55 protein-coding genes (2 of these 55 running past the window's edge) are annotated in these 57,095 nt (G+C 52.3%); 23 read left to right on the forward strand and 32 right to left on the reverse strand.

The genetic code is table 11. The annotated features are described in order from the left end of the window. Positions 1–1,030, forward strand: the 3' portion of a protein-coding gene (ligB, locus tag VH187_RS11040; protein WP_329701498.1) for an NAD-dependent DNA ligase LigB. It extends 650 nt beyond the left edge of the window; the window shows 1,030 of its 1,680 coding nt (coding positions 651–1,680); the start codon falls outside the window, past its left edge; it ends in the stop codon at positions 1,028–1,030. Here the strand turns inward: ligB and VH187_RS11045 are convergent. After that, positions 1,027–1,644 (reverse strand): trimeric intracellular cation channel family protein, encoded by a 618-nt coding sequence (locus VH187_RS11045; RefSeq protein WP_329701499.1) that lies wholly within the window; start codon positions 1,642–1,644, stop codon positions 1,027–1,029. The genes ligB and VH187_RS11045 overlap by 4 nt on opposite strands. Positions 1,645–1,839: 195 nt before the next feature. Here VH187_RS11045 and VH187_RS11050 point away from each other — a divergent pair, with 195 nt between their 5' ends. Next, the gene (locus tag VH187_RS11050) at positions 1,840–2,232 is read left to right on the forward strand and encodes a hypothetical protein (RefSeq protein WP_329701500.1); all 393 of its coding nucleotides are present in this window, start codon (positions 1,840–1,842) and stop codon (positions 2,230–2,232) included. Positions 2,233–2,263: 31 nt separating this feature from the next. Here VH187_RS11050 and VH187_RS11055 read toward each other — a convergent pair whose 3' ends face one another. Beyond that, positions 2,264–3,127, reverse strand: coding sequence for a YicC/YloC family endoribonuclease (locus VH187_RS11055; protein ID WP_329701501.1), 864 nt, complete (start codon positions 3,125–3,127; stop codon positions 2,264–2,266). A gap of 125 nt (positions 3,128–3,252) precedes the next feature. On the opposite strand from VH187_RS11055, the gene rph reads away from it, so the two are divergent. Continuing rightward, positions 3,253–3,969 (forward strand): ribonuclease PH, encoded by a 717-nt coding sequence (gene rph / locus VH187_RS11060; protein ID WP_329701502.1) that lies wholly within the window; start codon positions 3,253–3,255, stop codon positions 3,967–3,969. 74 nt (positions 3,970–4,043) lie between these two features. Next, entirely contained in the window at positions 4,044–4,685 is a 642-nt protein-coding gene (gene pyrE, locus VH187_RS11065; protein ID WP_329701503.1) for an orotate phosphoribosyltransferase, read from the forward strand. 30 nt (positions 4,686–4,715) lie between these two features. Here the strand turns inward: pyrE and slmA are convergent, their stop codons facing one another. The 3 genes from slmA to coaBC form a co-directional block, all read right to left on the reverse strand. Beyond that, positions 4,716–5,312 (reverse strand): nucleoid occlusion factor SlmA, encoded by a 597-nt coding sequence (gene slmA / locus VH187_RS11070; RefSeq protein WP_329701504.1) that lies wholly within the window; start codon positions 5,310–5,312, stop codon positions 4,716–4,718. Between the two features lie 120 nt (positions 5,313–5,432). Next, the gene (dut, locus tag VH187_RS11075; protein ID WP_329701505.1) at positions 5,433–5,891 is read right to left on the reverse strand and encodes a dUTP diphosphatase; all 459 of its coding nucleotides are present in this window, start codon (positions 5,889–5,891) and stop codon (positions 5,433–5,435) included. Then, complete coding sequence (gene coaBC / locus VH187_RS11080; protein ID WP_329701593.1) at positions 5,869–7,080, reverse strand: bifunctional phosphopantothenoylcysteine decarboxylase/phosphopantothenate--cysteine ligase CoaBC; 1,212 nt, start codon at positions 7,078–7,080, stop codon at positions 5,869–5,871. Before coaBC ends, dut begins: the two co-directional genes overlap by 23 nt. Positions 7,081–7,252: 172 nt before the next feature. Here coaBC and radC point away from each other — a divergent pair, with 172 nt between their 5' ends. From radC to mutM, 4 genes are all read left to right on the forward strand, one after another. Next, a complete protein-coding gene (gene radC, locus VH187_RS11085) occupies positions 7,253–7,921 on the forward strand; it encodes a RadC family protein (RefSeq protein ID WP_329701506.1) in 669 nt (222 codons plus the stop codon). Positions 7,922–8,125: 204 nt separating this feature from the next. After that, positions 8,126–8,362, forward strand: coding sequence for a 50S ribosomal protein L28 (gene rpmB, locus VH187_RS11090; RefSeq protein ID WP_002436699.1), 237 nt, complete (start codon positions 8,126–8,128; stop codon positions 8,360–8,362). Positions 8,363–8,382: 20 nt separating this feature from the next. After that, on the forward strand, positions 8,383–8,550 hold the full coding sequence (gene rpmG / locus VH187_RS11095; protein WP_003024094.1) for a 50S ribosomal protein L33: 168 nt from the start codon (positions 8,383–8,385) through the stop codon (positions 8,548–8,550). 98 nt (positions 8,551–8,648) lie between these two features. Further along, positions 8,649–9,458: a bifunctional DNA-formamidopyrimidine glycosylase/DNA-(apurinic or apyrimidinic site) lyase gene (mutM, locus tag VH187_RS11100; RefSeq protein WP_329701507.1), complete on the forward strand. Its 810-nt coding sequence runs from the start codon at positions 8,649–8,651 to the stop codon at positions 9,456–9,458. On the opposite strand, the gene coaD is transcribed toward mutM, so the two are convergent. The 7 genes from coaD to rfaQ form a co-directional block, all read right to left on the reverse strand. Then, entirely contained in the window at positions 9,459–9,938 is a 480-nt protein-coding gene (gene coaD / locus VH187_RS11105) for a pantetheine-phosphate adenylyltransferase (protein ID WP_329701508.1), read from the reverse strand. Between the two features lie 3 nt (positions 9,939–9,941). Beyond that, the gene (locus VH187_RS11110) at positions 9,942–10,712 is read right to left on the reverse strand and encodes a glycosyltransferase family 2 protein (protein ID WP_329701509.1); all 771 of its coding nucleotides are present in this window, start codon (positions 10,710–10,712) and stop codon (positions 9,942–9,944) included. Further along, positions 10,712–11,986: a lipid IV(A) 3-deoxy-D-manno-octulosonic acid transferase gene (gene waaA / locus VH187_RS11115; RefSeq protein WP_329701510.1), complete on the reverse strand. Its 1,275-nt coding sequence runs from the start codon at positions 11,984–11,986 to the stop codon at positions 10,712–10,714. The genes VH187_RS11110 and waaA overlap by 1 nt, the downstream gene beginning before the upstream one ends. Before the next feature lie 83 nt (positions 11,987–12,069). Beyond that, on the reverse strand, positions 12,070–13,065 hold the full coding sequence (locus tag VH187_RS11120; RefSeq protein ID WP_329701511.1) for a glycosyltransferase: 996 nt from the start codon (positions 13,063–13,065) through the stop codon (positions 12,070–12,072). An 11-nt stretch (positions 13,066–13,076) separates the two neighbouring features. Next, a complete protein-coding gene (locus VH187_RS11125) occupies positions 13,077–14,177 on the reverse strand; it encodes a glycosyltransferase (protein ID WP_329701594.1) in 1,101 nt (366 codons plus the stop codon). 2 nt (positions 14,178–14,179) lie between these two features. Beyond that, a complete protein-coding gene (locus VH187_RS11130) occupies positions 14,180–15,310 on the reverse strand; it encodes a glycosyltransferase family 4 protein (protein WP_329701512.1) in 1,131 nt (376 codons plus the stop codon). Continuing rightward, the gene (gene rfaQ, locus VH187_RS11135; protein WP_329701513.1) at positions 15,307–16,374 is read right to left on the reverse strand and encodes a putative lipopolysaccharide heptosyltransferase III; all 1,068 of its coding nucleotides are present in this window, start codon (positions 16,372–16,374) and stop codon (positions 15,307–15,309) included. Before rfaQ ends, VH187_RS11130 begins: the two co-directional genes overlap by 4 nt. A 148-nt stretch (positions 16,375–16,522) precedes the next feature. On the opposite strand from rfaQ, the gene VH187_RS11140 reads away from it, so the two are divergent. Then, entirely contained in the window at positions 16,523–17,488 is a 966-nt protein-coding gene (locus VH187_RS11140; RefSeq protein WP_329701514.1) for a polysaccharide deacetylase family protein, read from the forward strand. A 15-nt stretch (positions 17,489–17,503) separates the two neighbouring features. On the opposite strand, the gene VH187_RS11145 is transcribed toward VH187_RS11140, so the two are convergent. The 6 genes from VH187_RS11145 to rfaD all read right to left on the reverse strand — a co-directional run bounded on the left by VH187_RS11145 (position 17,504) and on the right by rfaD (position 23,825). After that, the gene (locus VH187_RS11145; RefSeq protein WP_329701515.1) at positions 17,504–18,721 is read right to left on the reverse strand and encodes an O-antigen ligase family protein; all 1,218 of its coding nucleotides are present in this window, start codon (positions 18,719–18,721) and stop codon (positions 17,504–17,506) included. Continuing rightward, positions 18,709–19,617 carry a glycosyltransferase family 2 protein gene (locus tag VH187_RS11150; protein ID WP_329701516.1) on the reverse strand — a complete coding sequence of 303 codons (909 nt, stop codon included), beginning with the start codon at positions 19,615–19,617 and terminating at the stop codon, positions 18,709–18,711. The genes VH187_RS11145 and VH187_RS11150 overlap by 13 nt, the downstream gene beginning before the upstream one ends. Before the next feature lie 4 nt (positions 19,618–19,621). Further along, positions 19,622–20,728: a glycosyltransferase family 9 protein gene (locus VH187_RS11155; RefSeq protein ID WP_329701517.1), complete on the reverse strand. Its 1,107-nt coding sequence runs from the start codon at positions 20,726–20,728 to the stop codon at positions 19,622–19,624. Between the two features lie 3 nt (positions 20,729–20,731). Then, positions 20,732–21,715, reverse strand: a complete 984-nt coding sequence (rfaC, locus tag VH187_RS11160; protein WP_329701518.1) for a lipopolysaccharide heptosyltransferase RfaC — start codon at positions 21,713–21,715, stop codon at positions 20,732–20,734. A 3-nt stretch (positions 21,716–21,718) separates the two neighbouring features. Then, positions 21,719–22,765 (reverse strand): ADP-heptose--LPS heptosyltransferase RfaF, encoded by a 1,047-nt coding sequence (rfaF, locus tag VH187_RS11165; RefSeq protein WP_329701519.1) that lies wholly within the window; start codon positions 22,763–22,765, stop codon positions 21,719–21,721. Positions 22,766–22,844: 79 nt separating this feature from the next. Next, entirely contained in the window at positions 22,845–23,825 is a 981-nt protein-coding gene (rfaD, locus tag VH187_RS11170) for an ADP-glyceromanno-heptose 6-epimerase (RefSeq protein WP_329701520.1), read from the reverse strand. 215 nt (positions 23,826–24,040) lie between these two features. On the opposite strand from rfaD, the gene kbl reads away from it, so the two are divergent. Further along, the gene (gene kbl, locus VH187_RS11175) at positions 24,041–25,237 is read left to right on the forward strand and encodes a glycine C-acetyltransferase (RefSeq protein ID WP_329701521.1); all 1,197 of its coding nucleotides are present in this window, start codon (positions 24,041–24,043) and stop codon (positions 25,235–25,237) included. A 9-nt stretch (positions 25,238–25,246) separates the two neighbouring features. Then, positions 25,247–26,275: an L-threonine 3-dehydrogenase gene (gene tdh / locus VH187_RS11180; RefSeq protein ID WP_329701522.1), complete on the forward strand. Its 1,029-nt coding sequence runs from the start codon at positions 25,247–25,249 to the stop codon at positions 26,273–26,275. Between the two features lie 30 nt (positions 26,276–26,305). Here tdh and VH187_RS11185 read toward each other — a convergent pair whose 3' ends face one another. Together VH187_RS11185 and VH187_RS11190 are read right to left on the reverse strand one after the other, a co-directional pair. Beyond that, a complete protein-coding gene (locus VH187_RS11185) occupies positions 26,306–27,223 on the reverse strand; it encodes a glycosyltransferase family 2 protein (protein WP_329701523.1) in 918 nt (305 codons plus the stop codon). Continuing rightward, on the reverse strand, positions 27,216–28,448 hold the full coding sequence (locus VH187_RS11190; protein ID WP_329701524.1) for a glycosyltransferase: 1,233 nt from the start codon (positions 28,446–28,448) through the stop codon (positions 27,216–27,218). Before VH187_RS11190 ends, VH187_RS11185 begins: the two co-directional genes overlap by 8 nt. Before the next feature lie 206 nt (positions 28,449–28,654). On the opposite strand from VH187_RS11190, the gene VH187_RS11195 reads away from it, so the two are divergent. Beyond that, positions 28,655–29,452, forward strand: a complete 798-nt coding sequence (locus tag VH187_RS11195) for a glycosyltransferase family 2 protein (RefSeq protein WP_329701525.1) — start codon at positions 28,655–28,657, stop codon at positions 29,450–29,452. Positions 29,453–29,469: 17 nt separating this feature from the next. Here VH187_RS11195 and VH187_RS11200 read toward each other — a convergent pair whose 3' ends face one another. The 3 genes from VH187_RS11200 to gpmM are packed head-to-tail and all read right to left on the reverse strand — an operon-like array spanning position 29,470 to position 33,231. Further along, a complete protein-coding gene (locus VH187_RS11200; RefSeq protein ID WP_329701526.1) occupies positions 29,470–30,402 on the reverse strand; it encodes a divergent polysaccharide deacetylase family protein in 933 nt (310 codons plus the stop codon). A 3-nt stretch (positions 30,403–30,405) separates the two neighbouring features. Then, positions 30,406–31,677, reverse strand: a complete 1,272-nt coding sequence (envC, locus tag VH187_RS11205; RefSeq protein ID WP_329701527.1) for a murein hydrolase activator EnvC — start codon at positions 31,675–31,677, stop codon at positions 30,406–30,408. Between the two features lie 9 nt (positions 31,678–31,686). Beyond that, the gene (gene gpmM / locus VH187_RS11210; protein ID WP_329701528.1) at positions 31,687–33,231 is read right to left on the reverse strand and encodes a 2,3-bisphosphoglycerate-independent phosphoglycerate mutase; all 1,545 of its coding nucleotides are present in this window, start codon (positions 33,229–33,231) and stop codon (positions 31,687–31,689) included. A gap of 247 nt (positions 33,232–33,478) precedes the next feature. Between gpmM and VH187_RS11215 the strand changes: the two genes are divergently transcribed. The 5 genes from VH187_RS11215 (at position 33,479) to cysE (ending at position 36,578) form a co-directional block, all read left to right on the forward strand. Next, entirely contained in the window at positions 33,479–33,910 is a 432-nt protein-coding gene (locus VH187_RS11215; protein WP_329701529.1) for a rhodanese-like domain-containing protein, read from the forward strand. A gap of 17 nt (positions 33,911–33,927) precedes the next feature. Beyond that, positions 33,928–34,179: a glutaredoxin 3 gene (gene grxC / locus VH187_RS11220; protein ID WP_329701530.1), complete on the forward strand. Its 252-nt coding sequence runs from the start codon at positions 33,928–33,930 to the stop codon at positions 34,177–34,179. Between the two features lie 21 nt (positions 34,180–34,200). Further along, the gene (gene secB, locus VH187_RS11225) at positions 34,201–34,668 is read left to right on the forward strand and encodes a protein-export chaperone SecB (protein ID WP_329701531.1); all 468 of its coding nucleotides are present in this window, start codon (positions 34,201–34,203) and stop codon (positions 34,666–34,668) included. Beyond that, a complete protein-coding gene (gpsA, locus tag VH187_RS11230) occupies positions 34,668–35,687 on the forward strand; it encodes an NAD(P)H-dependent glycerol-3-phosphate dehydrogenase (RefSeq protein ID WP_329701532.1) in 1,020 nt (339 codons plus the stop codon). The genes secB and gpsA overlap by 1 nt, the downstream gene beginning before the upstream one ends. Before the next feature lie 69 nt (positions 35,688–35,756). Continuing rightward, positions 35,757–36,578, forward strand: a complete 822-nt coding sequence (gene cysE, locus VH187_RS11235) for a serine O-acetyltransferase (RefSeq protein WP_329701595.1) — start codon at positions 35,757–35,759, stop codon at positions 36,576–36,578. A 64-nt stretch (positions 36,579–36,642) separates the two neighbouring features. Here the strand turns inward: cysE and trmL are convergent, their stop codons facing one another. From trmL to VH187_RS11265, 6 genes are all read right to left on the reverse strand, one after another. Beyond that, the gene (gene trmL, locus VH187_RS11240; RefSeq protein ID WP_329701533.1) at positions 36,643–37,116 is read right to left on the reverse strand and encodes a tRNA (uridine(34)/cytosine(34)/5-carboxymethylaminomethyluridine(34)-2'-O)-methyltransferase TrmL; all 474 of its coding nucleotides are present in this window, start codon (positions 37,114–37,116) and stop codon (positions 36,643–36,645) included. A 44-nt stretch (positions 37,117–37,160) separates the two neighbouring features. Next, on the reverse strand, positions 37,161–38,348 hold the full coding sequence (lldD, locus tag VH187_RS11245) for an FMN-dependent L-lactate dehydrogenase LldD (protein WP_329701534.1): 1,188 nt from the start codon (positions 38,346–38,348) through the stop codon (positions 37,161–37,163). Beyond that, positions 38,348–39,121: a transcriptional regulator LldR gene (gene lldR / locus VH187_RS11250; protein WP_329701535.1), complete on the reverse strand. Its 774-nt coding sequence runs from the start codon at positions 39,119–39,121 to the stop codon at positions 38,348–38,350. The genes lldD and lldR overlap by 1 nt, the downstream gene beginning before the upstream one ends. Next, complete coding sequence (gene lldP / locus VH187_RS11255; protein ID WP_329701536.1) at positions 39,118–40,773, reverse strand: L-lactate permease; 1,656 nt, start codon at positions 40,771–40,773, stop codon at positions 39,118–39,120. The genes lldR and lldP overlap by 4 nt, the downstream gene beginning before the upstream one ends. Before the next feature lie 257 nt (positions 40,774–41,030). Further along, positions 41,031–46,592, reverse strand: a complete 5,562-nt coding sequence (locus tag VH187_RS11260; protein ID WP_329701537.1) for a DUF3320 domain-containing protein — start codon at positions 46,590–46,592, stop codon at positions 41,031–41,033. Positions 46,593–46,865: 273 nt separating this feature from the next. Next, a complete protein-coding gene (locus VH187_RS11265) occupies positions 46,866–47,228 on the reverse strand; it encodes a YibL family ribosome-associated protein (protein ID WP_329701538.1) in 363 nt (120 codons plus the stop codon). Between the two features lie 273 nt (positions 47,229–47,501). On the opposite strand from VH187_RS11265, the gene VH187_RS11270 reads away from it, so the two are divergent. Beyond that, positions 47,502–47,723: a hypothetical protein gene (locus tag VH187_RS11270; RefSeq protein ID WP_329701539.1), complete on the forward strand. Its 222-nt coding sequence runs from the start codon at positions 47,502–47,504 to the stop codon at positions 47,721–47,723. Between the two features lie 5 nt (positions 47,724–47,728). On the opposite strand, the gene mtlR is transcribed toward VH187_RS11270, so the two are convergent. The 3 genes from mtlR to VH187_RS11285 all read right to left on the reverse strand — a co-directional run bounded on the left by mtlR (position 47,729) and on the right by VH187_RS11285 (position 51,494). After that, the gene (mtlR, locus tag VH187_RS11275; RefSeq protein WP_329701596.1) at positions 47,729–48,319 is read right to left on the reverse strand and encodes a mannitol operon repressor MtlR; all 591 of its coding nucleotides are present in this window, start codon (positions 48,317–48,319) and stop codon (positions 47,729–47,731) included. Continuing rightward, positions 48,319–49,467, reverse strand: a complete 1,149-nt coding sequence (gene mtlD, locus VH187_RS11280; RefSeq protein ID WP_473964788.1) for a mannitol-1-phosphate 5-dehydrogenase — start codon at positions 49,465–49,467, stop codon at positions 48,319–48,321. Before mtlD ends, mtlR begins: the two co-directional genes overlap by 1 nt. A 104-nt stretch (positions 49,468–49,571) precedes the next feature. Next, the gene (locus tag VH187_RS11285; protein WP_329701541.1) at positions 49,572–51,494 is read right to left on the reverse strand and encodes a PTS mannitol transporter subunit IICBA; all 1,923 of its coding nucleotides are present in this window, start codon (positions 51,492–51,494) and stop codon (positions 49,572–49,574) included. 527 nt (positions 51,495–52,021) lie between these two features. Between VH187_RS11285 and VH187_RS11290 the strand changes: the two genes are divergently transcribed. The 5 genes from VH187_RS11290 to selB form a co-directional block, all read left to right on the forward strand. Then, complete coding sequence (locus VH187_RS11290) at positions 52,022–52,345, forward strand: DUF3302 domain-containing protein (protein WP_329701542.1); 324 nt, start codon at positions 52,022–52,024, stop codon at positions 52,343–52,345. Between the two features lie 5 nt (positions 52,346–52,350). After that, positions 52,351–53,487: an HlyD family secretion protein gene (locus tag VH187_RS11295; protein WP_329701543.1), complete on the forward strand. Its 1,137-nt coding sequence runs from the start codon at positions 52,351–52,353 to the stop codon at positions 53,485–53,487. A 60-nt stretch (positions 53,488–53,547) separates the two neighbouring features. After that, a complete protein-coding gene (locus VH187_RS11300) occupies positions 53,548–54,156 on the forward strand; it encodes a glutathione S-transferase (RefSeq protein WP_329701544.1) in 609 nt (202 codons plus the stop codon). 94 nt (positions 54,157–54,250) lie between these two features. Continuing rightward, positions 54,251–55,639 (forward strand): L-seryl-tRNA(Sec) selenium transferase, encoded by a 1,389-nt coding sequence (gene selA, locus VH187_RS11305; RefSeq protein ID WP_329701545.1) that lies wholly within the window; start codon positions 54,251–54,253, stop codon positions 55,637–55,639. Further along, positions 55,636–57,095, forward strand: partial view of a selenocysteine-specific translation elongation factor gene (gene selB / locus VH187_RS11310; protein ID WP_329701546.1) — the 5' portion only. It continues 400 nt past the right edge of the window; only the first 1,460 of its 1,860 coding nucleotides appear in the window; it begins with the start codon at positions 55,636–55,638; the stop codon falls past the right edge of the window. The genes selA and selB overlap by 4 nt, the downstream gene beginning before the upstream one ends.

The following is a 57,095-nucleotide window of genomic DNA, read 5'->3' on the forward strand; positions in this document are numbered from 1 at the left end:
TGAGTTAGCTGTGTTTATCTGGGCCTGGCCGGATGGCCCTGCCCAAATGTCTCAGCGGTTGACCTTACTGCATGACGCAGGGTTTCCTCTGGTAGCGGAGTATTCACATCCTGTGAAGGATATCTCCGACGTCACCGCTCAGCGTCAACGCTGGTTTAGCTCGCCATTACCTTTTGCGACTGATGGTGTGGTGGTGCGCACAGCAAAAGAGCCAGAAGCGCGTCACTGGTTGCCGGGCGAAGGGACGTGGGTTGCGGCATGGAAATATCCACCTGTGACACAAATCGCTGAGGTTAAATCTATTGAATTCAGTGTCGGTCGCACCGGGAAAGTGGCAGTTGTGGCATTGCTGGAGCCTGTTTTGCTGGATGATAAACAGGTTCGGCGGGTGAACATCGGTTCGCTCAACCGCCTGAAAGAATGGGACATTGTCGCTGGCGATCGGCTTAGTATCAGTCTTGCCGGGCAAGGGATCCCGCGCGTTGACAATGTGGCTTGGCGAACGATGGACCGAGCCAAACCCAAACCGCCGCAAGGAACTTTCAATTTCATGACCTGCTATTGGGCCTCAGAAGAGTGCCAGCCACAGTTTTTGGCCCGGTTAGCTTGGGTGGGTCAGCAATTGCATGTGGACGGTGTGGGTGAGGCGCTTTGGCGACTACTGCATGAAACGCACCGTTTCGAACATCTCTTTTCCTGGCTGACGTTGAGCGAAGCACAACTTCGGCAAACACCGGGTATCTCGCCCGACAGGGCTCGTCTGCTCTGGCATAAGTTTGATTTGGCGAAACAGCAGCCATTCAGGCAATGGTTGCTGGCGTTGGGCATTCCGCTCAATCAAAAAGCAATAGCAGCGCTGTCGGGATATACGTGGGAGAAACTTTTGATGATGGACCCAGAGGAATGGCAAAAACTGCCGATGACCGGTAAAACCAAAACCAGCCAACTGCTGCGTTGGCTGGCAGATCCGCATGTGGTCAAGCTGGCTCAGTGGCTTGCCATGCAGGGTATCGCCGGGTTTAAGGCTTAATGAGCGTTGTGTTTGTAATGAAACACCGGCAGACCCAACTTCAGGCGAAGCGCCAACATGCGCATCGTAAAGCCAAACAGCAGCGTCGCAATCACCACCACATCGTGGCTGCTAACGTAGTGCTGCAACGCGATGTAGAGCACAGCGGAGGCGAAAGAGACTCCTGCATACAATTCTTTCTGAAATACCAGCGGGATGCGTTTACAGAACATATCGCGCAATACGCCGCCGAACACGCCAGTCACTACTGCAGCAATGGAGGCAATCACCGGGCCTTCTCCCATATCCAGCGCAATCTGTGCGCCGATGATAGAGAAAACCACCAGTCCGAGGGCGTCGAGTACCAGAAACAAACGGCGCAGATGAGGCATTACCGGGGCCAGAATGGTGGTGAGAACCGCAGCAACAGCCACAATGATCACATACTCGGGATGCTTAACCCAACCGAGCGGATAGTGACCAAGAAGAATATCGCGCACAGAACCGCCGCCAAGTGCGGTGGCGGTCGCAATGATGATCACACCAAAGGTATCCATCCGGCGACGCCCAGCGGCAAGCGCGCCTGTCATCGCTTCGGCGGTGATCCCAACCAGGTAGAGAATATGTAGCAGCATAATTGCCCTCGCAAATGAGGACGGCAGGTTAACGATTTGCATAGAAGATAACGATTGAGATTTTCTAAGGTGAATTGAAATGAATTAGTTTTTCTAATCCTATATTTATTTTATGGCTGGGTTTTTCGTTTTTCATAATGATAAATGGATTAGAAAAAGTATGTCATTTACTAAATGTTGATGGAGCAAAAAACGATGAGTTTTTCCGCAATGCTAAAGGTACTGGCAAATGGTGTGCATCCGGATACAGGGGAAGTATTGGCTCCAGGGTCTGTGGCTCATCGGCCTGACGTCATAAGAATGCTGTTTGCCGTCGCTGATGAACTGACTCTGGAGCCCGAAAAACAGAAGAAGAGCAAACTGACCGTTGAAGAGCGTCAGTTAAAAAATAGAGCCGAGGGCCGACCCGCGAATGCTTATTTCCCGTGGACGGAAGCAGAAAAGCTATTGCTCGAACAAGGCTACCAGGGAGATGAAACTGTCGAGGCGTTAAGCGAGAAGTTCGAACGTTCAACGCGCGCAGTGGCAATTCAACTGGAGAAAATGGGGCTGATTACAGCTGAGCAGTTTTTGGCGATGACGCAATAGCAAAAAGCCCGGAGCACCGGGCTTCAAAGGCTTACTCGATATTCTGGATCTGCTCGCGCATCTGCTCAATCAACACCTTCAGCTCAATCGCTGAAGTGGTGACTTCACTGTTGATAGATTTAGAGGCCAGGGTGTTTGATTCGCGGTTGAACTCCTGCATCATGAAGTCGAGACGACGGCCAACGGCTTCTTTCTTCTTCAGGATATTCCACGTCTCTTTCACATGGGCTTCCAGGCGATCCAGTTCTTCTGCGACGTCGATACGCTGAGCCATCATCACCAGTTCCTGCTCAAGACGGTTATTCTCAAGCTGGACCTGGGCATCTTCAAGTTTGGCAACCAGACGCTCACGCTGCCACAGCAGAATTTCAGGCATGTGGGTGCGAACCTTAACGACTTCGGCGCTGACGCCATCAAGACGCTGTTCGATAAGCGTTTTCAGTGCCTGACCTTCGGTTTCGCGGGCAACGATGAAATCATCCAGTGCGCCATCAAGGGCTGAGAGAATTTCAGTGGTAATGGCATCGAGATCTTGTTCTTGTGCTGCCATTACGCCTGGCCAGCGCAAAATGTCGACCGGGTTAATTTCACCTTCGTCGCTCTGCATTTTTACCCAGTTGGCCGCGTTGACCAGCTGTTTTGCCAGGTTTTCGTTGAGGATAAGCTCGCCTTGCGCGCTCGGGTCTTGTTCAAAACGCAGCGTACACTCGACCTTGCCACGGGTCAGACGGTTACGAATACGCTCACGGACGACGGGCTCCAGGCTACGGAACTGTTCCGGCATGCGGAAGTAGGTTTCGAGATAACGCTGGTTTACCGAGCGCAGTTCCCACGCGGCACTGCCCCATTCACCTTTTATTTCACGACGGGCGTAGGCGGTCATACTGCGGATCATAGACGTTCCTGTTTTTAAAGGAGAGATGGGGGGATTATAGCTAGCGGGGCTTTCTCATGATAGGAATAAGCGCGTTTAATCCGTATAATGCGCAGCCACATTCGTTTTAAGCCGGAGATATCATCATGCGTCCAGCAGGCCGTAGCGCTCATCAGGTGCGTCCCGTAACCCTGACCCGTAACTACACCAAACACGCTGAAGGCTCCGTGCTGGTCGAATTCGGTGATACCAAAGTGCTGTGCACTGCCTCCATTGACGAAGGCGTTCCGCGCTTTCTGAAAGGTCAGGGCCAGGGCTGGATCACCGCAGAATACGGCATGCTGCCGCGTTCGACCCACACCCGTAACGCCCGTGAAGCCGCTAAAGGCAAGCAGGGCGGTCGTACCATGGAAATTCAGCGTCTGATTGCTCGTGCACTGCGTGCGGCTGTTGATCTGAAGACATTGGGCGAATTCACCATCACTCTGGACTGCGACGTTATTCAGGCCGATGGCGGTACACGTACTGCTTCCATCACTGGTGCTTGTGTCGCGCTGGCCGATGCGCTGAACAAGCTGGTAGCGGCTGGTAAGCTGAAAACCAACCCAATGAAAGGAATGGTTGCCGCAGTTTCCGTGGGCATTGTTGGCGGTGAAGCGCTGTGCGATCTGGAGTATGTTGAAGATTCCGCAGCAGAAACCGACATGAACGTGGTGATGACCGAAGATGGCCGCATGATTGAGGTGCAGGGTACGGCAGAAGGTGAGCCGTTCACCCATGAAGAGCTACTGACCCTACTGGCATTGGCCCGAGGGGGGATCGAATCCATTGTAGCGGCGCAGAAAGCGGCATTAGAAAATTGATATTAAGGGCGACGATGTCGCCCTTTTTTTTGTCCGTAGAAAAGCAAATACAAAGTAAGATGAGGAGCGAATCCATGAAACCCTATCAGCGCCAGTTTATTGAGTTTGCGCTTAGCAAGCAGGTATTGAAGTTCGGCGAGTTCACGCTGAAATCCGGGCGCAAGAGCCCTTACTTCTTCAATGCCGGGCTGTTTAATACCGGGCGTGATTTGGCATTGTTAGGCCGCTTCTACGCTGAGGCGTTGGTGGATTCTGGCATTGATTTCGATCTGCTGTTTGGTCCGGCCTATAAAGGCATTCCCATTGCAACCACTGCCGCCGTTGCGCTGGCTGACCATCACGATCGTGATGTGCCGTACTGCTTTAACCGTAAAGAAGCCAAAACCCATGGCGAAGGCGGCAATCTGGTGGGAAGCCCGCTTGAAGGACGCGTGATGCTTGTGGATGATGTCATCACTGCGGGCACGGCTATCCGTGAATCGATGGAAATTATTCAGGCTAATGGCGCGACACTTGCGGGTGTGCTGATTTCGCTGGACCGCCAGGAGCGGGGTCGTGGCGAAATCTCTGCAATTCAGGAAGTTGAACGCGACTATGGCTGCAAGGTGATTTCTATTATCACTCTGAAAGACCTGATTGTTTACCTGGAAGAGAAGCCTGAAATGGCTGACCATCTGGCAGCGGTTCGCGCTTATCGCGAAGAATTCGGCGTATAAAAACGAAACCGGGCATCGCGCCCGGTTTTCTTATTGCAGTTGTGCTGCGACCAGCGGCCAGCGAGCATCAAAATCTTCCGTTGGGCAGTATTTGAATTCACTGCGTACAAAGCGGGAGAGCATTCCTTCACAAAACGCCAGCAACTGACCTGCCAATAACGTTTCATCCATCGTGTAGCCTTCACCTTCACGCATTTTCTTTTCGCGTAATACCTGGCGAAGTTGAGCTTCGATACGCTCGAACAACTGATTAATTCGCCCCTGTAGTCGGTCTTGCTCAAACATCAGGGCATGACCGGTCAGAATACGCGTCAGACCAGGGTTACGTTCACCGAAACCGAGGATCAACAGCACAATCAGGCGCAGGCGGGCGCTGGTGTCTTTTTCATCTTTTAAAATCAGATTAATGCGGGTGATCAGGCTGTCTTCGATGAACTCAATCAGACTGTCAAACATCCGGGTTTTGCTTGGGAAGTGGCGATAAAGTGCCGCTTCTGACACACCGACCGAAGCCGCCAGTTTTGCCGTAGTAATGCGCTGACTACCATCACTGGATTCAAGCATAAGCGCCAGAGATTGAAGTATTTCTTCGCGACGATTCCTTTTCGCGGTTTGTTTTTCTGCCATGTTGTCAAATACCCCTGAAAATAAACACTCGCCAGGCACGCATCCAGACAGCGACCGCAAACTGTCGCTTGCGGTGATGTTATTGCATTAATGCGCTGCAGGATGCTGCTTCAGAACCGCTTATTTGCGTCCTGAATGGCCGAAGCCGCCTTCGCCACGATCGGTGGCGTCAAACTCTTCCACCAGATTGAATTCTGCCTGAACGACAGGAACAAACACCATCTGAGCAATGCGTTCGCCCGGCTCAATGGTAAAACTCTGCTGACCACGGTTCCAGACGGAAACCATCAGCTGGCCCTGATAATCTGAATCGATAAGGCCGACCAGATTGCCGAGCACCACGCCATGCTTATGGCCCAGACCAGAGCGAGGCAGTATAACTGCCGCCAGAGAAGCGTCCGCGATGTGAATGGCCAGCCCGGTGGGCAGCAGCGTGGTTGCGCCAGGGGCCAATTCTACGGCGTCATCAAGACAGGCTCGCAGGTCAAGTCCGGCAGAGCCGGAGGTGGCGTAAGTTGGCAGCGGAAATTGCTCGCCAACGCGCGGGTCCAGAATCTTAATGTCGATTTTTTTCATCATAACGGGTAACGATCTCGTCCAGTAGTAGTTGGCCCAGGAGTTCCTTTCGCGCAAGCGGTAAGACTTTATCTCCATCCTGCCAGAATAGATGTAATGCGTTGTTGTCGCTGTTAAAGCCTTGATTAGCTTGCGATACGTCATTCGCGCAAATCAGATCAAGGTTCTTGCGGGCGCGTTTTTGCTGCGCGTATTCTTCCACATTATGGGTTTCTGCGGCAAACCCTACGACATAAGGACGAGAGGTCATCAATGCGGCAACACCGGCAACGATATCCGGGTTTTTCACCATTTTTATCGTTAATTCATCGCCTTGCTTTTTGATTTTCTCATCCGAAATTACGGTTGCGCGATAATCTGCAACGGCCGCGCAACCGATGAAAATGTGGTGTTGTTGTACATCTTTCTGGACGGCGGTTTCCATTTCCAGCGCGGTTGTAACATCGACACGCTGCACAAGAGGTGGTGTTACAAGCGTAACAGGGCCGCTGACCAACGTGACGTTAGCGCCACGTTTAGCCGCTGCTGCTGCAATCGCGAATCCCATTTTACCGGAGCTGTGATTGGTGATGTAGCGCACCGGATCCAACGGTTCCCGGGTAGGGCCTGCAGTAATCATGATATTGAGATGTTGCAGATCTTTGACAGGCGAAAAATGCGTTGCGGCCATTTCAACAATAACTAACGGGTCCAACATACGACCTGGACCGACATCGCCACAGGCTTGACTCCCGCTGTCCGGGCCCCAGAGCAATAATCCACGCTGAGCAAGCGTTTCCAGATTGTGCTGGGTTGCAGTTGCCCGATACATCTGCTGATTCATTGCCGGAACGACGGCGACAGGCGACGGCGTTGCCAGGCAAATTGTGGAGACGAGATCGTTCGCCATACCTGCGGCAACACGAGCGATGAGATCGGCAGTGGCCGGTGCCAAAATAACCAAATCCGCCCATTTGCCAAGCTCGATATGCCCCATCGCCGCTTCGGCTGCCGGGTCGAGCAAACTGTCGGAAACCGGATAGCCGGAAACCGCTTGCAGGCTTAATGGCGTAATGAAGGCTTTTGCTGCTTCGGTCATGGCGACGCGTACGTCTGCGCCTCGTTCACGTAAACGACGCACCAGCTCTGGCGTTTTGTATGCCGCGATACCGCCGCTGACGCCAAGAACGATTTTCTTACCGGCCAGGCTCATCATGGTTCTTTCCTGTGAAGTACATCGGAATGCTGCCATTTTATCACAATCCCTCGGTTGTCGTGTTGCTAAGGAAAATCCACTTTGCGAGGCATTACGCAAGAGTGGAAATGTGTTGTCGTCGGGATTGAGAGGGCGTGGCAAACTGGCGTTTGTCAAAAGGAGAGGGCTCATGGAAGATGATGGACAGGTTTTGCCCCGTGAAAAAATGCAAATAACAGGGATTGAATCGCTGAGTGACGTTGAACTGCTGGCCCTGTTTTTACGCACGGGTACACAGCGGCGGGATGTGCTCTCCTTTGCGCATTATTTGCTCGAACACTTTGGTTCGCTGCACGGTTTATTGTTGGCATCCGAAGAAGATCTCATTCAGATGGATGGCATTGGTATTGCCAAATATGCCCAGTTGAAAGGGATTGCTGAACTTGCCCGACGTTTTTTTAATCTTCAATTGATGATGCTTGAAGACCCGCTGAGCAGCCCAGATGCCACCCGTGAGTTTTTACAAAGTCAGCTGGCAAATGAAGAACGTGAGATATTTATGGTTATCTTTTTAGACAACCAAAACAGGGTGTTGAAGCACAGTCGGTTGTTCAGTGGGACGCTCAGTCATGTAGAAGTGCATCCCCGTGAGATAGTGCGTGAGGCGATTAAGGTGAATGCCGCTGCGCTGATCCTCGCGCACAATCATCCTTCAGGAAGTGCTCAACCCAGTAAAGCGGATAGAATCATCACGGAAAGAGTGATAAAGTGTTGCAACTTCATGGAGATAAGCGTCCTCGATCACTTGATTGTCGGCAAAGGTGAGGTGATTTCCTTTGCTGAACACGGATGGATTTAGCGATCCACTGGGATCTTTGTCTGTTCGGGACTTGAGCACACCGCGGAGTCAGCGTATACTACGCCACCTTTGAGAATCTCGGGTTTGGCATTTGGGCCTGGCTATACGAGTTCACTTAGAACCGTCAGACCGGGCTGTAGCAGCCTGACGAGGCGCCAATACCCTATACGAAGCTCGAGCTAATTTGATTTTTGGAGAATAGACATGTCCCGAGTCTGCCAAGTAACTGGCAAGCGTCCGGTGACCGGTAACAACCGTTCCCACGCACTGAACGCGACTAAGCGCCGTTTCCTGCCGAACCTGCACTCTCACCGTTTTTGGGTTGAGAGCGAGAAGCGCTTTGTCACCCTGCGTGTATCTGCTAAAGGTATGCGTGTAATTGACAAGAAAGGCATCGATACAGTTCTGTCCGAACTGCGTGCCCGTGGCGAAAAGTACTAAGTACTAAGAGGAATTAAATCATGGCTAAAGGTATTCGTGAGAAAATCAAGCTGGTTTCTTCTGCTGGTACTGGTCACTTCTATACCACCACGAAGAACAAGCGTACTAAGCCGGAAAAACTGGAACTGAAAAAGTTCGATCCAGTTGTCCGTCAGCACGTACTTTACAAAGAAGCTAAAATTAAATAATTTTAGTCTCCTTGTACAAAAACCCCGCTTCGGCGGGGTTTTTTGTTTTCTGCTCGTCCCCATAATAGAAAGCATCCTGCATTGTCTTTGGAGACGTCATGCCTGAATTACCTGAGGTTGAAACCAGCCGCCGCGGTATTGAGCCGCATCTGGTCGGTGAGACCATTCTGCACGCAATTGTTCGCAATGGCCGTCTGCGTTGGCCCGTTTCCACGGAAATTCATAGTCTCAGCGACAAACCCGTACTCAGCGTTCAACGGCGCGCTAAATACTTGCTTTTGGAACTGCCCGACGGCTGGATAATCATTCATCTCGGCATGTCTGGCAGTTTGCGTATCCTCGCGCAGGAACGCCCTCCGGAGAAGCACGACCATGTCGATTTGGTGATGAGTAACGGCAAAGTGCTACGTTATACCGATCCTCGCCGATTTGGTGCATGGTTGTGGACCAAAGAGCTGGAAGGTCACAGCGTACTGGCGCATCTCGGGCCAGAGCCTCTGAGCGACGCTTTTAACGCGGACTATTTCCGCGAGAAGTGTGCGAAAAAGAAAACGCCGATCAAGCCGTGGCTGATGGACAACAAGCTGGTGGTCGGCGTGGGTAACATTTATGCCAGTGAATCGTTGTTCGCGGCGGGCATTCACCCTGACAGGCTGGCGTCATCGCTCTCTGCGCAAGAGTGCGAGTTGCTGGTGCGGGTCATCAAGGCTGTGTTACTGCGTTCTATCGAACAAGGCGGGACGACGCTGAAGGATTTCCTGCAAAGCGACGGAAAACCGGGTTATTTCGCCCAGGAGTTGCAGGTGTATGGCCGGAAAGATGAGCCTTGCCGGGTGTGCGGTTCGCCAATTATTGCGACTAAGCATGCACAGCGGGCGACATTTTACTGCCGCCGCTGTCAGAAGTGACTACTTGAGTTTGTCCATCAGCGCTTGATGGACGGCCGGAGGCAGGAAGTGGGCGACGTCGCCGTCGTGGCGTGCCACTTCTTTCACCAGCGATGAAGAGATAAATGACCACTCTTTTGACGGCATCAGGAATACGCTTTCCAGCTCAGGCATCAGATGGCGATTCATGTGCGCCAACTGCATCTCATATTCAAAATCTGCCACCGCCCGTAAACCACGAATCAAAATGTTGGCCTGCTGCGCGCGGGCGAAATTCGCCATCAGATCGCTGAATCCCACCACTTCCACGTTTGCCAGGTGCGATGTTGCTTGTTCCGCCAGTGCTACGCGCTCCGCGAGATCGAACATCGGCTTTTTGCTCGGGCTGGCGGCAATCGCGAGCAGTACCTTATCGAACATGTAACTGGCCCGGGTAACGATGTCGATATGACCGTTAGTAATAGGGTCAAATGTGCCTGGATAGATGGCTTTTGTGCTCATGACTCACGCCTTCTTGCTAAAGCCGCGGTTCAGCGCCCACAGCTCGGTGTACTTGTTAAACGTATATTGTGCATTCACGACGGCCAACAGCCAGCCCTGAGCGCCATCCAAAAAGCCTGCGCGGAGAATCAGCGTTTTCATGAGCGCGCCTACCGTGTGGCTAAAAATGCCCGTCAGGGACGTTTTCTTGCCGTTCTGATGGCGTTCTTGCGCCCAGGCCGTGGCATAGGCCAACTGTTTACGTTGGAAGTCAGCAAAATCACGGCAGGTCAGGTGTTTTAGATCGCCCTTGAGCTCAATGACTTTTGCATCGCGACACTCCAGCGATTCATGAACACGATTATCGTTGTACTGCCATCGACTGCGCTCGTAAAGACGCATCACGCGATCCGGATACCAGCCACTATGCCGCATAAAGCGACCGAGGAAATAGTTACGACGCGCAATACTGTAGACAGTACCGGGTTCAGGGGCTGAAAGGGTTTCACGAAGGGATTTTTCAAGCTCAGGTGTAACGCGTTCGTCTGTGTCGATCATCAATACGTAATCGCCAGTGGCGAGTGCCTGTGCACGTTGGCGTTGAACGCCATAACCCTGCCAGTCGGTGTTGATATGGACTTGTACGCCAAGGCTGCGTGCCAGTTCAACCGTGTTGTCGTCGCTGCCGGAATCCAGCAGGACAATCTCATCAGCCCATTTAACCGACGCCAGGCAATCCGGTAGCAGATCGGCAGCGTTTTTGGCGATCATCACCACCGACAGGCGAATTGGCATTAATGGCTCCGCTGAGGCAGATAGGGTTGCAGTAACTGTAGCAGACGGGCAAGCGCGCCCTGGTTCTGATGCAGCACCTCGACGGCATGGCGGCCGTACCACAGGCGGTAATCTTCATCAGTCAGTAGCGTGGAAACTTCTTTCACCAGCGTGTCGGCATCGGTAACGGTGATCAGTCCGTCATCCTGTTGCAGCTTGGCGCAGATGTCTTTGAAATTAAAGGTGTGCGGCCCCATTAACACCGGAATCGCATGGGCGGCTGGCTCCAGCGGATTATGCCCGCCGCGTTCAACGAGGCTGCCGCCCACGAACGCCAGATCGGCAATTCCGTACAGCAGCATCAGTTCGCCCATCGTATCGCCAATCACCACCTGAGTGCTGCCAGACGGGATTTCGCCCGTGCTGCGCAGGGTGAATGTCATGCCGGCTTTTTGCACCAGTTCACGGGCATCGGCAAAACGTTCAGGGTGGCGCGGGACCAGAATAAGCAGCAGATCCGGGAAGCGTTCCAGCAGCTTTTTATGGGCGTCGAGAATGATTTTTTCTTCGCCGTCGTGGGTGCTGGTGGCAATCCATACCTGACGGCGAGGCGCCCACTGGCGACGAAGGGTTATGGCACGCGCCGCCAGTTCTGGCGTCACGGAGATATCGAATTTCAGGCTACCGGTGATGGCGAGCTGGTTGCGCTTAAGGCCTAAAGAGAGGAAACGATTTCCGTCTTCTTCATTCTGCGCGGCAATCAGGGTGATGCCACTCAGCAGGCGGCGCATGAATTTACCGAGCTTGCCGTAACCCTTCGCTGAACGCTCGGACAGGCGCGCGTTGGCAATCACCAGTGGAATTTTGCGTTTGTGCAATGCCGCGACCATGTTCGGCCACAGCTCCGTTTCCATCACGATAACCAGTTTTGGCCGTGTAGTGTTGAAAAAGCGGTTCATGGCGCCGGGCAAATCATAAGGCAGATAGACATGCTGCACGTCTTTACCAAAGGCAGACATCGCCCGCTCTGAACCGGTTGGCGTCATGGTGGTGACGGTAATCGGCAGTGACGGATAACGATGACGCAGCGCGCGCACCAGCGGGATTGCCGCCAGTGTTTCACCTACAGAAACGGAATGCAGCAGTATGCCATCAGGCACTACCTTATTTTTACAAAAGCCATAGCGTTCAGCCCAGCGTTTACGGTACGCGGGCGCCTTGCGGCTGCGCAGTAACAATCGCAGCCAGACCAGCGGCTGAATGAGGTAGAGCAAAGCGGTATACAGAAATTCCAAGCGAGTTATCCGTTTTTATACTTCGGCGGGCAAATTCTAAGCATTTACCGTGCTTAAAGCTATCCCTTTGGGGTTCTGGACGTTCAATCGGTCAGATAACGTTTCAAACGGAAGTAGCGACGGCCTAAACGCCAGCGCAAACGCGGGCTTTTCGCACTCTTCCAGATGAGTTTCCAGATGCCGCGATCAAAAAATTCACGGACGATCGCCGCCTTTTTACGCGGATCTTTCATATTGTCGAAGGTATGAATGATCCCCAGACCTTCTTTGGCGATCTGCCAGTGACAGGCAGCAATACCTTTTACTTGTTCCGGGTAGCGTTGGTTAATCGCGTCCAGCATTTCCAGAATTTTCATGTAATGGCGGGCAGAACGGATCAACGTCTCATCGTTGTCGGGCATATGTGAGACAGACGCCGAATGGATGTAGTAATCGTAGAACTGCTCGCTGGTGTACTGCACGCGTCCAGCGGCCAGCAGCACTTCAGTAGTCCACGGAATGTCCTGATGGCGCAGACCGGGCTCAAAATGGAAATTGTGCTGACGAATAAAATCGTGGCGATACAGATTCAACCAGGTCACATGCAGGAATTTACGGGAATCCAGCGCCTGTTTCAGCCAGGCGGGGCCGCTCAGGACGCCCGTCGACTGCAACTTATCCGCCGGGAAAATAGGACGGGTCGGTTTCTTATCATTTTCCCAGACGTACTGACCATTACAGGTCACCACATCGAGATTGTTCGCCAGCGCCATATCCAGTAAACGTTGATACATGCCTGGCTTGAAGTAGTCATCAATGTCCGGAAACGAGAGATACTGGCCAGTGGCGACCGTAAGGCCAGCATTGCGGGCTGCAGAGACCCCACCGTTTTGCTGAGCGATGACCTGCATATGCGGGAATGTTTCGCGCCACTTATCCACGATCGCCATGGAGTTATCTGTCGAACCATCATCAACGATGATGACTTCCATGCTGTCAATGTTCTGCGCGAGCAGGCATGAGAAGAACTGCTCTAAAAATTTTTCGCCGTTGTAGACAGCGACAACCACGCTAAGCAGTGGTGAGGTTGGGTGTTGCATAAAATACCTGATTACCGTGTTGAGTCTGCGAGAGCAATATATTGCTTGCAGATGGCCTCAATGCCATAGGCAGAAATAGTGGAGCTGTCGATGAACGGCGGGTTTTGCCAGATATCCAGCATCGTCGTCGCCAGTCCGTCATCACTCATTTCGCTCAGTCCGCGGGCCAGTTCACCGGTCAGGATCTCTGACGGCCCACCAGGACAGCGCGTGCTGACCGCCGGGGTCTGGCAAATGATCGCTTCAACCAGCACATTGCCAAACCCTTCACAATCGGAGCTCAGCACCAACTGGCCTGCGTTTTTAATCCATGGATAAGGGTTCGGCACGAAATGACGGAACTGAACACGTTCAGCAATACCGAGCTCAGCAGCCAGCGCTTGCAGCTGTTCCATTTGCTTTTGATTGCCATTGCCCATCATCACCAGTTGGGTCTGAATGCCGCTTTTCGCGAAGGCACGCAGCAGTCGGTCATGGCGCTTATGTTCATGGAAGCGGCCGACATGAATAATGTACTCTTGCCCCTGTAACTCGAAAGGTTCGGTGGCAAGTTGCTGAATACTCGCGATATCAAACGGATTATGAATGACCGCATGGCGTTTCAGATGAATGCCCAGATTGTGTCTGAGATCGTGCAGCACCGCGTTGGAAACAGCGACAACCTGCGAATTTTCATAGATGTGGCGGATTTTTGCGTGTTTTAACCACCGGGACAAGCCGCGACGGTTGCGTAAATACGAGAAGGAGAACATCCCGTGGACGCAATACCAGATTTTATCGCGATCGACCGCGCGCGTATGAGCGACGATTCGGTCTGTTTTATGCAGATGCGAGAAGACAATGTCAAACTTGCCCGTTTCTTGTGCTTTATTGATGGCATCGTCCAGCAGTCGCGCCCTGCGACAAAGCTCAGTGAGCTTACGCCATGGCTTCTTGCACGTATCCTGAATGATCTGGTAATCCACGCCATCCGGAATGGTGTAATCACACACCTTGCGCAACGAAAACAGTGATACCTGATGCCCCATTTCCACGAGCCCACGAGAAAGCGTGAGTACCGTTTTTTCGGCCCCCCCGCCGGGCAAACCATCAATAATCATAAGGATGCGCATCATTAATCCAATAAAGTTTTATAAAGCGAAATGAGCTGGCTCGAGAGCCGTTCCGGTGTTGCATCCTTGACTTTATGGCGGGCAGCCATGCCCAGTTCGTTATCTTTATCTTGTGCCGGAATAGCCATCACTGCTTCTTTCAGGCGTGAGATGTCGAGGGCATCGCAGACAAAACCATTCCTACCTTGCTCAATAAACTCCGCCCCACCACAGGTGTTTGAGGTTATGACGGGCAGCCCGCAGGCCATCGCTTCCAGAATAACATTGGGAAACGGATCGTACAGCGTTGGTAACAATAAGCCATCAGACGCCTGGTAAAACGATAATGTTTCTTTTTGCACACCGCAAAAACGGACACGGTCACGGCAACCTTCTGACTGAGCCAGATCACGATAACGCTTTTCGTCTTTATCCTGACCGACGACCAGCAGGTAGCGATCAGTATGCGCAATGGCTTTAATGGCCGCCGCCAGCCCTTTGCGCTCAAAACCGGAACCGACAAAACAGAGTACAACGGCATCATGCGGAACGCCCAGTTGCTGGCGAAGCGCCGATCTTTTCACGTTTTGTGCCGGAACGAAGCGGCTGGAATCAATTGAATTATAAATCACATGGATTTTTTTTGCGTCGACGCCGAAATCTTCAATGATTTCATTTTTGATCATCGTCGCATTACAGATAACAGCTTTCAACTCCGGAGCCTGATACATCGCTTTTTCAGCTTCCATCACATAACGATGGTAGCGGTCATGCATTAGCAGTTTTCCACGCCAGCCGGGTAAAATTCGCTGCCGTTGTAACAACCAGCGGCGATGAACGCCGTCACCTGCGCGATAAATGTCGCAGCCAGGAATACGTTCGTGGCTCTGCACAATATCAAATTGTTCTGCCTGCCAGAGTTGGCGTGCCGCATTCGCAAAACCGCGCTCGCGACTGATCCTGCCCCATTTCTGTGGGTTGCAGATATGAATGTGCCAGTCGTCCTGTTTCTCACCCTGCCACTGGCGGGTAATGACATTCAATTCGAGATCCTGATTGCTCAGCGCGCTAAGGGCGCGTGAAACAAAGCGCTCGGCACCGCCATCGGGGCGGTATTTCTGTCTGACAATCGCAAGTCGATGCTTTTTGGTCACAGATATTTCCTCGCGGCCGCCACGACGCGGTCAACCGGTATGGCATTCAGGTAACGTTCTTTCGTGCGAGTGTCGACGGCATCGGGATCGGGCAACGGTCCGTACTCACCGGCCCAAATGACTTCACCTTTTACCTGCCACGGGCTCCAGAATGTCAGTTTCGACGGGCCAAACAGCGCCACGCAAGGCGTTTGCAAAGCTGCAGCCATGTGCATGGGCACAGAATCGACGCCGATAAACAAGGCAGCTTTGTCGATGAGTGCGCCTAATTGACGCAGCGTCAGCTGGCCTGCGAGAGAATAAATGCGTTCCTGAGGGCAGGCTGCGAGGATTGTCTCGACCATCGCCAGCTCTTTTTTATCCGGCCCGGAGGTCAGCACAATGGAATGTCCATCCTGCTGTAAGGCGGTAATAGTTTGCGCCATTTTGCCTTCATCCCAGCACTTGAAGAACCAGCGCGACGTGGGTTGTACCACGATAAAACGGCCATCTACGCCTTTCTCCGTCAGCTTCGTCGAGACGGTTTGCTCATCTTCAGGGGTGTAGCACATTGAGACAGCGGCAACCGGCGCAATGTCGAGAGGCGCCAGAATAGAGAGGTTTTGTTCAACGGTGTGCATCTGCTGATGACCGCTGACTGACGCCAGCGCGGTATGGCAATGACGCCAAATTAGACCGCGACGTTTATTAAAATCAAAGCCGATACGAACCGGCGCGCCGGTAAAGCGGCTGATAAGAGCACTTCGCCATTGATCGGCGAGGTTCAGAACAAGATGATAATGTTGCGCTCGCAACGTCGTCAGCAGTTGCCACTCTTTTTGCAAGTGCCCACGCGTGCCCAACTGCTTCCATTTACGATCGATGCCGTAGACTTTATGTATTTCAGGATGGGCAACGAGCATATCGCGCGTTTCTTCGTACAACAGGACATCGATCTGCGCATGGGGCCAGCGCTGACGCAAAGAATTGATAACGGGAGTAGTCAGAAGCATATCGCCATGATGACGTAATTTAATCAATAGAATGCGTAAATCGGGCGCGTTGAGTGTCTTATTCATCATCATCTTATCGGGACCACAATGCCTGCAATTCTAATAGACATGCAGCTCACTTGCATCTTTTCTCCACAGCCCCGGTTCTTTATGGGTGACTTCTTACTCCAGATTCAGAGTGCTAACATAGCGACAACCCTCTTTAACTCTCGGGATAACCATGACGAAACCTGCGTTTATCATCACCATAGATACTGAAGGCGATAACCTGTGGCAGAACCACCGGCACATTCACACTGAAAATGCCCGTTTCCTGCCACGCTTTCAGGCGCTCTGTGAACAATATGGTTTCAAACCCGTCTGGTTAACAAACTATGAAATGGCGGTTGATCCGGTCTATATCGACTTCGCCAAAGATGTCATTGCTCGTGGTCAGGGGGAAGTGGGGATGCATCTGCATGCGTGGAACAGCCCGCCGGAACATGATTTGACGGGCGATGACTGGCGCTGGCAACCCTACTTGATTGAATTCCCGGACAATATTTTGCGCGAGAAAGTGCTGTTTATGACGCAACTCCTGGAAGAGACATTCCAGACCAAAATGCTCAGTCACCGAGCCGGGCGTTGGGCGTTCGATAGCCGTTACGCTAAGTTGCTCATTGAACTAGGGTATCAGGTGGATTGTTCGGTAACGCCTCGGGTGAACTGGCGCAATGCCAAAGGCGCGCCACAGGGAAATGGCGGCACGGATTACCAGCATTTTCCTGATCGCGCCTATTTTATGGATGAAAACGCCATCCATCAGCCCGGAAAAAGTCCATTGCTGGAAGTGCCAATGAGCATTCACTACAAACATCCGGGTTGGCTCAATGGAATAAAGCAAAGCTACGATCGGTTACGCGGAAAATATCGCTCGCCTTCTGTGAACTGGTTACGCCCGACAGGCGGGAATGCCGATCAGATGATTTCCGTCGCCGAAAAATGTCTGGCCCAAGGCAATGACTATGTCGAATTCATGCTGCACTCATCCGAATTTATGCCCGGCGGCAGCCCGACATTTAAGAATGAAGCCGATATCGAAGGACTGTATCAGGATCTGGAGAAGCTATTCGCCTGGCTTGCACCCCGCACCCAGGGAATGACGCTGGCGGAGTTTTATCAGCATAAAACGAAAAACGCCGGGTAACCGGCGTTTAAATAATTATGTGATGATGGTTTTTTCTCTTTGAGATAAATGCGTACTAAGAGCAAATAAAGTGATATAGAAAATGACAGCTTCAGAACTAATTAAAAGGACATCAGTAAAACCATAAATAAATAATGACAATGTTGTGATAAACAACAAGCTATTACTATTTTTAATGGCTGAGGATAATAATCCTCCGTAGAAAAATAATAGCAAAATGACGCCCAAAATCCCCTGCAGAGAATATTTTTCGATGAATTCATTATGCAGATGAATATCCATGTATTGCATGGCTGTTTTTAGATGTGGATGTTTTTCGGTATAACCCGCAGACCATTGTTTTCTGCTTTCTATTGATTGACCAAGAGGATGACTAAGACCATTCTCTACACCTACTATCCACATAGAGAATCTGGCACCAAGTGAAGTGTTATCGTTACCTTTATTAAAATCGGCGATTTCAATAGTAGTTTGCTTCAACTTAGGTGCAATATAAGGTTTATATCCTATTGTTATTATTGCTGCTGTAATGACAAGCAGAGTTATACATGATTTAATATGTATTTTTTTGAAATGATATAGGGTCAGCACAAAGGCAAGAATGATAAATATGCCCATGGCAGCTCTGGTTCCCGTCATCAGGATAATAACATATGAGATTAGAATGATTGCGGCAGCGAGTATGTATGCCCCTCGTTTTTTCTGTAAATACAGACCATAAATGAATGCCAGAGAGAGTGCAGAGTATACGTAAGCTGAAATGGTTGCACGGTTAGTTGCCATTTCAACACGGATAACACCCTGAGAACTCTGCCAAAACCCATAGACAGTCGCCATGAGTAATCCAGTCCCAGTAGCGATTAGAAAATAAACTTTAAATTTTTCCGTGGGAATATAACTCTTGAAGCGATCTATATATAAAACGAGCAAACTTCCTAGAATAAGTTTCTTACTTGAGCCAATATAATCACTAAAAACATTTATCCCTTCATTTTGATATTCATACATAAAGTACCATCCAAGATTCAGGATGCCTATCAGCAGAATAGGAATAGCAATGCTGAATGGTCTGGATGTTAATTTTTTATATTCAATTATCAGCCCGATAATGCTGAGGTAAATAGCAATATAAAAAAACTCTCGTTGTTTTCCAGAGCTCACTAGAACGAACGCGACAGAGATAAACGTCATTAGGAGGGTGAGATGATATATATTTTTTCTTACTTTTTCCATAATGCTTTAATAGCCCTTTTTTTGTAGCTAAAGCGAACATCTTTAGAAAAGAAAAAACCAAGGGTATATAAGCTTAACACCCGGCGTTTTACTTCATCCAATTGCAAAGGATTTAAATACGATTTATGGTTTGTATAGATATCCAGCCAATGGCAGTTGATCAGTGGCTGGAATTTTTCAGGGAACACCGTTTCCATGCTAAGCGTGCACGCTACCAGATGACTGATTTTATGTGCATCCAGCGTGCTGGAAAGACTGCTTTGGCGTTTTATGTAGTAATAGTGCCCTTCACGTTGGAAAAAGATCTTTCGCGCTTCAACAAGCATGCTGGGGAAAACCGCAAAATCCTCATAACAAATGAGCGGCGGTATAGGAGCTTTCTGATAAAGATCCCGGTGAATAAACTGACCGATCAGATGAGCCTGAAAATCTTTATGGATCAAGAAACGCCGTATGGCTTCTGGCGAGGTCAAACTGATGGGGGAAAAACCATTCCAGTCATCGGTTATCTTCGCCATGTCGCGAATTTCCAGCAGATGAGTTAACAGCATGTCGGGCTGGTGCTGTTTTAAAAAGGCACTCGCATCGCGCAGGCTACCTGGCTTCAGCAAATCATCACTGTCGAGCATGGTAATATACTGGCCTTTGGCCAGCAATACGGCATAATTTCTGACTTGTCCGATGTTTTTGAAGACCACCTCTTGGGTGATTAGTCCCGGTAGGCGCGAGGCGTTCGCCTCTATGATGCGTTGAGTATTATCGTCTGAACTGTCATTCAGAATGATAACTTCCACTTCCGGATATGCAGTATCAATGGCCGAAATCAAACTTTCAAGTGTTTGAGTAAGGGTTTTTCCTGCGTTGTGGGCCGCAATAATGACGCTAATAAAGACCATTCAATTATATTCCGGCTGCGGGAGAGTTATTATTCTGAGCACGATGAGGAAGGCTGGAAACGAAGTGATATAGCCGTACTTGTTCTTCATCGGTCAGCTGAAATAAATCTTCTCGCGACTTATCAAAGTAGTAGCGCGTTTCAAACACGTAAGAGCTGATGTTCTCATCTTTGCCTATCAATAGCGTGTCACCCAATGGGCGTTGCTCATGATAGCAGCATGGGCCAAACAGCAGCACAACAGGGACGTTAACGGCATCGGCAATGTAGACATTTCCCGAGTCTGATGCGATGTAGCAGTCCATTTTAGAAATGGCCCAAGGAACGTCTTCTAGCGGCAGTTGACCCAATAGGCTGGTAATGTTCGTCTGTTCCCCGATGTTTCGGTACAGTTCGTCTAACCACGGCTGTTCGCTCTCAGTGCCAAAAATGTAGTAATGGCAGGGTAAGTCTGCGAGAGCATCGAAAATGCGCTTCCAGATGACAGGAGGAACCGTTTTGGCTTTATTACCTGCAGAAATACTGAGTCCAATCCGAATGACGCCACGTTTCTCAAGCACCTCAGGCCAGGTTTTTGGCTGATACAGCGGGTGCGTGGCGTGCTTTGGGGCGTCTTGCCAACTGAGTGAGCGATCGGCTAATTGAAGATAATTGGTCACGGAAAGCGTATTTTTGCCGTGGTTGACTACGCCTTTCGCTGTTGCGTAGAAAATGGCGTGATACCAGCGGCGCGTGTAGATACTCAAAAACTGCTTGTTCTTCGCGTTACACACAGCCGCAAAAAACAAGTTGGTGCTGTTGGGTTGCAGCAGATAGACGTTGTCGTAACGATTCATAATCTGCCAGGCAAACTGGAATTTGGCAAAAATATTGCGCTTCTTTTTACCGATCAAAAAAAGTGTTTCGATGGTGTCATCGCGACTGGCCAGCGGCTCTACTGCGCGGCTAATCAGAACATCACTTTTTTGCAAATAGCTGAGTAGCGGCGTGGCGTTGACAAAATCGCCGATCTTCGCCGTCTGGATGACAAGGTTCTTGCCAGTCTCTTTGCGAAACAGTTTCCCAGCAAGCTTTATTGGGAGAAAGAGAATAAAAAGAATGACATAGCTCATCGACTACGTTTCCTTGCCCGCGCGTTGCAGGTTGCCCTGTAAAGCGTTAAAAATTGCATCAGCCGTGATATCTCCCATCTTGCCCGTCGGACTTACATATTGTTGTTGGTTTTTACCGTAGCCCCCAATCAACCCAGGATCGGTAGGGCCGAAGAGCGTGATGTTGGGGCGATCCAGCGCTGCTGTCAAATGGCTCAGGCCCGTGTCGACAGAAATCACTGTCTCCGCACCGGCTAGCTCTGCAGCGACCTCCGCCAGCGTCAATTTGGGTAGCACTTCGACATGCTGCAAATCCGCGGCAATGCGCTCAGCGCGCTGACGTTCATGTTCTGCGCCCCACGGGAGTTTAATCTGAATTCCCGTGTCTTGCATTAGTTCTACCAATTTGTGCCAGTGCGATTCCGGCCAGTGTTTATCGTCCCGGGTGGTGGCATGCAGGAATATCACATACGGCTTAGCATTCTGTTTCTGTAAGTGCTGGAAATGTTGGGCAATTGCATAATCGCCCTGAGTCTCTGGCTTTGAATAGCCGAGACTCTTCGCAAACAATTCGCGGGTGCGTTCAACGGCGTGCTGCTGTTTTCCGATGTGATGACGGCGATTGTAGAACAGGCTCGCCAACGGTTCGCGGGCACTTTGCCAGTCCATGCCGTGTTTGATGCCACGAGCAAGGCGAGTGACCAGCGCCGCGCTTTTCACCAGCCCCTGAGCATCAATGATCGCGTCGTATTTTTCGGCCTGAATTTTTTGGCGAAACACCAGGCGTTCGGCTTTTACCGGGCCAGAGAACCACGCTTTGCGCCAGCGCCTAATCGCCACGGGGATCACTTTATCCACGGCAGCATGCCAGCCAGGAATTTGTGCGAAGCCTTCTTCGACAACCCAGTCAAAACGGATGCCTGGAATGGCCTGCACGGCATCGGTCAGCGCGGGCAGTGTGTGAAGCACGTCGCCCATGGAGGACGTTTTTACGATCAGCACTCGCATCCGTTATACGTCCTCGGCCAGCAGGAGCTGGTTCAGTTCTTCGAGTACGCGCTCCGGCGTAATGTCGATCAGACTCTGGTGATAGCCCTCTTCGGCATCACCTTTGCGGACTTTGTGGTAGCCCGTAATCAGACGAATGACTTTGGCTTTGTTCGACAGCGGCGGAGTGAAATCCGGGCTGCTTGGACCATACAACGCAACAAGCGGGCGGTTCAACGCTGCCGCAACGTGCATCAAGCCTGAATCGTTGGTGACCACGGCTTTACACGCGGCAAGCAATACCACCGCTTGTTCAAGCTGCGTTTCGCCCGCCAGATTGCGGCACCACGCCTGCTGTTCCTGGCTGAGCGTGGCAAGAATTTCGTTGCCGGCATCGTGGTCTTTAGCGGAGCCAAACAGCACCACCTGGTAGCCTTCATCGATCAGCTGTTTTGCGAGTTCTGCATAGTGGAAATGCGGCCAGCGTTTCGCCGGGCCAAATTCTGCGCCGGGGCAGAAGCCAATCATCTGGCGTTCTGTTGAAAGATTAAAAGCGGAGCAGGTATGTGATTTTTCGCCTTCGTTCACCTGAAGTTGTGGCCACAGCAGCGGCTGCGGCAAATCTTTCGCCGAGCGCATCACGCCTTTGTCGTACGCCAGCGCCACGTAGCGCTCAACCATCAACGGCCAGGCGGCTTTATCGAGTACGCGCGCATCATTCAGCAAGCCGTAGCGCATCTCGCCACGCCAGCCGGTACGCTGTGAAATCCCGGCAAAAAACGGCACCAGCGCCGATTTAAAAGAGTTAGGCAGCACATAAGCCCGGTCATAGCGTTTCTCGCGCAGACTGTGCCCGAGCCGACGGCGTTCGCCAATTTCCAGCGCCCCGTGACCGAGCGGCATTGAGATGGCTTCGTTCACTTCCGGCATACGCGATAAAAGAGGACGGCACCACGCGGGAGCCATCACATCAATGATCGCCTGGGGATAGCGCGCCTTGAGTGTGCGATAGAGACTTTGCGACATCATCATGTCGCCCACCCATGACGGGCCAATCACCAGTATTTTCATTCACTTCATCCTTCAAGCTGTCTCAGCGTTGGCTGCCTGCATTCACTCCGGTCACTTACTTTAGTAAGCTCCCGGAGATTCACTTAGTTGCCGCCTTGATACTGCTCGAATGATTTTGTGAATTTGCATCATTGTCGCGGTTCAGCCAGTGCATGTATTCCGTTACGCCTTCTGCAACGGTTTTGAACGGCTTGTCGTAGCCAGCGGCACGCAGATTGGTCATATCAGCCTGAGTAAATGCCTGGTAGCGACCTTTCAGTTTTTCCGGGAACGGAATGTACTCGATGCTGCCTTTTTTGTGGTACGCAAGCGTCGCATCGGCCACCGCCTGGAAGGATTCTGCGCGACCGGTGCCGAGGTTGAAAATCCCGGATACGCCGTTCTCCCAGAACCACAGATTCACCGCCGCCACATCGCCAACATAGACGAAATCGCGTTTAAAGCCGTCGCTGCCTTCGAACAGTTTCGGACTTTCGCCATTGTTCAGTTGCGTGTTGAGATGGAAAGCCACGCTCGCCATACTGCCTTTGTGTCCTTCACGCGGGCCGTAGACGTTGAAGTAACGGAAACCCACCACCGGAGAATCGACTTCCGGGAGGATTTGACGCACATATTCGTCGAACAGGAATTTGGAGTAGCCGTACACGTTCAGCGGTTTTTCATATTCGCGGGATTCAATAAAGTCGGACGTGCGTCCGCCATAAGTTGCCGCAGAAGAGGCGTACAGGAACGGGATTTCGCGCTCCAGGCAGTAGTGCAGCAGCTCTTTGGAGTACTGATAGTTGTTATCCATCATATACTTGCCATCCCACTCGGTGGTGGAAGAGCAGGCACCTTCATGGAATACCGCTTCGATTTCGCCCATCTCTTCGCCTGACATAATCTGGATCAGGAAGTCTTCTTTATCCATGTAGTCGGCGATATTGAGGTCAACCAGGTTGACGAATTTGGTGCCATCTTTCAGGTTGTCCACCACCAGAATGTCAGTGATGCCTTTATCATTCAGGGCTTTAACGATGTTGCTGCCAATGAAGCCTGCGCCGCCGGTAACGATGATCATAACGATAACCTTTGAAATGTGGGTGACCGGGCCACTCCCGGACGCTAATGGTTCTTATCATACCATCACTACGCGGAGTCTTCACATTCACCGACAAGCCGCAGGGGTACACGTGATTTATGCTGCAAAAACGGGGAACGGGTGCTGAGTCATCTCGTATCAGCGTAGAGGTTTGGGTAATATGTGCCAAATTTTGCCGAATCTGGAGAGTTGCAATGCGTGGTGATTTTTACAAACAGTTAACCAGCGACCTGGAAACCGCCCGTGCGGAAGGGTTGTTTAAAGAAGAACGCATCATTACCTCTGCCCAGCAGGCGGACATTACCGTCGGCGATGGCAGCCATGTCATCAACTTCTGCGCCAATAACTATCTGGGCCTGGCGAACCATCCGGAGCTTATCGCCGCAGCAAAAGCCGGGATGGACAGTCACGGATTCGGCATGGCGTCGGTTCGCTTTATTTGTGGCACGCAAGACAGTCACAAAGTGCTGGAAAACAAGCTGGCGACGTTCCTTGGCATGGAAGATGCGATTCTGTATTCCTCTTGCTTTGACGCCAACGGCGGCCTGTTTGAAACGCTGCTCGGCCCGGAAGATGCCATTATTTCCGATGCGCTGAACCATGCGTCCATCATTGACGGCGTGCGCCTGTGCAAAGCGAAGCGTTTCCGCTATGCCAACAACGACATGCAGGAACTGGAAGCGCGCCTGAAAGAAGCCCGTGAAGCCGGTGCGCGCCACGTGCTGATCGCCACCGATGGCGTATTCTCCATGGATGGTGTGATTGCCAACCTCAAAGGCGTGTGCGATCTGGCGGATAAATACGATGCGCTGGTCATGGTCGATGATTCCCATGCAGTCGGTTTCGTTGGCGAAAACGGGCGCGGCTCGCATGAATATTGTGAAGTGATGGGTCGCGTAGACATCATCACCGGCACGTTGGGCAAAGCGCTCGGCGGCGCGTCCGGTGGCTATACGGCGGCGCGTAAAGAAGTGGTTGAGTGGCTGCGTCAGCGTTCGCGTCCATATCTGTTCTCCAACTCTCTGGCCCCGGCGATTGTGTCTGCCTCCATCAAAGTGCTGGAAATGGTGGAATCAGGCGCGGAACTGCGTGACCGTCTCTGGAGCAACGCCCGTCTGTTCCGCGAAAAAATGAGCGCTGCAGGCTTCACGCTGGCCGGTGCCGATCACGCGATCATTCCAGTGATGCTCGGTGAAGCGACCGTGGCGCAAGATTTTGCGCGCGAACTGCAAAAAGAAGGGATTTACGTCACCGGGTTCTTCTATCCGGTGGTGCCAAAAGGTCAGGCGCGTATCCGCACTCAGATGTCTGCGGCGCATACCCCTGAGCAAATTGAACGTGCGGTGGACGCGTTTACCCGCATCGGTAAGCAACTGGGCGTGATTGCCTGAGGATGTGAGATGAAAGCATTATCGAAATTAAAGGCTGAAGAAGGCATCTGGATGAACGACGTTCCGGAGCCGGAAGTCGGTCATAACGACCTGCTGATCAAGATTCGCAAAACCGCCATCTGCGGCACCGATGTGCACATCTACAACTGGGATGAATGGTCTCAGAAAACCATTCCGGTTCCGATGGTGGTGGGCCATGAATATGTAGGCGAAGTCGTCGGCATCGGCCAGGAAGTGAAGGGCTTTAAAATCGGCGACCGCGTTTCCGGTGAAGGTCATATCACCTGCGGCCATTGCCGTAACTGCCGTGCGGGCCGCACCCATTTATGCCGTAACACAACGGGCGTGGGCGTGAACCGTCCGGGCTGTTTCGCCGAATATCTGGTGATCCCTGCATTCAACGCGTTCAAAATCCCGGACAACATTTCTGACGATCTGGCGTCCATCTTCGACCCGTTCGGTAACGCGGTCCACACGGCGCTCTCTTTCGACCTGGTCGGCGAAGACGTGCTGGTTTCTGGCGCAGGCCCGATCGGTATCATGGCTGCGGCAGTGGCGAAACACGTGGGTGCCCGTAATGTCGTGATTACCGATGTGAACGAATTCCGTCTGGATCTGGCACGCAAAATGGGCGTGACCCGCGCGGTTAACGTTTCCAAAGAGAGCCTGACCGATGTGATGGCTGAGTTGGGCATGACCGAAGGGTTTGACGTGGGCCTGGAAATGTCTGGCGCCCCACCGGCATTCCGCACCATGCTCGACACCATGAATCACGGCGGCCGGATCGCGATGTTAGGTATTCCACCGTCAGACATGTCCATCGACTGGACCAAAGTCATCTTTAAGGGTCTGTTCATCAAAGGCATTTATGGCCGTGAGATGTTCGAAACTTGGTACAAGATGGCGGCGCTGATTCAGTCTGGCCTGGATCTTTCCCCAATCATTACCCATCGCTTCGGTATTGATGACTTCCAGAAAGGCTTTGATGCGATGCGCTCAGGCCAGTCAGGGAAAGTTATTCTGAGCTGGGACAAGTAATGATGAAGGGGCCAATTGGCCCCTTCATTTTTATGCTTGTTTCTTTTTTTCCGCATCCGTCAGGTAACGGACTTTGCGGGTGTAATCCTGGCCTTTAAACAGCAATTTGTTCTCAGGGGATTCCAGGTATTTTTGCCACTCAGACAGCGGGAAGCCACCGTGCGCGCCCACCACCTGTTCCGGAATAACTGCCTCTTGCCCGCCGATTTTTTTCGAAACCGGCCAGTTCATCCAGTCACCCAGATTCACCGTTTTTAAATCCAGCATATCGAGCAGCGCAGCCAGCGGCAGCTGATCGGTCGGCGGCTGGCTGTCATCCATCAGCTCCCAGGTATCCTGGAACAACGTCAACCACAACGGACAGATACGACGCCAGGTTTTGCGCGTAGTCGCAAGGAATGCACCGTTGACGTGATCGACGATGTACGGACGCACGGTCTCTTTGTAGTAGGCGGGCACCTTGTCGGCAGGCGCGCCTTCCAGCTTGGCAATCATTTTGCCCTGACGGAAGCTGGAGTAAATGTGATGGTCTTCGACCTGAAAGCGCGGCATTTGCAGCAGGTTAAGGTCTGAATCGATCATCAGAATACCTTCGCCGCGAGCCTGTAACGGTGCGTTCAGTTTGACCAGGCGACTCAGGTAAATTTGCTTATAGCGGTAGTTTTCTTCGCGCTTAGGCAATTCGAGCGTGACGACCCGAGTCTTTGGCGGCAGCTCGCCAAACGCGCTTTCCGGCTGATCGCTGACGATGACAATCTCTTCCAGCTCGGGTGCATAGCGCTCGGCAAAGGTGGCAGAGAGCAAAGCTTCTTCCACGTAGTCCGCACCGGTACAGGGAATGACCACCGATGTCACCGGTACGCTTTTCGAAGACGTGGCCAGTGAGGCATAAGGAATGTTGTGTCGCGCCGTGATATGGCGGTAGCGGGCATTCAGAAATTTAAACATAGTCTGTTCGTCTCGAAGAAATAGAGGCTAATTCGTGTTCAACGCCAGCGACATAATGCTCAATAGCATAGTGGTCGTGGACATGCTGGCGCGCGTTTTCGGCAAGCTGTTGGCGCAATTCAGCGTCTTTGCTTATTTGCGAAAGATGCTGCGCCAGTGTCTGGCTGTCACTCCACTGGAACAGCAGCCCTGTGCGCTGGTGGTCGATAAGCTCTGCGGTGCCGGTCACATCGGAGCCGATGACCGGGATGCCGAGTAGCATCGCTTCAAGAACCACTCGTGGCAGGCCTTCGCTGCTTGAGGCCAGAATGAAGGCGTCAAAGGTGGCGAGATACTCAAAAGGATTATTGCGAAATCCGGTGAAAATAAGATGTTCAGCAATGCCCAGCGCTTTCGCCTGAGAGACCAGCGCCGCGCGTTCCGGCCCCTCACCAATCAGGATCATTTTCCAGTCTGTGTTGGGATGGCGCTGCGAAAACTGGGCCAGGGCATCAAGCGTATGGTGATTCGATTTACGTGCGATGAGCGAGCCAATGCTGCCAAAGACAAAGGTGTCAGGGGAAATATCCAGCGTTTTACGCATGGATTCGCGATCCGGCAAGGGCTGGTGGATATCGATAGCGTTATTCACCGTGACGCAGTACTGACGTTTCACCCCATTGTTCAGTAAAACTTTTTCTACACCGCGTGAAACCGCAATGATTTTGTCTATCTGCGCATTCACCAGTTCGACCAGCGAAGGCGAAAGCACCGGCTCAATACGGCAATGCTGCACCAACGCCACCGGGAGCCCGCTCACGGCGTGATAACCCTCTTCGTTGGAGCCGGGTTGATTATTCATGTACAGAATATCGTACCCGCCGTCCTGAAGTAGTTGTCGAAGACGACGCGCGTCAGGCTGGATCCGCCAAAGGTTATCCATTTTTCGGGTGAAAGATTTGCGAGCATCGCGCGAGAAAAAGAGCAGGCTACGACCCACTTCTTTGGTCAGTTTAGCCCAGCCAGGCTGGTGGCGCGCGGGAAGTAGCACCATAGGAATACCCAGCGAATGCAGGACTTGCTCGATACTTTCACCGCCAGCCCGGGCGTAGTTATGATAAAAACAACATGTAATATCAAAACGTTGCCTGTCAATGCGCTTAAGCAGCTCCAGCATGCTGTTCGTGCCACCGCCCCACTCTTTGCCGCTGTCAAACAGCAGGATTTTACGTTTTTGCGGCGTCATGCTCTCTGATTCTCATATTAAAAAACCAGCCCGCATTATAAGGAACTCTTCAGGATAATCAGCGTTTTTTTCTTCAGGCTTTTGGATGTGGAATTTTATTTAAAATCAATAATAATTGAGGTGTGAATCCGACTCTTTTTCGAAAATATGCTTCCCACTATAATTTTCTGAATATTGTTAATTCTCATCAGAATGTCGAGGCAGAAATGCTTAGCTTGACCGTGTGTCTTTTGACGTATAATTCAGAGCGCTTGTTGCATAAAGTCATTGCCCCTTTAATCGATGTGGCGGATGAAATTGTTATTATTGATTCCGGTAGCACGGATAAAACTTTATCTATTTGTCGTGAATATGGGTTGGTGCCAATTTATCATCCTTATAATATGCATGGCGAGCAGATGAATGTGGCTATCGCTCGCGCCACCCATGACTGGGTGTTGTGTATGGATAGCGATGAAATACTCGACGCCCAAACAGTGGCCTTTATCCAGGCATTAAAGAAAGGCGATGAGCCGTCCGAAGACCACGGCTGGCGGTTGTCGCGGTACTGGTACGTACTCGGCGAACAGGTGCGGACAATCTACCCTGTGTCTTCACCGGATTTCCCCGTCCGTCTTTTTAACCGACGCCATGCGCGTTTTAGCCTCCGGCCAGTAGACGATCAGGTAGAAGGCTCTCTTCACACTTCCCGTATAGAAGGCCACGTCCGGCACGATACTTTCTATTCCTTGCATGAGATCTTCAATAAATTAAATAGTTATACGTCACGTCTGGTGAAATATCACAAGATCCGGCCATCGATTGGGCGAGGTATCATCAGCGCGATAGGGGCTTTTTTCAAATGGTACGTATTTAGCGGGGCCTGGCGCGAAGGAAGAGTGGGTTTAGTCACAGGGCTTTATGCCACTTTCTATAGTTTCCTAAAATATTTCAAAGCCTGGTATGCGTATCCCGAAAAGCAAAAATCCGCGGCTGAAGAGCACACGGATTCTCGCACTGTCTGAACAGGACATTCAGGCTGTCACGGCTTATCCCAACCTTGCCACTGTAATTGCATGTACTGCACCAGCGTGCTGTGAGAGATGCTGTCGCTTAACACATCAAAGAATCGGCTGGCATACACCGGCTGCTGCGGCTGTTTCGGCTTACACAGCTTCACACCCCGGAACGGGTTGCGCGGTTGAGTCGTCTTTACTGGCGCTGCGTTATTCGGAGTAGAAGTATCCACCTGAGGCTCGTTGAGCAGGCTGCTTGGTCGCACCAGGGTGATATCCGGTGGCAGATTGTAAACCATTTGCTGAAGCACGCGAACTGTTGTCGGGTGTGGGTGACCGATCGCAATCGCCGAACCGTTACGCCTTGCCAGTTGGACGGCCCGATTAAACTGCACGCGGATATCCGCTTCGTTTTGGGTATCGTCGAGGAACACTTTGCGCTTAATCACCTTCACGCCGGTTCCGGCGGCAGCCCGCATCGACTGGCTGTTGCCAATCGTCATGCTGTCGAGAAAGTAGAAATTGTAATGGCTCAGCGTCTGCATCACTTTCTGCATGCCGAACAGGCTCGAGGTCATTGCGCTGCCCATGTGATTGTTCAGCCCGACGGCATACGGCACTTTAGCAACGGCTTCGCGAACGATACGGTCAATCTCATCGCTGCTCATATCCGGTCGCAGGGTATCTTTTTCCAGCGGTTGCTTACTGAGCGGTGCCATCGGCAGGTGAATCAGCACTTCATGCCCGCCGTTATGGGCTTTGGTCGCCATTTCTCGGGCGTGAGGCGCATTCGGTAACACGGCAACAGAGATCGCATTGGGCAGCGCCAATACTTGATTTTCTTGCTGAGGACGGTAGCCAAAATCATCAATGACTATCGAAAGTTTTCCGGCGTGGGCCGGGGAGATAACCGCCAGAACGGCGGCGACAGACAACACTAACGGGCGAAATTGAAGCAAAACTTATCTTCCCAACCACGGCTGTGGATTGACCGCCTGACCCTGGCGACGAATTTCGAAGTAGAGTGATGGTCGGCCCTGACCCCCACTGCTGCCCACAAGGGCAATCGGCTGACCGGCGCGAACCTGGGTCCCGACGCTGACCAGCGCGCTTTGGTTATAGCCATACAAACTCATGTCGCCTTTCCCGTGCTCAACCACCACCACCAGGCCGTAGCCCTGCAGCCAGTCGGCAAGGATCACGCGACCATCGGCAATCGCTTTTACCTCTGTACCTTCAGACGCACCGATAACCATCCCTTTCCAACGTAGTTCACCTTGCAGCTGTTCGCCATAGCGATGCAGCGTTGGGCCACGAACCGGCCAGTAAGCCTGACCACGAGGTGAGCCCAACCCGCCGGTACGCGACATCAGTGAGCGTTCACTTTCGGAAGGTTTGTAGGTGGTGCCTTTACGCGAAGCGTCCTGCTGACGGTTACGAACCGCCTGTGCTTCGTTGGCCTCGCGCTGTGCTCGGGCGCGGGCGGCGGCCTCGGCTTGTGCGAGGCGGGAGCGCATCCGGTTTTCGTTGGCCCGCAGTTCAGAAAGCTGCTGTTGGCCCGCCTGAATTGACGACTCAAGCCCGGAGAGGGTTTTCTTACGTTCGTTACGCGCTTGCTCAAGCTTCGCCTGCTGCGCTTTCTGCTCATACAGCAATGTTTGCTGTTGGCTCTGCTTCTCTTCCAGATCGGCTTTTTGCGACGCGACTTCTTCGCTGGTTTGTTTCAGCTCGGCGATAGTTTCCTGACGCGCCTGGTTGAGATAGCCAAAATAGGCTTGCAGACGCTGCCCGCGCTGGCTTTCTTCACCGCTAAGGATTAACTGAATACCGGTGTGCTCGCCCTGACGGAATGCGGCATCAAGCTGTGCTGCAAGATTGCGTTCCTGGGTCGCTTTTTGCTTTTCCAGTTTGGCAATCGACGCGTTCATCGCATCAACCTGCTTATTGAGATCGGCAAGGGTATTCTGTGTTTCCCGCAGCTTGCGAGCGGCGGCTGAAATGGCTTCTTCCTGGATTTTGAGTTGGGCGAGCAGGGCTGAACGTTGCTGTTGTTGCTGGCGAACCGCCTTTTCTTTGCTGGCGATATCGGCCTGAATAGATTTTAGCTGGTCGCGATCGTCCGCATGAGCGGCTGATGCGCACAGCAATACGCCAGCGCTAAGTGCGCTGGCGTAACAAACGGATCGGACTGCCGTCGCGATCCATGTGGTTGAAACAATCGCCTTTCCCCTCATGGGGAGGGATTATTCCACGATGAACAGCGGCTTGCCAGTCATCTCTTGCGGGATGTCCATGCCCATCAGGGTCAGCATGGTTGGCGCGATATCGGAAAGTTTACCGCCGTCGACTGCTTTCACTGCTTTGCTGCCGACGTAAATCAGCGGAACGGGCAGGTTGGTGTGCGCGGTATGCGCCTGACCGGTTGATGGGTCACGCATCTGTTCCGCGTTGCCGTGGTCAGCGGTGATAAGCATTTGACCGCCAACAGATTCTACCGCTTTGGTGACTTCGGCAATGCAGTGATCCAGCGCTTCAATCGCCTTAACTGCTGCTTCCATCACACCGGTATGGCCGACCATGTCGCCATTCGGATAGTTACAGATGATGGTGTCGTACTGACCGCCAGTGATCGCGCCGACCAGTTTTTCAGTCAATTCTGCCGAACTCATTTCAGGTTGCAGGTCATAAGTCGCCACTTTCGGGGAGTTGATCAGAATGCGATCTTCGCCTGCGAACGACTCTTCCACGCCGCCATTGAAGAAGAAGGTCACGTGCGCATATTTCTCGGTTTCAGAAATACGCAGCTGGGTTTTGTCGTTCTTCGCCATCCACTCGCCAAAGGTGTTTGCGAGGGAAGCCGGTGGATAGGCGCAAGGGGCATCGATATCCGCCGCATATTGCGTCAGCATGATGTAGTCGAGATCAACGACTTTCTTACGAGCGAAGCCGTCGAAATCGCTGTTCACGAATGCGCGAGTGATTTCACGGGCGCGGTCAGCACGGAAGTTCATGAAAATCAGCGCGTCGCCATCTTCCATCGCTGCGTCAGCCTGACCTTCAGCGCGGATAACGGTCGCTTTCACGAATTCGTCGTTTTCATCGCGAGCGTAAGCGGCTTCCAGGCCAGCAACAGCGGTATCGAACTGGAAATCGCCTTTAGCCAGGGTCATCAGGTCATACGCTTGTTCAACGCGATCCCAACGGTTGTCGCGATCCATTGCGAAGTAACGACCGATGATGGATGCCACACGGCCTTTGCCCAGCGCAGCAAATTTGTCTTCGAATTTTTTCAGCACAGGTTCTGCGCTGCGTGGTGGCGTATCGCGGCCATCAAGGAAAGCGTGCAGATAGATTTTTTCTGCGCCACGCTCTGCGGCCAGTTCAACCATCGCCATGATGTGGTCTTCGTGGCTGTGAACGCCACCGGCAGACAGCAGGCCCATAATGTGAACGGCTTTGTCCGCAGCAACGGCTTTATCGACTGCGCCTACCAGGGTGCTGTTTTCAAAGAAGGTGCGTTCTTTGATTTCAACGTCCAGACGGGTCAGGTCCTGATACACGATACGACCCGCGCCCAGGTTGACGTGGCCCACTTCGGAGTTACCCATCTGACGGTCTGGCAGACCAACTTCCAGGCCGGAAGCATCAATCAGGGTGTGTGGACGTTTTGCCCACAGGCCATCCATAACCGGCGTTTTTGCATTGAAAATGGCGTTATCCTGCTGGTCTTCACGGTAGCCATAGCCATCCAGAATCACCAGTACCATAGGTTTTTTAGTAACCGACATTGCGACAACCTCATGCTCAAAGAGAAAAAATTTGCGTGATTTTACTACAGCTGAATCGATAAATCTGCCTCGAAGGATCAACGATCGGGCGACTCTAAGGATGAGATTGGTTAATTTTGGCTTAAATTTCACGAATCAGGCCGCAGAAATTGGATCAGCTTATGTTCGGATTGCTGTATTTGCCACCTTGCACAGGTATACTCCTTTCCTGTTTTTTTAATCACTGAGTCGGGAGTTATCACCCCCCATGCAAGAAATTATGCAATTTGTTAGCCGTCATCCCATACTGAGTATCGCCTGGGTTGGCTTACTGGCTGCGGTTCTGTTCACGACCTTTAAAGGCCTGACCTCCAAGATCAAAGTGATCACTCGCGGTGAAGCAACGCGTCTGATTAACAAAGAAGATGCCGTCGTTGTCGATTTACGCCAACGCGATGATTTCCGTAAAGGCCACATTGCCGGTTCTGTTAACCTGCTGCCTGCTGAAATTAAAGCAAATAACGTCGGTGAGCTTGAAAAACACAAAGATAAACCCATCATCGTAGTTGATGGTTCTGGTATGCAGGCTCAGGATCCAGCTACAGCGCTGAACAAAGCGGGCTTCGAGCGCGTATTTGTGCTGAAAGAAGGCGTTGCGGGTTGGAGCGGTGAGAACCTGCCACTGGTTCGTGGTAAGTAATTTTCTGAGGTAACGTCATGGCCAATATTGAGATCTACACCAAAGCAACGTGCCCGTTTTGTCACCGTGCGAAAGCGCTGCTGAACAGCAAGGGCGTCACCTTCCAGGAATTGCCCATTGACGGCGATGCGGTAGGGCGTGAAAAGATGATTGAACGTAGTGGCCGTACCACGGTGCCGCAGATTTTTATTGATGCACAGCACATTGGTGGCTGTGATGACTTGTATGCACTTGACGCGCGTGGTGGACTTGATCCCCTGCTGAAATAATCCCTTTTAAGGACAAAAAAGATGTCAGAACAAACTAACCCAGAAATGACTTTCCAGATCCAGCGCATTTATACCAAAGACGTTTCCTATGAAGCGCCAAATGCGCCACACGTTTTCCAGAAAGATTGGCAGCCAGAAGTTAAACTTGATCTGGATACTGCTTCTACCCAACTGGCAGAAGGTGTATACGAAGTCGTACTGCGTGTGACCGTTACCGCATCTCTGGGCGAAGAAACCGCGTTCCTGTGTGAAGTGCAGCAGGGCGGCATTTTCTCCATCGAAGGCATCGACGGCAACCAGATGGCGCATTGCCTGGGTGCATACTGCCCGAACATCCTGTTCCCGTATGCTCGCGAATGCATCACTAGCCTGGTTTCTCGCGGTACATTCCCGCAACTGAACCTTGCGCCAGTGAACTTTGATGCGCTGTTCATGAACTATCTGCAGCAGCAAGCTGGCGAAGGTGCCGAACAACATCAGGATGCCTGATGAACGCACTTAAAGCTGCAATGACTGTTATCGGTGCCGGCTCGTACGGCACCGCTCTTGCCATCACCCTGGCAAGAAATGGCCACGAGGTGGTGCTTTGGGGACACGACCCAAAACACCTCGCGGTCCTGCAACAAGACCGCTGCAACGCGGCCTTCCTCCCCGATGTGCCTTTCCCTGATACGCTGCACCTTGAAGCCGATCTCGCGACAGCGCTTGCCGCCAGCCGCGATATTTTGGTCGTCGTCCCAAGCCACGTGTTTGGAGATGTGCTGCGTCAACTGAAACCGCTGTTGCGTTCTGATGCGCGTCTGGTGTGGGCAACGAAAGGGCTTGAAGCTGAAACCGGACGTCTGCTCCAGGATGTCGCACGTGAAGCGCTGGGTGACGACATCCCGCTGGCAGTGATTTCCGGCCCGACCTTTGCGAAAGAGCTGGCGGCAGGCATGCCAACAGCGATTTCACTGGCGTCGACCGATACGCAGTTTGCAGAAGATCTGCAAAAACTGCTGCATTGCGGCAAAAGCTTCCGCGTCTACAGCAACCCGGATTTCATCGGTGTGCAGTTGGGCGGTGCGGTGAAAAACGTGATTGCCATTGGCGCAGGGATGTCTGACGGCATCGGTTTTGGCGCGAATGCCCGAACGGCGTTGATCACTCGTGGGCTGGCTGAAATGTCACGCCTGGGTGCGGCGCTGGGCGCAGATCCGTCGACCTTTATGGGGATGGCGGGTCTTGGCGATCTGGTGCTGACCTGCACCGATAACCAGTCGCGTAACCGCCGTTTTGGCATGATGCTCGGACAGGGCAAAGATGTGCAAACCGCGCAGGACACGATTGGTCAGGTGGTTGAAGGTTACCGCAATACCAAAGAGGTTAGGGCACTTGCTCACCGATTTGGTGTCGAAATGCCAATAACCGAGCAAATTTATCAGGTATTGTATTGCGGAAAAGAAGCTCGCGAGGCAGCATTGACCTTATTGGGTCGTGCCAGCAAGGAAGAGCGTAGCCACCACTAATAGCAGGTCACCTCAATGACCCGGTCAGCGCAGAACTGGCCGGTCATTAGTCTATCGCTGGAGTTTGCAATGCCGTGTGAAGAACTGGAAATTGTCTGGAACAATATCAAAGCCGAAGCCCGCGCGCTGGCTGACTGTGAGCCTATGCTCGCCAGTTTTTACCACGCAACGCTGCTCAAGCATGATGACCTCGGCAGCGCGCTGAGTTATATGCTCGCCAACAAGCTGGCGTCCTCGATCATGCCCGCGATAGCCATTCGCGAAGTGGTGGAAGAAGCCTACGCCGCCGACCCGGAAATGATTGCCTCTGCTGCCTGTGATATTCAGGCCGTGCGCACCCGTGACCCTGCCGTTGATAAATACTCCACACCGCTGCTGTATCTGAAAGGTTTCCACGCGCTACAGGCTTATCGCATCGGTCACTGGCTCTGGCACCAGGGGCGTCGTGCGTTAGCCATTTTCCTGCAAAATCAGGTCTCTGTTACATTCCAGGTTGATATCCACCCGGCGGCGAAAATTGGTCGCGGCATCATGCTCGATCACGCAACCGGCATTGTGGTGGGTGAAACAGCGGTAATTGAAGACGACGTTTCCATTCTGCAATCCGTCACCCTTGGCGGGACAGGCAAAACCAGCGGCGATCGCCATCCGAAAATTCGTGAAGGGGTGATGATTGGCGCGGGCGCGAAAATTCTCGGCAATATCGAAGTTGGGCGTGGTGCGAAAATTGGCGCGGGTTCCGTCGTGCTACAACCCGTACCGCCGCATACCACCGCGGCTGGCGTACCCGCGCGTATCGTCGGCAAGCCGGACAGCGATAAACCGGCAATGGATATGGATCAGCACTTTAACGGGATCCACCATACGTTTGAGTTTGGCGACGGGATTTAACGCGTTATCTGTCTGCCAGAGGCCCGGTAAGCATCGCGCCACCGGGCATGTGAAGCGAACGCTTTCAGCTGCGTAACACCGCACCCGCATAGCCCAACTGACGCCAGGCCTCATACACCACGACCGATACCGCATTTGACAGGTTCATGCTGCGGCTGTCCGGCATCATCGGAATACGAATTTTTTGCTCGGGCGGCAAAGCATCCAGAATCGCCGCAGGCAACCCGCGTGTTTCCGGGCCAAACATCAGATAATCCCCTGCCTGATAACTTACGGCGCTATGAGCAGGTGTGCCTTTGGTGGTCAGGGCAAACAGGCGTTTCGGCTGTTCCGCTTCAACGAATGTCTCATAACTGGCGTGGCGTGTTACGGCGGTAAATTCGTGATAATCCAGCCCCGCGCGACGCAGGCGCTTATCATCCCAGGCAAAGCCCATCGGCTCGAGGATATGCAGACGAAAACCGGTGTTGGCGCACAGGCGAATAATATTGCCGGTATTCGGTGGAATTTCTGGTTCGAATAAAACGATGTTAAGCATGCTGCCCCCTTAATTGCGGGGGCAGAATAGCAGATCGGAAAAGATTATGCCGCATCTCCACGGCTCACGGGAGCGAGTTGCGACGCCAGATGTTTTGCTTCTTGCACCAAAGAATCGCGGGAAATCTCACCGATGGATTTCGCTCCGGTTAGTGTCATTGCCACCTTCATCTCTTTCTCAATCAGATTCAGCAGATTAGTGACACCCGCGCCGCCGTGCGTCGCCAGGGCATACAGATAGGCGCGGCCCAGCAACACGCTGTCGGCACCCAGCGCAATCATACGCACCACGTCCAGCCCATTACGGATACCACTATCAGCAAGAATAGCGATATCGCCTTTTACCGCGTCAGCAATAGCCGGTAACGCGCGGGCAGAAGAGAGCACGCCGTCGAGCTGACGACCACCGTGATTCGACACCACAATACCGTCTGCGCCAAAGCGCACCGCGTCGCGCGCGTCTTCCGGATCAAGGATCCCTTTGATCACCATCGGGCCGTCCCAGAATTCGCGGATCCACTCCAGGTCTTTCCATGAAATGGACGGATCGAAGTTATTCGCCAGCCAGCCAATGTAATCTTCCAGCCCGGTCGGTTTGCCGAGATAGGTCGAGATATTGCCTAAATCGTGCGGACGGCCATTCACGCCCACATCCCACGCCCATTGTGGATGTGTGACCGACTGCCAGTAACGGCGTAGTGCGGCGTTCGGGCCGCTCATGCCGGAATGCGCATCACGGTAGCGCGCGCCCGGCGTAGGCATATCGACGGTGAAAACCAGCGTGGAACAGCCCGCCGCTTCGGCGCGTTCCAGCGCGTTGCGCATAAAGCCGCGATCGCGCAGGACATACAGCTGGAACCACATCGGGCGTTTAATGGTTGGCGCGACCTCTTCTATCGGGCACACCGACACCGTGGAAAGGGTAAACGGAATGCCTTTGGCATCCGCCGCACCTGCCGCCTGCACTTCACCACGACGGGCATACATACCGCACAACCCGACTGGCGCGAGTGCGACCGGCATCGAGAGCGTTTCGTTGAACAGCTTCGTTTCCAGGCTGAGATCGGACATGTTCTTCAGCACGCGCTGGCGCAGCGCCACCTCGGAAAGATCGGCCACGTTCCGGCGCAAGGTATGCTCGCTGTACGCGCCACCGTCGATGTAGTGGAACAGGAACGGCGGCAGAATGCGTTGGGCTGCGGCCCGATAATCGCTGGCGGCTGAAATAATCATCAATGGTTCTCCCTGGAATGCTCGTTGTGGTCGCCGGGCAGGCGGGTGATCCGCGCCTGACGGGCCCTGTCTTCATCAAACTGTTTAATGGTGGCGTGCACGAAGCCGAGGTGCGACATCATCGCCTGGCGTGCGCCTTCGGCATCGCCCGCGAGAATGGCGTCCAGCACCGCCTGATGTTGTTCGGTCAATTTTGCGAACACGGGTGGCACGAGATACATCCGCTGGCGGCTCTGTTTTACGGAAGATTGCAGCAGGTCGAAGAAGCCGCGCATGGTTTGCAGTAGCACCACGTTATGCGAGGCCTCGGCGATGGCGAGATGAAAGCGCACATCGGCCTGCGAGGCCAAATCCGGATCGTCACTTTGCGTGGCTTCAAAGCACAGGCGAATTTTCTCTTTATCGGTTTCGGTGGCGCGTAATGCAGCGTGCCACGCGGTGCTGGCTTCAATCGCGTGGCGCGCTTCGAGGATATCGAAACTGTAATCAGGGTCATCCGCGAGCAGACTTTTCAGGGGCTGGACGATGTTTTGCTCCGACCACGGCTCATGCTGCCAGCGCACAAACGTCCCGCCTCCGCGACGGCTGATCAGCAGCCCTTCGCTCACCAGTTTTGCCAGCGCTTCGCGCAGTGAATTACGCGAAACGCCGAGCTGCACCGCCAGCTGGCGTTCGGCGGGCAAACGCATGCCCGCTTCCAGCTGTTGTTCTTCAATCAGCGTTCGCACACGGGTTGCAACCTCGTCTGCCAGACGCCGGGGCATCACAATCATGGGATCATCCAGGTTAAGACATAGGCCTGCAAGGTGGTGATCACGCCCACCATGCAAGTGAAAATCAGGCTGTGTTTGACCGTAAAGCGGAACAGGTCTGACTCTTTCCCGACCAACCCCACGGCGGCACAGGCGATGGCTATCGACTGCGGAGAAATCATCTTGCCGGTCACGCCGCCGGTAGTGTTGGCCGCAACTAACAGCACATCAGAAACGCCAATTTGTTGGGCCGCCGTAGCCTGTAATGCGGCGAACAGCGCGTTCGAGGATGTGTCTGATCCCGTCAGGAACACGCCGAGCCAGCCGAGGAACGGCGAGAAGAACGGGAACGCGCTGCCGGTATGCGACAGTGCCAACGCAAGTGTAGACGACAGCCCGGAGTAGTTAGAGATAAAGGCGAATGCCAGCACCATGCCGATGGAGTAAATCGGCAGCGCTAAGTCTTTGAGCGTATGACCAAACGTTATCACCGCGTCTTTCGGCTTCATGCGCAGCCAAACGACAGACAACAATGCGGCGAACAGAATGGCGGTGCCGGTCGCCGAGAACCAGTCGAATTTGTACACCGCGGCATAAGGTGTCGCTTCGTGAACGACTGGCGGCATACGGGCAACCAGTTTGTCGAGATACGGCACGGAGACGTTAAACACCCAGTCGTACAGCGCCCCGCCCGATGCAAACAGTGCTTTGAACGGCGGCACACTCCACAGCGTTACGGTGGCGGTCAAGAACAGGAACGGCGACCAGGCGCGAACGATTTGCCCGGCGGTGTATTTCGTGCGCGAAAGCGTCATATCCACCTGCGACGCACCTACGTCGCCGAAGCGGAAAATACGCACCGGTTGCCAGCGTTTGAGGAACAGCGTCAGACAGACCAATGACACCAGCGAAGAGATGATGTCCGGCAATTCCGGGCCGATAAAGTTGGAGCTAAGGAACTGTGCAATCGCAAACGACCCGCCTGCCACCATCACCGCAGGCCAGGTCTCTTTCACGCCACGCCAGCCATCCATAATCGCCATGATCCAGAACAGCACAATTATTGTCAGGAAAGGCAACTGACGGCCAACCATCTGACCGATCTCAAAGCTATCGAGCCCGGTCACTTGTCCGGCCACCAGAATCGGGATGCCCATTGCGCCAAACGCCACGGGTGCGGTGTTGACGATCAAACACAACCCAGCTGCATAAAGCGGATTAAACCCAAGCCCAACCAACAATGCGGCGGTAATGGCGACGGGTGCACCGAAACCCGCAGCCCCTTCCAGAAACGCGCCAAAAGAGAACCCGACAATCAGCATTTGCAGGCGCTGGTCCGGCGTAATCGATAATATCGATGATCGGATGATGTCGAACTGCCCGGTTTTCACCGAAATTTTGTAGACGAAAACGGCGGCAATAATTATCCAGGCAATCGGCCAGAGTCCGTAAAAGAAGCCATATACAACAGAGGCCAGCGCGTGATCGACGGGCATTTTGTAGAACAGCAGTGCGACGGCAAGGGCGATAGCGACGGTATAACTCGCGGCAACGTAGCCTTTCAGCTTGAGCTTAATGAGTGCGAAGAAGAAAAAGATAATTGGGAGCGCAGCAATCAGGCTTGAGAGCCAGATGTTGCCCGCAGGGTCGTAATTTTGTTGCCAGAGGTTCATGCAGGTCTCCAGAGAACCACTGAACGTGCACGCGGGCGAGTCTGCGCTCAGCTTCGCGTCACACGATATGTAAAAGTGGTCCTGCCAATAATGTGGTGTGAGGGTAATGCCAAAGAATGGTTAACCATATGTTGCCGTCAGGCAATGCATATGTTGCGTGAAAATGGGGTTCTGTGAGGAGCCGGGCAGATTAACGGGGGATTGGTAGGGCCAATTTAGGCTGACCTTCTCCGTTATGAGAGAAGGTCAGCGTTGTATCAGGCTGATATCAGTTCGGTTGGTTCAGGTGCCACGAGCAGTAAATCATTGCGCAGCAATTTTCCTTCTGCAAGGCATTGACCAATGACATCCGTAATGGCGCGTTTGAGTGCGCTACTGGTTGCTTTAAAGCCCAGCATTCTTGAAACTGAGGTAACTATCTCATCCTCTGTCGCCCCTAGATTGTGGGCGACAATGGCCAGCACCCCTTCTGCAATTTCCCGGGGATGTATCATTTCCGGTTTTCGCAGCCCAGTTGATGAAACATTTTGACGATTGCGAATTTGGATTTCAGTTTCCTTATGGAGTAAGAAATCACCGTCAAAGGTTATCAATCCTTTTTTGCAGGCGATGGCCGCGGCATTTCTGACCGTGGAGTCAATTCTCGCACCAGCACGCTGGAGTCCCCATGCCGTACGTAACCGCACTATGACCTCATTGATATGTACTGGTGATTCCTGAAGAACAATTTTTTCAATCAAATCTGACAATATACCAACAGGGGTTTCATGAAGCTCATATTCGGAGCTCGCGACTGGCGCCGACTCATTGTATTCAGCGGAAATATTTTCTTTTGGTTTTGCACTATCCAGGCCAAGTTCTACAACATCTTCACGTTCTACAGTGACAATTTCCACCGGTACCGCACGCTGAGAGGCATATCCTTGCTCTATACGATGTGCGAGAGCTTTTTTAGCACTATCAATGGCATTTAACACTCTCTGCAGTTGTTCATCGGGGCGCTGGAACCAATCGGTACTCCAGATGCGATGAATGATCCAACCGTGATCTTCGAGAACACTTTGACGAAGTCGATCGCGTTCGCGGGCAGATCGAGAGGAGTGATAAGCGCTACCGTCGCACTCTATTCCTAACAGATACCGGCCTGGCATCTCAGGATCGGCAATAGCAAGATCAATGAAGAATCCCGCGATGCCGACTTGAGCATGGACCTGATATCCTTTTTGTTGCAATGCCGAGGCGACTTGTTCTTCAAAAATACTGTCCATTGGTTTACCAGACTGGTGCGACAAGGAGAGTCTGCCAGTACGAGCATATTGCAGGAATAATTTGAAGGCGAAAACCCCAACACCTTTAGCCCTCTCAAGATCGATATCTTCATCTGTGATTGAGGCAAAAACCTCGCACCGCCGTTTGGCTCGGCTGATTAAAACGTTGAGGCGTCTCTCACCTCCTTGCGACCCTAACGGACCGAACCGCATCGCGAGATATCCTTGCTTATTTCTTGCATAACCCACGGAGATCATGATGACATCACGTTCATCTCCCTGAATATTTTCGAGATTTTTGATGAAGAAGGGTTCGTTAGGATGGTTCATGAAGAACTCTTCACACTGCGGATTAAGTCTCCTGAGAAGTTCAAGCTCATCCTGAATGGCTTTCCGTTGCGAGACGGAAAAGGTTGCAACACCCAGCGACTGATCTGGATTTTTTTGCGCGTGAACCAGGATGGAGGAGGCTATTCGTTTTGCTTCAATCAGATTGGCATTACTGCCACCTGAATCGAAGATACCCTCAGGAATATGATGAAACAGGAGTCCCATGCCAGCTTCCTGCGTATAAGGACTCGGTACGATAAACAGTTTATTCTCGTAGAATTGATTATTTGAAACGGCAATCAGTGACTGATGGCGGCTACGATAGTGCCAGCGTAGCATTCGCTGTGGTAATCCTCTTGCCACAAACAAACCGAGAATACTCTCAATATCGGCAACTTGGGACGAATCGTCGTCGTCGTTACTGACCTCTGTCATACGTGAGAAGAAGCTTGTGGGGGGGAGCTGACGCTCATCACCCACGACAACCACTTGCTGGCAACGTGCAATTGCGCCAATTGCGTCTACAGGTTGAATTTGACTGGCTTCATCCATTACCAATAGATCGAACTTTTGTTTTCCTGGGGTAAGAAACTGTGCAACAGACAATGGGCTCATCATGATGACCGGTTTTAATGCCTGAATGGCAGGGCCGGCTTTCAACATTAGCTGTCTTATCGGCAAATGGCCTCGTTTGCGCGCCATTTCAGCTCTCAGGACACCAACTGGGCCTGCAGCTCCTGTTTTTGACGGAATACGCCTGTGATGGGCTCTGACAACTTCAATGCTGGATGCTTTGATACGCCTGAGATCGAGGTCAGCAAAATAGCTGACTTTACGCGAGTGGAGCTCACCGTCAAAACGTGCAAGAGAAGGCTCTTCTGACACCATTAGGCGAAGCAGAGATTCATAGTAAGCGTATTCTACTGAAGATTGGCATTGATGTAATGGTAGACGACCATCTGCAAGTTGATCAATAACGTCTGTCAGCCCTTCCTTACATCCTTTAACAACACGGTGTTGCCACATAACCCATTTAGAGAGCTGTTCTGAGGAGAGGATCCAGGTTGATAATTTCTCCCTCAAATGCGTTATGGAGAGCGAGTTTTGTGCCCCAACGCTGAATAAGCATTCCATTGTTGAAGCCAGGTCTTTGGCCAGCGCTCTGATATCCTCCTGGAAGTTACTGCTGCGTTCGTATAATGCGGTGGCTTGCTGGAGCAATGCCTCCCGATCGTCTATGGTTGCCGCGATAAAGCGTAACTCCGGATTCTCTTTGATCCATTCATAGCGGATTTCAAGTGCCTTCCAGTCTGACTGAGGACCCTGCCAGAGCTCGGCAAACGCGGTTATCGCCAAATCCTGATGTGACGCGACGGAAGCTTTCAGGTATTGAAGGCTGATGATTTCTTCAACCATTAAGAGCCGTTCATCAAGATGCTCAGCGGGATCTCGAAGGACCTGATGGGATATTGCGTCAATACGGACGAGTTTTTGACCCATCGTGCTGATAAATGCCAATGGAACCCTGCTGAAAGAAAAATGATTATCGAACCATTGCTCAGGCGAAATACCGTGTGCTTTCCACAGGATCTTTAATGCGGATTGAACCTGTTCTGCGGTTTCTTTTAGCTGATTTGTCAGGTGCCTCAGCATGTCTCGATCTGACAAGCGGCTGGCGAGTAAGCGGGCTTCCGGCCCGACATCCTTCAATGTCGCCATCCACTCAACTACAGCCTTAAGCATGTCACAATCGCTGTTTTCTCCACGCCAGTGATGGCTAAATGCATTCGCGCCAAAGTCGTTTGTTTCGGTAATTTTTTTGCTTAAGGCCTGGGCTTTAATCAGGTGCCCGAGTATTTCAAGTTGTTGTGTCAGAGGTAGAGAAGGATCGCGAAGAAGACTGCGTACGACGGTACGAGAGTGCCGCCACTCAGCGTTCATAAAGCGTAGCAAGCCTGTATGAACGGCCAGGTTATGTCGAACCTGACTGACATCTGTACCCCAGGCGGTTTCAACTACCTGAGACCCCAGTTTAATTTTGATTTCTTTCAGCTGGATAATGTCATGAACAAGCCCGGACGCTTGTTCAACGCCATACTCCCAGACAGAGGCGATGAAAGCTTCAGGGCTTGCATCTGGCGCGTCAGCCACTCGCGAACTCAGTTCCAGCAGACGCGAGATGTCTTTCAGAGAATGGTAAATGGGCTGCGTCCCGAGCTCCTGTGTCAACCGCTCAACCTCAGCCTGAATTTTGGGGATCAATACAATCAGCTGATTTGCGCTTGAAAAGGCTGAGGGCTGCAGATTATCCGGAACCGTTTTCAAATCATCGCGAAGGTCCAGCAGTGGGGTATCTGCCTGACCCGGATGAATTTTACCGTTAATGTCATCAAAGCATTCAGCGTAGTTTTTGCCTAAATCAATCATTGCCCTAATATCTGGCAATGAGGTCGACCACACAGGGGAAGCAAGGGCTAAGGGCGACAGGGCCGGCGCATCGTGAATCTTTTTCGCGAGTGAGAGGAGTCTTTCTACATCCGATAAACTATCAGGCTCAGGTGTCGCGGCGACTATTTTGGCTGTCGATTTGAGATCTTCACTCAAAATAAGAAGATGATTATTCAGTGTCTCCAGACGGGGGATAAGCCTATCAACCTCACCGGGTAATATTTCCTCCAGACCCACGCCGTACCACGGATGTTCGCTCGGAAGGCCCATTTCCTCCAATCTTTCAACGAGTTCTTTGACCAACGCTATGCGCTTGGTCAGGTCGCTGTTATTCCAGTTCTCAAATTGCTCCAGTTTAAGGTCAATGGGGGTCTGGTTTTGTTGTCGCAGACGAACCAATTGCCCCATAACCTGGAAGGGAGTCAGGCCTGAGGGGGAATACACTTTATGTAATCTGGCAGGGTGCGCGTTAAGCGAATCTCGAGCCTCGGTTAAATTTTCAATCAGCTCATCCGGGTACTCGCCACGGGGGGAACCCAACTCCCAGACGCGTTTTAGTTCTTCCAGAAGCAGACGTTTGTTCGCTTTATTGCTGTGCAATTCAAGACAGGCATCGCCAACGCCGGATTGGTCTAACCGACGTTTAACCACGTCCAGGGCAGCCATTTTCTCAGCGACAAATAGGACTGTTTTTCCGTCAGCTATGGCCGTTGCAATAATATTGGCAATAGTCTGAGATTTGCCGGTACCAGGTGGGCCCTGAATAACCAAGTTTTTACCCCGGCGTACATCATGGATAGCAAGTGTCTGTGAACTATCGCTGTCCATAATGTGAAGCATCTCTTTCGGAGAGATTAAAGGATCAATCGGACAATCCTCAGCAAGTAAATCCTCTCTTTCTTCAAATCCATCCTCCATAAGTGCACTAATGATTTTTTTGTCGATGAGAGACTCATCCTTAGGCCAATTCTCAGGATCTAAATCTCTGTACATCAGAAACTTAGCATATGAAAACAGGCCTAATGTTATATCGTTAGTTTTCACTTCCCAATCTGCTTTTAACGAAACCGCATGAGCCACGGCATCAATATATTCGCTGACGTTAATTTCATCATTTTCATCGAGGTGCATTTCCGGGAGAGCAATATGGTGAATGCGTTCAAGGAATGCTTCGAGAGAGAGGTTAGGTATAATGTCATCGCCACGTGTTTTTAACTTGAACCGCTCTCCGGCATTGCCTCGCTCAAGCATTACGGGGATAAGAATAAGTGGCGCATAACGAATATTATCTTTGTTAATAGGATCAACCCATTTCAGCATTCCAAGTGCCAGATACAGGAGATTAACGCCTTGTTCTTCCTCGAGTGTTTTTGAGTCGTGATAGAGATCGAGCAGGCGTTGTTGCAACCCCTTCGGAGTTAGTCGGGTTTGCAATCTGGTATCAAGATGCTGAGATTTTATGTCCTGACTGTCTTCATCGAAATGATAGCCTGTATCATCTTCTTCCTGCTCCTGGTTTTCTGAGTTGTCTGAATCTACTTTGCCAGTTTTTCCATGCAGAAAGGTAAAAGCTTTTTTTTCACTGACTAACAATCGGTAAATCTGTTCCGAGCGTTCATCGATAACATCCAGATATCGAGAACTTTTGGAGCGAGGGATATTAAGCAATCGGTTCCTGGCGCTGAGATCGAGGAGTTCGGAGCGGGCTCTTTCAAGTTTTTGCGCTAAAGAGAGACTACTATCCTGAAATACAGTGGTTTCATCTGATGTCATACGAGCTATAGCCTGATCAATAATAAATTAATGAACTTTATGAGATATATACTCATAAATATGCCGTGTGAATTGATTTTATATACAGGGAAGAGCGGTAACTTTACGCTTTATCATAGGCGTTGTGAATAAAATTTCACAATAAATATTATCGATGGGGATAAATAGTTTTTAAGAATATAATAGCCCAATATATTTGAATGAATTATATATTAGGCTATTAATACAGTTTCGCTAAAATCTTAGCGATTACCTATTGCAAATTTGTAGTCATTAAAACTCGGTCTTTGCGAAACCGGTCATCTCTTTCAGATCCATTTCACGACCCAGCGCAGTCATCGGATGGACCACCACCAGGCCGCGCGCGCTTTTCTTCAGCTTGCCCATGTCGGCCTGTTCTTTCTTGGTGATAGCACGACGGAACGGCAGTGCCATCAGTTGCTGCGCTTCTTTGCTCAGCTTCTCGGTGTGCACTTCGCGCAGGCGTGCGATTTCCGCTTCCAGCGTGGCTTTTTCTTTTTCCAGCTCCGCGAATTTCTCTACTTCATCGACCAGAGAAAGGGTCGGCTGCTGGTGGCGAATGGCGTCCAGACGGTCGCTCAGGCGTTTGATTTCGTTCTTCACTACTTCTTTCATGGTCTATGGCTTTTGCGGGTAAAAGAATATCGATACTCAATAGTATGCGCGTTGAGCGCTTTTCCTGATAGTTAATTATCGAAAATTGACGTCATTCGCTGGCCTGTAATGCGTAATGATTACGTCTAATGCAATGAAAAATAAAGTTATTTTATAAAGTGTCTGCGCGATCGCATTTTTGACCTTTAAGCAGACAAAAAGGCACATTTTCCCCAACGTAAGCGCAACGGTTTGACCAGGCTTGAAAGAGATAACCGGAAAGGAGGTGAGGTGATGGCTAAATTAGGTGAGAACGTACCGCAGGTCATCGATAAAGCAGTGGATTTCATGGCTTCCAGCCAGGCGTTCATGGAGTATCTGAAAAAATCCCCGCGTATGAGTCGTGTCCCTGAACAGATCCCAGAGGCAAAAGCGACGTTGTTTTTGGAAAGATTAGAATATTATCGGAATTTGTATAAACCGGTATGTGAACAGGAAAGCGAAAGCCAGAACTGAACGGCTTATTTCTGAAAGGCTTTTTTCAAGCTGACGCGTGAAATCAGCTCGGTAAGGGAAAGGACCATGGTGGAACGCACCACCTGCTGGTAGCGCTGTTTTTGCATAGCAAACAGCTCTGCGTCGCTGGTGTCGAAGGCAGGCTGCGGCGGTAATGCGACAACGCAATGCAGTTCGCCGAACGGGCCAAGGATTTCGTCGTCGGTGAACGCGTATTCGCTGCCGTCATGATTGAGCTCTTCACGTAGCGCCATCAGCAGTTCGGCATCTTCGTATTCGGCACGGCTAATCACGCCGAGGCCGTAGATGAGCTTGAGGCGCACCGACAGATCGCCCAGCGGCCCTTCGCCGTCGAGCAACGGTTCAACTGCGTATTTCACCGCGTAGTCGTCTTTGCGGAACACCTGAAGCACCAGCATGTTCACCGCCTCGGTTAACAAATCGACGGCGGTGATCAGGAAGCTTCGTACGGTTTTGCCAGCATTCAGACGCTCAAGCACACGGTTTTCAAAGGCTTGCGTTTTTTCCATTATTGCCTGCATATCTGACAATCTTTTGTTTGGGTGCTGCTGTAACAGCAGCACCGGGTCCTGCATCATGCGCCTGTGTTATACGCCGCAACCGCTTGTGCGACCACATCGCTATTGGCGTCCAGTCCGGAGACCTGTGCGAGAGCAGCCTGTGGGCCTTTCTCGTCGATCAGCGCCACCAGTTCTTGTGCCTGTGGGTCTTGCTCGCTGCGATAGTGCATCGCGGCAGCAATGCCTTTCACCAGATTGGCATGCGGCAGACCGTATTCCAGCGTGCCGAGCAGTGGCTTAATCAAGCGATCGCCTGCGCTCAGTTTACGCAGCGGCTGGCGGCCCACGCGCTCAACGTCATCTTTCAGATACGGGTTCTCAAAGCGACCGAGGATTTTCTGGATATAGGCGGCATGTTTATCGGCATCAAAACCATAACGTTTAATCAGCACCGCGCCGCTTTCGTCCATCGCGCCTTTCACCACCGCACGGATTTTCTCATCAAGAATGGCATCGCGAATGGTTTGATGACCCGCGAGCTTGCCGAGGTAGGCGGTTATAGCATGCCCGGTGTTCAGGGTGAAGAGCTTGCGCTCGACAAACGCCATCAGGTTGTCGGTTAATTCCATTCCCGGAATGTTTGGCAGCGCGCCTTTGAATTGGGTCTTATCCACAATCCATTCGCTGAAGGTTTCAACGGTGACTTCCAGCGGGTCGTTAGTGGCAGATTCAGATGGTGGAACGATGCGGTCCACGGCGGAATCAACGAAGCCCACATGTTCGGCAACCCAGGCTTTGTCTTCATCAGCCAGCGCTGCGTCAACGTGGCCTTTTAACTGGGTAGTGCCGCGCACCATGTTTTCACAGGCGATAATGTTCAGCGGAGTGTTGTTGCCAGCGGCTTTGCGCTTCGCCAGACCTTTCGCAATTGCCGGGGCGATACGCTCCAGCACCACAGGGCCGACGGCGGTCGTCACTAAATCCACCTGAGCAATTAAATCGACGACATCATCGCCAATGCTGCTGACCGCGTTCACGCCTGAAACGGTTTCGACCTGCTCGTTTTCACCGACCACATGCACCTGATAACTATGACGGGCATTCAGGGCATCGAGCACCACCTGATTCACATCGGCGAACGTCAGGGTGATACCCGCATCGGCCAGCAGTTTGCCGATAAAGCCACGTCCAATATTACCTGCGCCAAAATGTAATGCTTTCATAGTATTAACCTTCATCAATGTTTTTACCCGAGAGGGCTCGGGTGAGGGCGTGTGGAGTTTCTCCCTCACCGAAACCCTCTCCCTGAAAGGAGAGGGATGATTACTTAAGCGACTCGGTTACCCGAAATCAGGGCCAACACTTCACCTACACTGTTGGTGGTTGCCAGACGCTCGATAACGGATTCATCGTCCAGGGCGTTGGTCAGGCTGGTAATGACGTGGATGTGTTCGTTATTACGCGCCGCGATGCCAATCACCAGGCGGGCAATGTCGTCTGGCTCATCGCCGAAACGCACGCCATCAGGATACTGACAGAATACCACGCCGGTTTTCAGCACTCGGTCCTTCGCTTCGATGGTGCCGTGTGGAACCGCGATGGACTCACCGAGATAGGTTGAAGTCAGTTGCTCACGCTCAAGCATCGCTGCCACATACTCTGGCTCAACGTAGCCGCCTTTCACCAGTTGCTCACCGGCAAAACGGATGGCTTCTTCTTTGCTGAATGCTTTACAGCCGAGGAAAATGTTTTCCGCGCCAAGTTTGAACAGGTGGCTGTCGTCTGGCTCGAAGCTGGCTTGCAGCGTTTCGCGCACTTTCACTTCGTTATCTTCATGACGCTGCGCCGCAACCAGACGTTCGGTCAGACTGGTGTACAGACCGCTGTCGAGGAAGTTGGTCAGCGAAATATGTTGAGCCTGTGGCACCTGGCGCATCGCACGCTCGGTCAGGTCGCGGTGAGTGATCACCAGGTCGACATCCGGCGGCAGGTTGTTGATAGCGCTGTTGGTGACAGAAATATTGCTCAGACCCGCATCAGCGACTTTCTTACGCAGTACGCCTGCACCCATCGCGCTGGAACCCATACCGGCATCACAGGCAACGATGATTTTACGCACGTGGCTCAGGTCGTTGGTCACGTCGCCTGCGGTCAGCGGGTTCGCTGCACCTTTAGACTCGGCTTTCATGTCCTGCATACGACGGGTTGCCGCATCGATATCGTCTTCTTCTTTCACTTTGCTGGTTTTCAGCAGAATCGCTGACACCACGAAGGAGACAGCCATTGCCGCACAAATCGCCGCAATGTTAGCGAAGTAAGCACCTTTCGGGGTCATCGCCAGCACTGCCAGGATAGAACCTGGGGAAGCCGGAGACACCAGGCCACCGTTCAGTACGCTCAGGGTGAACACACCGGTCATACCGCCGAGGATAACGGCGAGGATCAGACGTGGGTTCATCAGCACGTAAGGGAAGTAAATTTCGTGGATACCGCCCAGGAAGTGAATGATTGCCGCACCGCCCGCAGACTGTTTAGCACTGCCACGACCGAAGAACATGTATGCCAGCAGGACACCCATACCCGGACCCGGGTTCGCTTCAATCAGGAAGAAGATGGATTTGCCCAGCTCATGGGACTGCTGAATACCCAGCGGCGAGAAGATACCGTGGTTGATGGCGTTGTTGAGGAACAGGATTTTCGCCGGTTCAACAAAGATAGACGCCAGCGGCAGCATGTCGTGCACAACCATGAAGTTAACGCCCGCAGCCAGCACTTTCGACAGCACTTCAACCGCAGGGCCAATGCCGAGGAACGCCAGCACCGCGAGGATCATCCCGATGATGCCCGCAGAGAAGTTGTTCACCAGCATTTCGAAGCCGGACTTAATCTTCCCGTCTACCCAAATGTCGAAGCGTTTAATCGCCCAGCCGCCCAGAGGACCGGCAATCATCGCGCCAAGGAACATTGGCATATCAGCGCCGACGATAACGCCCATGGTGGTAATCGCACCGACCACACCGCCGCGGTCACCGCCAACCAGACGACCACCGGTATAACCGATGAGCAGCGGCAGCAGATAAGTAATCATTGGGCCAACAAGTTTCGCCAGCGTCTCGTTTGGCAACCATCCTGTTGGAATAAATAATGCGGTGATGATACCCCACGCGATAAACGCGCCGATGTTAGGCATCACCATATTGCTGAGGAATCGACCAAAGCTTTGCACTTTGATCTTGATATCGGATGACATAAAAAACACCCCTTCTTTTGTTTGCTGTCGCGCAGGCTAAACGCCCGAGGTTTATTGTTAATTGGCGGCAGAGGTATAGCCGGACCCTGTTGTTAATGCGAAATCTGGCACTGAATCGTTCAACTGTCCAGTTAGCGCCCTTTGATGTGATCCTTGTCACGCTAATGGTGGGTGATGAGGCGTAGTTGAGGTGATCTTCATCACATAATGGCTGTGTAAAAAAAGAACGAAGGCTGAAAAATCGCCTCTATAGAGTGCTTAATGTGACATTTATCACATTTTATCATTGGCTGTTTGTTGTTGTTGTGTGACGTGAGTCACAAAGTATTTTCGTTCGCTCGAAGGCAATTGTGATCTCTCGCTAATTCCTGGTTTCTGCTGTCACGGAGTAACACTTCAGATGGACGGCGAGTTTACGGATTCTGTGTTATAGCAATATGACCGACTAACAATAAGTTTAGCGTTATCACTCAGGCATTCCGTCATGGGGTGCGTGCCGATGGGCGTGTCATAATTTCGAGGCGGCTATGTTTCTTAATTATTTTGCGTTGGGTGTGCTGCTTTTCGTTTTCCTGGTGATTTTTTACGGGATCATTATTTTGCATGACATTCCCTACTTAATCGCCAAATCGCGTAATCATCCTCACGCCGACGCCATTCATGTCGCGGGTTGGGTGAGCCTTTTTACGCTTCATGTTATCTGGCCATTTCTGTGGATTTGGGCCACGTTGTACCGCCCAGAGCGGGGTTGGGGTATGCAAAACGAGCATGACGCGTTCATCCTGTTGCAACAGCGCGTCACCGAACTTGAACAGAAAGTCGCTGAAACTGAACGCTCGTCTGCGGAGTAAACATCATGGATTTACTCATTATTTTGACCTACGTCGCGCTGGCCTGGGCGATATTTAAAATATTCAAAATCCCGGTAAATAAATGGACGATACCGACGGCGGCATTAGGCGGTGTGTTTATTGTTAGCGGGCTTATCTTATTAATGAATTATAACCACCCGTATACCGCGCAAGCGCAAAAAGCGGTGATCTCTATTGCCATTACGCCGCAGGTGACGGGCATCGTCAGTGAAGTGACCAATAAACAAAATGCGCTGATTAAAAAAGGTGAAGTGCTTTTTAAAATTGACCCGACGCGTTATCAGGCCCGCGTTGATCGTCTGGCGGCTGATTTAGTCACAGCTATTCACAATACCGAGGCGATGAAAGGGCAATTAAGCGAAGCGCTGGCGAATACCCAGCGTGCCAGTGCCGAGCGCGACAAGTTGTATAAAGATTATCAGCGTTATCTGCAAGGCAGTAAGGCGAAAGTGAACCCATTCGCGGCAAGTGATATCGACAACGCGCGGCAAAATTATCTGGCTCAGGATGCGGTGGTGAAATCATCTGTCGCGCAACAAACCCAGGTCCAGAGCCAGCTCGACAGCATGGTGAACGGTGAGCAATCGCAGGTAGCCAGTTTACGCGCGCAGCTCACGGAGGCCCGCTACAATCTCGATCAAACCGTCGTGCGTGCGCCCAGCGATGGCTATGCCACGCAGGTTCTCATACGCCCTGGCACCTACGCCGCCGCGATACCACTGCGTCCAGTAATGGTGTTTATTCCCGAACAAAAACGGCAAATAGTCGCGCAGTTCCGTCAGAATTCTTTACTACGCCTGGAACCCGGCGACGTTGCGGAAGTGGTGTTTAATGCACTGCCCGGTCAGGTTTTTGTCGGCAAGCTGACGACCATTATTCCGATTGTGCCCGGCGGTTCTTATCAGGCGCAAGGCACGCTCCAGTCTCTGACCGTCGTGCCAGGTACTGATGCCGTTCAGGCGCTGATTGAACTTGATCCCAACGCGCAGGTGGAAGCCTTGCCAGACGGCATTTTCGCGCAGGTCGCGGTCTATTCAGATCATTTCAGCCACGTGGCGGTCATGCGCAAAGTCCTTTTGCGGATGACCAGTTGGATGCACTACCTGTATCTCGATCATTAACCTGAATTTTTACCTCGCCTGCGCCATACTGATCTCTTTGTTCAGGATAGGGAGCAGGCGATGAAACTGATCGGCAGTTATACCAGCCCGTTTGTGCGTAAAATTTCGGTGATCTTGCTGGAAAAGGGGATAACCTTCGAGTTTATCAACGAGATGCCCTATAACGCCGAAAACGGTGTCGGCAAGTACAATCCGCTCGGCAAAGTCCCGGCGCTGGTGACCGGCGAGGGGGAATGCTGGTACGACTCACCGATTATTGCGCAGTACATCGAACTGCTGGATATCGCGCCTGCAATGGTGCCGCGCGAGCCGAAAGCTGCGTTGCACACGCGTCAGCTCGAAGCGCTGGCTGACGGCATAATGGATGCCGGGCTGGTTATCGTGCGTGAACTGGCCCGTCCGGTGGCACAACAATCGCCGGAAGAACTGCTGCGCCAGCGTGAGAAAGTCACCCGTGGGCTGGATGCGCTGGACGGCTTTGTCGCCGATGGCACGCTGAAAGCCGAAGAACTCAATCTGGCCACTATCGCCGTTGCCTGCGCGGTGGGCTATCTCAATTTCCGTCGTCTCTCTCCGGGCTGGTGCGCCGAGCGTCCACATTTGGTGAAGCTTGTGGAAACGCTGTTCCAGCGCGACAGTTTTGCCCGCACAGAACCGCCAAAAGCGTAACGCTAATCAATGTCGCGCTACCCGCATTCGCAGTACAATTCGCGCACGTTTATTCCCCTCTCCCGTGTGGAGGGGGCATACCACAGGCTTACTCATGACCACCGAAAACCCTTCGCTGTTCAGTCAAATTCCCGCCACCGATCGCCTGTTGCGCGATCCGGCATTTTCATCGCTTATCGCAAACGCCGGGCATAGCCAGGTGGCAAATGTGTTACGTCAGTTGCAGGACGAAGCCCGCACGGTGATTCGTGATAACGGCACGCTGCCCGTCTGGTGTCACGACTGGCATCAGGCCGCTGCCGAGCGTTTATCCACAGATGCCCAAAGCCCGCTACGCCCGGTGTTTAACCTCACTGGCACCGTGTTGCACACCAATCTTGGCCGTGCGTTGCAGGCAGAAGTCGCCGTTGAAGCGGTTATGCAAGTAATGCGTTCCCCGGTGACGCTGGAATATTCACTCGACGGCGCAGGGCGTGGACATCGCGATAGTGCGCTGGCAGATTTACTCTGCCGACTGACGGGCGCGGAAGATGCCTGTATCGTCAACAACAACGCGGCTGCGGTGCTGCTGATGTTAGCGGCGACGGCGAACGGCAAAGAGGTGGTGGTTTCACGCGGTGAGCTGGTGGAAATTGGCGGCGCGTTCCGTATTCCCGATGTCATGCGTCAGGCAGGCTGCGTATTGCGCGAAGTGGGCACTACCAATCGCACACACGCGCGTGATTATCGCGAGGCCATCAACGACAGCACCGGTCTGCTGATGAAAGTGCATACCAGTAACTACAGCGTGGAAGGGTTCACCAAAGCGGTGGACGAAGCTGAACTGGCGGCGATAGGTCAGGAATTCGACATTCCCGTAGTGGCGGATTTAGGCAGCGGCTCGCTGGTGGATTTGAGCCAGTTCGGTTTGCCGAAAGAGCCCATGCCGCAGGCGCTGATTGCCAGCGGTGTGAGCCTGGTGAGTTTCTCCGGCGATAAATTACTCGGTGGCCCGCAGGCCGGAATTATCGTCGGCAAGCGTGAGTTGATTGCAAAATTGCAATCGCATCCGCTTAAGCGCGCATTACGTGCAGACAAAATGACATTAGCCGCGCTGGAAGCCACGTTACGCCTCTATTTGCATCCGGAGAAATTAACCCAGGCGTTGCCGACATTGCGTTTGCTAACGCGCTCGCAGGAAGAGATCCGCAAGCAAGCCGAGGGCTTGCTGACCCCACTCCAGGCGCATTATCCTGAATTCACCGTTCAGCTTGAGCCGTGCTTATCGCAGATTGGCAGTGGCTCATTGCCTGTTGACCGTCTGCCTTCTTACGCGCTGACATTCACGCCGAAAGATGGACGGGGTGCGGCACTCGAAGCGCTGGCACAACGTTGGCGACACCTCGACACGCCTGTGCTTGGGCGCATTGGCGATGGCCGTTTATGGCTCGATTTACGCTGTCTTGAGGATCAACCGCGCTTTCTGGAGAGTGTGCTGAAATGATTATTGCCACCGCCGGGCACGTCGACCACGGCAAAACCACGCTGCTACAGGCTATTACCGGGGTGAATGCCTCGCACTTACCCGAAGAGAAAGCGCGTGGCATGACTATCGATCTCGGTTACGCCTACTGGCCGCAACCCGATGGGCGTGTACCAGGGTTTATCGATGTGCCGGGCCACGAAAAATTTTTGGCGAATATGCTGGCGGGTGTCGGCGGTATTGATCATGCACTGCTGGTGGTGGCCTGTGACGATGGCGTGATGGCCCAAACGCGTGAACATCTGGCGATTTTGCAGCTAACGGGCAAGTCCACGTTAACCGTGGCGTTGACCAAAACCGATCGCGTGGATGCCGTGCGTATCGCCGACGTTCGCCAGAAAATTACCGACGTTTTGCGTGAGTATGGTTTTGTGGATGTCTCGCTGTTCGACACCGCTGCCACGCAAATGCAGGGTATTGATGAATTGCGCGCCCATCTTTTACAGCTGGCTGAACGCCAGCAGGTTTCGCATCAGCGTTTTCGGCTGGCGATTGACCGGGCGTTTACCGTCAAAGGCGCGGGGCTGGTGGTGACGGGCACGGCACTCTCTGGTGAAGTGAATATCGGCGATACATTATGGCTGACGGGCGTTGATAAACCGATGCGCGTGCGTGGATTGCATGCGCAGAATCAGCCTGTAGAAAAGGCGCTCGCCGGGCAGCGTATCGCGCTCAATATCACTGGCGATGCACAGAAAGAAGAACTGAATCGCGGTGACTGGCTGTTGGCGCAACAACCCGGTGAGCCGTCTGAGCGTGTGATTGTTGAACTTCACTGCCACGCGCCGCTCAGCCAGTGGCAGCCGCTGCATATTCATCACGCCGCAAGCCACATTACCGGACGCGTATCACTGCTGGAAAATAATCTGGCAGAGCTAGTGTTCGATACGCCGCTGTGGCTGGCAGATAACGACCGTTTGGTGCTACGCGATATCTCTGCCCGAACGACTTTAGCGGGTGCGCGAGTCGTCACCCTCACTCCACCGCGTCGCGGTAAACGTAAACCGGAATATCTGGCCTGGCTGGCAAAACTCACTGTGGCGCAAAGTGATGCCCAGGCGCTGGCGATTCATTTACAGCGTGAAGCGGTTCGTTTGAGTGAATTTGGCTGGGCGCGACAGCTCAACGACACGGGTCTGACAGAACTGACTCAACAGTTCGATTTGCTGAAAGCAGGCGACAGTATTCTGAGTAACACCCTCGCGACACGCTGGCAGGAAAAACTGCTCGCTGCGCTGACGATTTATCACGATCAGCATCGTGATGAACCGGGGCCGGGCCGCGAACGTCTGCGGCGCATTGCGCTGCCGATGGAAGATGAAGCGTTGGTGCTGGCGCTGCTGGAGCAAATGCGCGGGGCGGGGGTGATTGGTAGTCATCATGGCTGGCTGCATTTGCCCGACCACAAAGCCGGATT

This window comes from Scandinavium sp. (assembly GCF_036271055.1).
GTDB lineage: Bacteria > Pseudomonadota > Gammaproteobacteria > Enterobacterales > Enterobacteriaceae > Scandinavium.

Bases quoted from the DNA above. Each gene is read 5' to 3' on its own strand.
- VH187_RS11045 (WP_329701499.1), bottom strand. From the start codon at position 1,644: ATGCTGCTACATATTCTCTACCTGGTTGGGATCACCGCCGAAGCGATG.
- VH187_RS11050 (WP_329701500.1), top strand. From the start codon at position 1,840: ATGAGTTTTTCCGCAATGCTAAAGGTACTGGCAAATGGTGTGCATCCG.
- VH187_RS11055 (WP_329701501.1), bottom strand. From the start codon at position 3,127: ATGATCCGCAGTATGACCGCCTACGCCCGTCGTGAAATAAAAGGTGAA.
- rph (WP_329701502.1), top strand. From the start codon at position 3,253: ATGCGTCCAGCAGGCCGTAGCGCTCATCAGGTGCGTCCCGTAACCCTG.
- pyrE (WP_329701503.1), top strand. From the start codon at position 4,044: ATGAAACCCTATCAGCGCCAGTTTATTGAGTTTGCGCTTAGCAAGCAG.
- slmA (WP_329701504.1), bottom strand. From the start codon at position 5,312: ATGGCAGAAAAACAAACCGCGAAAAGGAATCGTCGCGAAGAAATACTT.
- dut (WP_329701505.1), bottom strand. From the start codon at position 5,891: ATGATGAAAAAAATCGACATTAAGATTCTGGACCCGCGCGTTGGCGAG.
- coaBC (WP_329701593.1), bottom strand. From the start codon at position 7,080: ATGAGCCTGGCCGGTAAGAAAATCGTTCTTGGCGTCAGCGGCGGTATC.
- radC (WP_329701506.1), top strand. From the start codon at position 7,253: ATGGAAGATGATGGACAGGTTTTGCCCCGTGAAAAAATGCAAATAACA.
- rpmB (WP_002436699.1), top strand. From the start codon at position 8,126: ATGTCCCGAGTCTGCCAAGTAACTGGCAAGCGTCCGGTGACCGGTAAC.
- rpmG (WP_003024094.1), top strand. From the start codon at position 8,383: ATGGCTAAAGGTATTCGTGAGAAAATCAAGCTGGTTTCTTCTGCTGGT.
- mutM (WP_329701507.1), top strand. From the start codon at position 8,649: ATGCCTGAATTACCTGAGGTTGAAACCAGCCGCCGCGGTATTGAGCCG.
- coaD (WP_329701508.1), bottom strand. From the start codon at position 9,938: ATGAGCACAAAAGCCATCTATCCAGGCACATTTGACCCTATTACTAAC.
- VH187_RS11110 (WP_329701509.1), bottom strand. From the start codon at position 10,712: ATGCCAATTCGCCTGTCGGTGGTGATGATCGCCAAAAACGCTGCCGAT.
- VH187_RS11120 (WP_329701511.1), bottom strand. From the start codon at position 13,065: ATGCAACACCCAACCTCACCACTGCTTAGCGTGGTTGTCGCTGTCTAC.
- VH187_RS11125 (WP_329701594.1), bottom strand. From the start codon at position 14,177: ATGCGCATCCTTATGATTATTGATGGTTTGCCCGGCGGGGGGGCCGAA.
- rfaQ (WP_329701513.1), bottom strand. From the start codon at position 16,374: ATGATGATGAATAAGACACTCAACGCGCCCGATTTACGCATTCTATTG.
- VH187_RS11140 (WP_329701514.1), top strand. From the start codon at position 16,523: ATGACGAAACCTGCGTTTATCATCACCATAGATACTGAAGGCGATAAC.
- VH187_RS11145 (WP_329701515.1), bottom strand. From the start codon at position 18,721: ATGGAAAAAGTAAGAAAAAATATATATCATCTCACCCTCCTAATGACG.
- VH187_RS11150 (WP_329701516.1), bottom strand. From the start codon at position 19,617: ATGGTCTTTATTAGCGTCATTATTGCGGCCCACAACGCAGGAAAAACC.
- VH187_RS11155 (WP_329701517.1), bottom strand. From the start codon at position 20,728: ATGAGCTATGTCATTCTTTTTATTCTCTTTCTCCCAATAAAGCTTGCT.
- rfaC (WP_329701518.1), bottom strand. From the start codon at position 21,715: ATGCGAGTGCTGATCGTAAAAACGTCCTCCATGGGCGACGTGCTTCAC.
- rfaF (WP_329701519.1), bottom strand. From the start codon at position 22,765: ATGAAAATACTGGTGATTGGCCCGTCATGGGTGGGCGACATGATGATG.
- rfaD (WP_329701520.1), bottom strand. From the start codon at position 23,825: ATGATCATCGTTACCGGCGGCGCAGGCTTCATTGGCAGCAACATCGTT.
- kbl (WP_329701521.1), top strand. From the start codon at position 24,041: ATGCGTGGTGATTTTTACAAACAGTTAACCAGCGACCTGGAAACCGCC.
- tdh (WP_329701522.1), top strand. From the start codon at position 25,247: ATGAAAGCATTATCGAAATTAAAGGCTGAAGAAGGCATCTGGATGAAC.
- VH187_RS11185 (WP_329701523.1), bottom strand. From the start codon at position 27,223: ATGTTTAAATTTCTGAATGCCCGCTACCGCCATATCACGGCGCGACAC.
- VH187_RS11190 (WP_329701524.1), bottom strand. From the start codon at position 28,448: ATGACGCCGCAAAAACGTAAAATCCTGCTGTTTGACAGCGGCAAAGAG.
- VH187_RS11195 (WP_329701525.1), top strand. From the start codon at position 28,655: ATGCTTAGCTTGACCGTGTGTCTTTTGACGTATAATTCAGAGCGCTTG.
- envC (WP_329701527.1), bottom strand. From the start codon at position 31,677: ATGAGGGGAAAGGCGATTGTTTCAACCACATGGATCGCGACGGCAGTC.
- gpmM (WP_329701528.1), bottom strand. From the start codon at position 33,231: ATGTCGGTTACTAAAAAACCTATGGTACTGGTGATTCTGGATGGCTAT.
- VH187_RS11215 (WP_329701529.1), top strand. From the start codon at position 33,479: ATGCAAGAAATTATGCAATTTGTTAGCCGTCATCCCATACTGAGTATC.
- grxC (WP_329701530.1), top strand. From the start codon at position 33,928: ATGGCCAATATTGAGATCTACACCAAAGCAACGTGCCCGTTTTGTCAC.
- secB (WP_329701531.1), top strand. From the start codon at position 34,201: ATGTCAGAACAAACTAACCCAGAAATGACTTTCCAGATCCAGCGCATT.
- gpsA (WP_329701532.1), top strand. From the start codon at position 34,668: ATGAACGCACTTAAAGCTGCAATGACTGTTATCGGTGCCGGCTCGTAC.
- cysE (WP_329701595.1), top strand. From the start codon at position 35,757: ATGCCGTGTGAAGAACTGGAAATTGTCTGGAACAATATCAAAGCCGAA.
- trmL (WP_329701533.1), bottom strand. From the start codon at position 37,116: ATGCTTAACATCGTTTTATTCGAACCAGAAATTCCACCGAATACCGGC.
- lldD (WP_329701534.1), bottom strand. From the start codon at position 38,348: ATGATTATTTCAGCCGCCAGCGATTATCGGGCCGCAGCCCAACGCATT.
- lldR (WP_329701535.1), bottom strand. From the start codon at position 39,121: ATGATTGTGATGCCCCGGCGTCTGGCAGACGAGGTTGCAACCCGTGTG.
- lldP (WP_329701536.1), bottom strand. From the start codon at position 40,773: ATGAACCTCTGGCAACAAAATTACGACCCTGCGGGCAACATCTGGCTC.
- VH187_RS11260 (WP_329701537.1), bottom strand. From the start codon at position 46,592: ATGACATCAGATGAAACCACTGTATTTCAGGATAGTAGTCTCTCTTTA.
- VH187_RS11265 (WP_329701538.1), bottom strand. From the start codon at position 47,228: ATGAAAGAAGTAGTGAAGAACGAAATCAAACGCCTGAGCGACCGTCTG.
- VH187_RS11270 (WP_329701539.1), top strand. From the start codon at position 47,502: ATGGCTAAATTAGGTGAGAACGTACCGCAGGTCATCGATAAAGCAGTG.
- mtlR (WP_329701596.1), bottom strand. From the start codon at position 48,319: ATGCAGGACCCGGTGCTGCTGTTACAGCAGCACCCAAACAAAAGATTG.
- mtlD (WP_473964788.1), bottom strand. From the start codon at position 49,467: ATGAAAGCATTACATTTTGGCGCAGGTAATATTGGACGTGGCTTTATC.
- VH187_RS11285 (WP_329701541.1), bottom strand. From the start codon at position 51,494: ATGTCATCCGATATCAAGATCAAAGTGCAAAGCTTTGGTCGATTCCTC.
- VH187_RS11290 (WP_329701542.1), top strand. From the start codon at position 52,022: ATGTTTCTTAATTATTTTGCGTTGGGTGTGCTGCTTTTCGTTTTCCTG.
- VH187_RS11295 (WP_329701543.1), top strand. From the start codon at position 52,351: ATGGATTTACTCATTATTTTGACCTACGTCGCGCTGGCCTGGGCGATA.
- VH187_RS11300 (WP_329701544.1), top strand. From the start codon at position 53,548: ATGAAACTGATCGGCAGTTATACCAGCCCGTTTGTGCGTAAAATTTCG.
- selA (WP_329701545.1), top strand. From the start codon at position 54,251: ATGACCACCGAAAACCCTTCGCTGTTCAGTCAAATTCCCGCCACCGAT.